We start from the raw sequence: 57,671 nt of genomic DNA, 5'->3' as shown, positions 1-57,671 counted from the left end.
GGAGCACCCTGCTTTATGGCTACCGTAACCACGTTGGCCCAGTTGGGGTTGTTGATAAACACCGTTGGCACCGGAGGGGCATAAGGTGATGTCATTACCATATCTTTTACCACCCCGATCACCTGGTATACGTTATCATTATGACGCAGTTCCCGGCCAACAATATCCTGCCCCGGGCTTATTTGCCGTACAGCCGCTTCATTCAGGATCACTCCGGATGTATCTGAAGGAAAATCACGCGAAAAATCGCGGCCCGCTTTTAGCTTCCAGCCAATGGTGTTTCCAAATTCGGTGGTTACGCCAATCATACCAAACGTGGGCAGCTGATCCGGGTTCTTCCCGCTCCACTCAAAGCGATTGCTGAAACTGAATACGTCCATTGTAGGACTGGAAGATTCTGCCATGTTGGCCACTACACCCGTGGCCAGCAACTCATTGCGCAATGCATCATAATGACCGTATAAGTCCGGAGTATTCATCTGCACCGTCAGCAACCCCTCCTTCCGGTAGTTGACCGGTCGGTTTTGTGCGTGCTGGATCTGTTTAAAAACGATCAGGCTGCCAATAATCAACGCTATTGAAAAAGCAAACTGAAGTACCACCAGTACCCTACGCGGGAATGAAGCCGTTCTCCCCACACGAAAAGTGCCTTTTAATACTTTTACCGGTCTGAACTTTGAAAGATAAAACGCCGGGTAGATGCCGGAAATCACCCCCGTGATGATCATAAAAGTTATTGCAGCACACCAGAAAGCACCGGACCTCCAGGGAAACGTCATCTGTTTACCGGATAACCCGTTAAACAACGGCATGGCAAAATGCACCAGCAAAACGGCCACCAGGAAGGACAGCAAGGTGGTAAGCAGCGACTCTGCCAAAAATTGCCAGACCAATTGCCCTCTCCGGGAGCCCATTGTTTTACGAACCCCTACTTCCCTGGCCCGTTGTTCGCTGCGCGCCGTTGAGAGATTCATAAAATTGATACTGGCCAGCAACAATACAAAAACACCGATCACCGAAAAAAGATACACATAACGGATAGCCCCTCCCACCGATCGCCCATTCTTAAACTCGCTGTATAAATGCCAGCGATCCATAGGAAATAACTGTGCCTGCTCCTGCTCCCGCTTTAGTGTTTTATGCTCCATCACCACATCTTTTATCTTCCGGGAGAGCGCCGCTGCATCTACACCCGCTGCCAGTTCAGCAAATACCTGGAAGGACTGCTCATCCCAGTCGGTAGCGGCTTTCCGGATCCACTCGGCCGTGGTGATGTATTTCTTCCAGGGTAATAATAGTTTGGTTTCATAAAAGCTGGAATTCTTCGGCAAGTCTTCATATACCCCGCTCACAGTGAAATGGTCTTTATTGTCAAAGCGGATTATTTTTCCGATAGGATTTTCATTACCAAACAGGTTTTGCGCCAGGGAAGCACTGAGCAAAACGGCAGAGGGCTCATCCAGGGCATGGATATCGCCACGCTGCATTTTAAATGAAAACATAACAGGGAAAGCCGCCTCCACCCAAAGCCCCGAAGCACCTATTTTTTTATCGCCTGTTGCAAGCACATGACCCAAATTCCAGGAGGCCGCCGCTACATTTTTAAAATCGCTTCCATATTTGTTCCGCAAAGCGGCGGCTACCGGTATACAGGAAGCCTGTTCGGTTGACAGGGTTCCGTCATTGCTGCGATAAGTACGCATCAACTGCGCCAGTCTTGTATGACGGGTATGATAGGTATCAAAATGCAATTCATCCCATACCCAGAAACTGATGAGCATGGCTACGGCCATTCCTGCCGCCAAACCGGCGATGTTCACCATTGCATACAATTTATTTCTTGCCAAATTTCTCCAGGCGGTTGTCATATAATTTTTAAACATCGCTTTCTGTTTATAGATGATCAGTTCAGGTTCCGGAAACAACGATCTTTTTTTACATCCCCGATTTTCATTTTTTATTCTGTTCGCAGTGCTTTTACAGGATTGGACACCGCCGATTTTAATGCATGATAACTGATGGTTGCCAGCGCCACCAGCGCCGCGGATATACCGGCATAAACAAAAACACCGGGCGGCATTACCGTTCTGTAGGCAAAACCGTTTAACCACTCATGCATCACATACCAGGCAACGGGTATTGCAATAATATTGGCGGCAATTACCAGGAGCACAAATTCTGTAGCCAGCAATCGTACAATTTCAACAGCGCCGGCACCCAATACCTTCCGGATACCGATTTCTTTGGTTTTTACCTGTGCCGTATAAGCCGCCAGGCCCAATAATCCAAGACAGGAAATAAACACCGCAACGGCGGCAAACAATGTAAAGATCATTTCCTGCTGTTCTTCTTTCAAATAAAGTTTATTATAACTTTCGTCTAAAAACGCATACCGGAAGGGTATGTCATTATTATACTGTTTCCAGACAGCCTGTGCCGCAGCAATTGCGTTTGCGGCATCGGCCCCGGTTGTTTTTATATACAGTTGCCAACAGTTTGCCGGCTTAAACTGAAAAACGGCGGGTTCTATCTTTTCATGCACCGACGAAAAATGAAAATCCTTTACCACGCCGATGATCGTTCCGTTAACCGTTTGAATGCGAAGCCGCTTTCCGATAACATCCTTCAATCCCATTTCCCGCATGGCCGTTTCGTTGATCAGGAAATGCGTGCTGTCTGCAACCGAACCGGTAAAATTCTTACCGGCAACAACTTTCATCTTAAAAAAATCAATGGTATGCGCATCGGCAAATATCTGGCTGAACCAGGTATTTGAATTGGCCGGCTTCCCATCCCAGTCATTATCGCCTGTAGCAGAACCCCCATCCACCATATCTCTGCCTACAGCCGCCACTGCCAGTATCGATTTTTGCTTTAGCAGTTCCTGCTTAACGGCCTCCACGTGCTGCTGCATATCTGGCCTCATACCAAACGAAAATATATGTGCTTTGTCGTAGCCCAGGTTTTTATTCCGGATATAGCTAAGCTGCTTTCCGATGATCAGAGTGCCGATAATGAGGACGATGGATACGGAAAACTGCACCACGACCAATACCCTTCTAAAGGTGGTTTTTCCAATAGTGGCAGTAATCGTTCCCCTAAGTACATGCAACGGTTTAAAGGAAGAGAGCAACAAGGCGGGGTATATACAGGCGGCAACAAGCGTACCGAGTAAAACCAGCAATATCCATTGCGCTATGCCGGGATCCGAAAGGCTGAATACCAGTTCCTTGCCCGCAAGCTGGTTAAAATACGGTAATAGCAGGTATATGAGGAAAATGGCCAGGGTACTGGCAATCAAAAACATCAAAATGGTTTCGATGATGAATTGTATGAATAATTGCCCTCTGCGGGCACCTACAATTTTACGCATGCCCACTTCCTTTGCCCGCAGCATGGAACGGGCCGTTGAGAGGTTCACATAATTGATACAGGCCACCGTCAGCATCATTATGGCCACGATCGCAAACATGCGTACGGTATCAATTCCGCCGTCGCCGCCGTCCATATGATACAGGTGCATATTGCCAAGTGACTGAGCAATATACGGAACCGGCTTGTCCTCCGGCTTATTGCGTTCATGAATGGCCTGCAGTTTTTTCTCAACCGCGGCGCTGCTGGCTCCGGGCCGCAGTAAGAGATAAGTAGCAAACCCAAAATAAGACCAGTCCGCGTTCATCGAAGCAACCACTGTTTTTCCATCATAAGTGGTTTGTTTCTTCACATACCCGAGTTCATTAAATCGTGCGATGGGCAACAGCACATGGTATCGAAAAGATGAGTTAGCCGGGTAATCCCGGATCACACCCGTCACCTTACATTGTTCGTCCAGCCCCATGGTCACCACCTTCCCGATGGGGTCCTCATTTCCAAAATAACGCCGGGCCGTCGATTCGGTAATCACCAGCGAATTGATATCGGGAAACGGATTTCGTTGATCGCCCCGGATCAGGTTGAAATCAAATATTGAAAAATAGGAAGGATCTGTAAATGCAAAATTATTTTCTATAAATACCTTGTCCTGATACTTAAACGGGGCATCACCGATATTCATAATGCGCACACCATCCAATACCTCGGGTATTTCCTTCTTTGCAAAAAAAGCCACCGGGGCTATAATGTTCGTAAAGATCTGTTTACTGATACCTGTGCCTCCTTCTATCCCGATCCGGTAAATGTTTTTTTCATTTTTATGAAACCGGTCGAAGCTTAATTCATCCCGCACCCACAACAATAAAAAAATACCTACCACGAGACCAATCGTCAGGCCCCCGATATTAATGGCGGCATAAAATTTATTACCGGATATATTCCGCCAGGCCGTTTTAAAGTAGTTTTTGAGCATCGTTTGTCTTTTACTGTTATCAATTAATGACCGCACCGGCAAAAGCGCCATGCAGGCGGGCTGCCGCGGGCGGCTTCATTCCGTTCGCAGCGCATCCATCGGGTTTCTCTTAATGGTCCGGAATGCCTGCAGCAGGATGGTCATCAGCGCAATCCCCAGCACCAACGCCCCCATCAACGGAAATAACCACCACTGTATACCGATCCGGTCGGAAAAGTTCTGCAGCCACGCATGCATGGCCAGTAATGTAACCGGCACGGCCAGCACCAGCGCCAATACCACCAGCTTTAAAAAATCTACAGCAAGCAGTGCCAGTATCGATCTAAAACCGGCTCCCATCACCTTCCGGATGCCGATTTCCTTTGTGCGCATAGAAGTGTTCAGGGCCGACAATCCCAACAAACTCAAACATGCAATAAACAGGGTAATAACCGAGAATACATTGACCAGTTTTCCGAAACGGATATCCTGCTGGTATTGCCGGTTGTACATTTCATCCATAAAAAAATAATCCATGGTATGCCCTGAAAAATGCTCCTTCCATTTATCAGCGATCGCCTGCAGCAATGGATGCACGTTACTGGTCGTTATTTTTACGGTAAAATACCCATAAATCCCCTGTTCATGCCAAAGGATAAGCGGTTGCTGCGCCTGCTTCAGCGATTGCTGCCGGTAATTTTGATTTACACCGATAACGGTAGCCACATCAATGGGGCCGGAATTGACTTTTATTTTTGCGCCGATAGCCGCCGCCGGATTTTCAAACCCCAGCAGGCGGCAGGCCTCTTCGTTGATCACCACTTCGTTCTGCTGCACCGGTGAAGCAAAGAAATTACGCCCGGCAAGCATACCAATATTCAATGCCGGCAAAAAATCTTCATCCACCCCGTAGAGATAATAGTTGTACCCGGTGGTTTGAGACGCCGCCAGGCGCCGCACATCGGTCTGTGTATTCATGGTATTATAATCTGCACCGGGAAGGGAAGAAGAAAATGCCACTGTTTTTATACCAGGGATCTGGTGTAAACTGCTCTTGAATCGAAGCCCGGAAATTTTTTGCAGGGAATCATTTGCCGGCATCAGCGGCCCTTTTATCACCAGTACCTGCTCCATATTCATACCCAGGTTACGGTTTCTTACAAAACGGATCTGCTGATAAATGATCGCAGCGCACATGATCACTGCCAGTGCAGCAGTAAACTGTCCCAATACCAGTGCCTTTCGCAACCGGTTACCCTTTGCCAGGCTGGTAAATGTGCGCCGGGTAACCGTAACCACTTTTACGGCGGATGCCAGCAATGCGGGATACAACCCGGCACACAGGCAAACCAACACAAACAATACACCTGAAAGTATCCAGAAATCAGCCGTACGAAACAACCATCCGCCGGCAACCGTTCCCGTAACGGCATTATATGCAGGCATCGATACCCGCACTAACAAGAGTGCTGCTACAAAGGCCGCAAAGCTAATGATCAGTGATTCCGTAAAAAACAGTTTTACAAGAGCCCACCGGGATGAACCCATTACCTTGCGCACACTTACTTCCTTTGAACGTTCTACCAAACGGGCGGTCGTTATATTTATATAATTCGCCAACCCTATAAATAAGATCAACCATGCAATCACCAACAGGAAATTCACTATGAGATAGCTCCCGTTTGCTTCCGGTTCGAAGGATTTATTGGAATAGAGATGAATGTCTTTTACCGGTTCTGCTTTTAACACTTCCCGTTTTAACCGGGACCGTGAAAACTGAAGCAGTTTTTCATTAAAACGGTGGAGATCCGCACCGGGCTTCATTAACAGGTAGGTAAAATTATTATTCCCGTTCCAGCCGCCGGGGTCAAATCCCAGGGTCCTGATATAATCAAAAGGCAGCAGCATTTCAAATTTCAGATGCGTGTTAGCCGGAACATCTGCCATTACACCGGCAATCGTAAACAGCCGGTCTTTTACACGCACCGGTTTGCCTACGACCTCAAGGGTACCAAAAAGTTTTTGCGCTACCGCAGCCGTTATCACCACCTGGTCAGGCGCAGAAAATAACCCGCCGCGTAAACATTCATAACTGAAAACAGAAAACAGCGAAGCATCGGCAGCATAGGTCTTGTTCACCAATACGGACCTGTCGCCGTTTTGCAATTCAAAAGTTCCCAGGTCCTGCAAACGCACATAGCCGGTCACTTCCGGCATGGTTTGCTGCAGCAGCGGCCCTATTGGCGGATAGGTTTCGCAATCGGTACCGATGTATTCGCTGCCTTTGTACATATCCAGCGTAACCCGGTATATATTGTCTGCATGCTTATGGAGGCTTTCATAACTCCGCTTAAAACGAACATAATTTATAATCAGCAAAAAAGTAGCGATGGCAACCGCCAGCCCCAGGAGGTTCAAACCCGTGTAAAATCGGTCGCGCCAGCTATTACGGAGTGCTATTTTTACATAACTTTTAAACATAGTCAATGGTACATTGTTAATGCAGCGGTTTCATTCATCCTGATATAAACATGATGCTGCCTAAGTCCTCTTTCAAAAATTGCCCCTGTTGCCGCCGTCATTCCGTTCTCAGGCTTTTCACTGGATCCGCCATTGCCGCGCGGAACGCCTTATACGCCACCGACACAAAGGCAATGATCAATGCGATGCCTACACCTGCAATAAAAAAGCCGGCATGCAGCGGAATGCGGTATACGAAGTCATCCAGCCAGTTCCGCATCATATACCAGGCCGCCGGTGCTGCCAGTAAAAAGGAAATACCGATCAATATAAAGAACTCTTTCGACAGCATCAACACCAGGCTGCCCGTAGAGGCGCCCAATACTTTGCGAACACCCACTTCTTTTGTTTTTTGCACCACCATAAACGATACCAATCCATAAAGGCCCAAACATGCGATCAGCATTGCAAGCCCTGCAAAGATCTTATACAGCAGCGACAGCTGTGTATCCTGCTGGTAGAACCGTTCAATGGCCTCATCCAGGAAAACGGCATTATAGGCGTACTCCGGATAGTACTGTTTCCAAACGGTTTCCACATTGTCCTTTGCGGCATTCAGATTGTTTGCATGCAGTTTAATACCGATCTGCCCGTAAAGTTTCTTCTGGGTGGAAATAAACATAGGCTTTACCTCCTGCTTCAATGAGTTGGCTTTAAAATCCTTTACCACACCGGTGATCTGTATCCAGCTGCTGTTACCTATTTTCAGGCTTTTACCCACGGCATCCTTCATATTTGTTACACCCAGCATCCGTGCCAGGGTTTCATTAATGACTCCCTCTTTTACCGTATCGCTGGCAGCATAATTGGTACCGGCCAATAACGACATCTGATAGGTTTTAAGATAGGCCGTGTCTGCAAATTTCAGGTATACCTGGAAGGATTCGTCGGGGCGGTGGTCAAACGCAAAATTGGTGGAAGAGTTATTATCGGAGGTGGGCGCATCCGACTGAAAGGACAACTGCTGTACCCCGGGTACATTCCGGAGCGCGCCGGCAAAAGCCTCCTGTCTTGCCAGGCTTACGCTATCCGTACTGCTGTTTAACAGCAGGATGGCATCCTTGTTAAAACCCAGGTCCATCTTCCGGACAAAACCCATCTGGGCAACGGCCACAATGGTTCCTACCATTAATACCTGTGTAACGGCAAACTGGAATACGACGAGCACTTTCCGCACCGAAACGCCGCCGGATTTCAGCGTGATCACTTTTTGATTGAAGACCGTAGCTGGTTTAAAGCCGGACAAAACTAGTGCGGGATAAAGCCCGGCCAGGAAGGCAACCAGCAGCCCGATGGCCAGCAACAATCCAATATTAGCGCCGTTCAGCAAGGTAAGCGTTTCCTGTATGGAAGCTATATGTTTTATATGCGGCAATGCGATCCAGGCCAACAAAAATGCTACCATTAAGGCGATCAATACCAATAGTGCCGTTTCGCCCATCATCTGCCAGAAGATCTGTTTCCGGCCACTACCCAGTACTTTCCGCACGCCCATTTCTTTTGCCCTTGTAATGCCCTGCACGGTAGCCAGGTTTACAAAGTTGATCCCGGCCATCAGTAAAATAAAAACCGCAATCAGCGACAGCGTAACCAGTGTGGTGCGGGAGGTACGATGATCGCCCAGCGTTTCGTACTGAAGATTAAAATGCAGATCTGAAAGTGGCTGAAGCGTATTGATCTTTTTGGAGCTGGCGCCCCGCTTATCCCTGCTGTATTGTTCTTTACTAAACTGTGCCAGCTGCCGGTTTATGGTTTCCTCCGAAACGCCGGGAGGCAGTTTGGCATATACCTGGAAGTTGCTGGATACACATCCCCAGCAGTCTTCATTATAATAATACTGGCCGGGGTGCTGTTTGATGGTCTTCATGGATATCAGCACCTGCAACGGAAAATCGGTATTTCCCGGCGGATCACTTATTATACCCGCCACCTTTAATGGAATGTGATGATCCAGCTTTAGTGTCTTCCCGAGGCTATTCGCTTCTGTTTTAAAATATTTCCGCGCCGTGGCACTGCTTAACACTACTGTATTGGGGGCATCCAGTACCGATGCATTTCCATGGATCCACCGGCTCCTGAACAGGTTAAAAAACTGCGGCTCACAAAAGAAAATACCTGTATTCTCAATAAAAGCAGTTTCATTCCCGTTTGCATCGGGTACGTTCACCGCACTTTGATAGGTGGCATTGATCGCGCCGAAGGAAAGGTTGGGGAACCGCGCGCGCAGATGCTCCAATGCGGGTACAGGCACCCCGGGATTATGCGTAGTACCATCCGAGAAACGGTCGTCTGTAACAATCCGGTAAATACGTTCATAATCCGGTTGCGTGCGGTCATAACTCAACTCATACCGCACAACGATAAAAAGCAGCAGCGCAGCTCCCATGCCAATGGCCAGCCCCGTGATATTGATAAAAGAAAATGTCTTTTTCTGAACGATATTCCGCCAGGCTGTTTTTATATAATTCCGGATCATTTTTTCGGGTTTGAGATGTCAGATTTGAGATTTGAGATTCGAGATACCAGATTTGAGATTTGAGATACCAGATTTGAGATTCGAGATTTCAGATTCGAGACGGTTGTCTTATTTCATCACACCTTATTCAACATGTACTATTGCCGCTTCACATTTCTTAATCCGACCGTAACGTGCGTACCGGGTTGGTAACCGCTGCCCGGAATGTATTTAAACCTACCACCACCAGGGCCAGCAATAATACCAGTCCTCCTACGGCTACAAATACCAGCATATTGATATGAATGTGGTACGTATATTTTTCAAGCCAGTGATCCATCAGCCACCAGGCCAGGGGCACGGCAATTACAAATGCGATCAGCACCAGCTTCAGGAACTCGCGCCCGATCAGCAATAATACCTGGCGGATGGTAGCACCCAGCACCTTGCGGATACTGATTTCCCGGAACCGCCTTTCCACGGTATAGGCTACCAGTCCTCCCAGCCCTATACAACAGATAAAGATCGCCAGACCCGCGAAGATATTGGTAACCCTGCTGATGAGCTCCTCTCCTATAAACTTCTGTCCGAACTCTTGATCCGCAAACTGGTATTCGAACGGGTAGGCCGGATTGTATTTCTTAAACACCCCCTCAATCGCCGACAGGGCCTTTTTTAACGGTACGGCATCTGCAATACGCAGGCTGATCACACCGGTAGCATTAGGGTTATAAAAGGTAAGCATGGGATCCACCGGTTGAAAAGGTGATTCCATCACCACGTTGCCGGTAATACCGGTTACCTGGTATTTTCTGTTCCCAAACCGCATCTCCATTCCGATGGGATCTTTGAGGCCCATGGCTTCCACCGCTGCCTTGTTGAGCAATACGGAGGATGAATCGGCAGGCGTACCCGAAAAATCATGCCCCTGCAGCAGCCGGATGCCCATTGTTTTTGCAAAGTCCACATCGGTGCGTATTCCGGAAACGACCACGTTCAGGCCGGCGGGCTTTCCGTTCCAGTCCGGCGCACCGGATTTCCACCATACCTGTGTAATGGGAGAACTGGAGCGGGTAACCGCGGTAACCACCCTGCTTTGCAGCAATTCCTGTTTGATCACATTAAAGTTTTTTTCCGTTTCCTCCGTTCCGGTAATCATCAGCAGGTTGCGGGCATCATAACCGGTTTTCCGGTCTTTTATATGCTGGATCTGCTGGTATACGATAATCGTTGCCGAAATCAGCAGGATGGAGATCATAAACTGGAATACCACAAGTATATGACGGGGTAACGCTGTTTTACCGCCAGACACAAAAACGCCCTTCAATACCTTTACCGGCCGGAACGAAGAAAGATACAAGGCCGGATAACTACCGGCAAGGATACCGGTTACCAGGATGATGGCCAGGCTTCCCAACCAGAACAACGGCTGGCCAAAATCCAGCGTCAGTTTTTTATTCACCAGCTGGTTAAAATAAGGCAACAGCAACAGTACAATACCCACCGAAACAAGAAAGGCGATCAATACCAGCATCATGGATTCCGAAAAGAACTGCAACACCAGTTTCAGTTTTCCGGCCCCAAGCGTTTTGCGGATCCCTACTTCCTTCGACCGTTTTTCGGAACGCGCCGTAGAAAGATTCATAAAGTTTACACAGGCGATCAGCAAAATTATTGCCGCAACGATCATAAACAGGCGCACATATTCAATCATGCCGCCCACATTTTTGCCGTCCTTAAAATCATTGTACAGATGCCAGCGCTTCATCGGGAAAGTGAAATAAGTACTGATCTTATCATTGGGGTCATGTTGTTTTTTCACCCGGTTAATCGTGGCATCCACCCGCTTCATATCTGCACCGGGCGCCGTTTGAACATATACCCGCCAGCTGGATCCCTCCCAGTTGCCCATCATTGCTTTGGTGTCCGGATCATTATAGTTGAACGGCCGCAGAAAATCGAACTGAAATTCGGAATTACCCGGGGGATCTGCCAGTATCGCCGTAACCTTCACATCCCGTTTTTCCTCGATGATCCGGATGGTTTTATTCACCGGATCTTCGTTGCCAAATAATGCTTTAGCTGCCGATACCGTTAGCACTATCGACGAAGGATCATTGAGCGCGCCTGTGGCATTGCCTGCCAGGAATTTCCAGGAAAAAATATCAAAAAAACGATCCCCCACCGTCATTCCTCCCTTCCGTATTTTGGTATCATTTACGTGCAACAACAGGTCATAATTCTGGGTGGTAACCGTAGCGTTCCTTATCTGCGGATCTGCATGCTGTAATTCACGGGCCAGGGGCAACACCATATTATAATCCGTAAACACACGGTTCTTAAAATCACGGTTTGCGATCACCGTGTGAATGTTATCGTAGTGCTTTTGAAAACGGTCGTAGGTTAGTTCATCGTTCACCCATAGCAGGATCATAAGGGTTGCAGAGATCCCAATAGAAAGCCCCATTAAATTAACGAACATAAACCCTTTGTTGCGGACTAAATTCCGCCAGGCGGTTTTGATGTAATTTTTGATCATTTCTTTTGAGTTGAGATTTCGATAAATTTCCGCTTTTCCTAAATCTTATCGTATTTATACTGTTGTTTACTGCTTTCCACACTTTACTCCGTTCGTAATGACTTCACCGGATTTGCCCGGGCTGCACGGATGGTAATTATACCAACAATTGCAAATGTTACCAGCAGTGCTCCTGCTCCGGTTATTACAAACAGCCACGAATTGATGGAAGTGCGATATGAAAAATTTCGCAGCCAATCATTCATTGCCCACCAGGCTAAAGGCACAGCTATTAGTAATGCCACGATTACCAGCAGCAAAAATTCTTTTCCAACAAGCGTGATAATATCCTGCAGTTTTGCCCCTAACACTTTGCGAATGCCTATTTCTTTTGTCCGTTGTAAAACGGTGAATAATGTTATCCCTAACAACCCCAGCGCAGCAATAAAAATGGTTAACAGGGCAAATAGCTTAACCACACTTGCTAAATTGGCTTCCGATTTGTATTGACGGTTCAGGTCATCATTAAGCGCAAACCAATCTAACGTATAACCGGGAAATTTTGCTTTCCAGAATTTTTCAACGTTGTGAACCGCCTCCTGTATATTTTTAGTTTGCAATTTTACTGCTAAAAAGTTGTAGGTGTATTTGTTCCCGTTAAAGATAACAATCGGGCTTATTTTCGTTTGTAGTCCATGCTGATGATAATCGGCCATTACGCCAATCACGCTGCCGGAATCCAGGCCTGAACCGGATGAACTTATCCGTTTTCCAATTGCTTCAGCCGGTGTCCATCCTATTGCACGACAGGCTTCCTCATTCAGTAATACTCCATTTGTGGCATCTGTAGAAAACGCTTTCGAGAAATCCCTGCCCGCCTTCAGGGTAATGCCCAGTGTTTTTGTATACTCCTGGTCAGAAGGGATCACTTCCATTGTAAGACTTTCCTCCTGTGTAAAGCCTTCCGGCATTACTGTTTGACCATCCCAGCCAAACCGCCCGGGCATACCCGCTGACCCTGAAATCGATTTTATACCCGGATATTCCTTCAACTGGTTTTTGATACTTTCATAATGGTCTACCAGATATTTTTTGGGCACTTTACTTATATCCAATACGATGATTCCCTCTTTATTAAATCCCAGATCTTTCTCCTGCATAAACCGCAACTGGCGCATAGCAACCAAAGTACCCATAACCAATATAAGTGATACCACAAACTGAAACACCACCAATATTCTCCTCAAACGAAAGTTTCCTTTACCCATTCTCTTCAGTCCTTTCATAGAATCCGTTGGTTGGAGCTTTGCCAAAACCGAGGAAGGATACATACCCGCCAGCAGCGTTGTAATCACAATGAGTAGAATGGTGCCTGCGATAATCACCGGTTGCCTGAACACCGATAAGGAAAGGTTCATTTCGGAAATATGTTCCACAAACGGCAGCAGCACTGCAACAATACCGGTAGCAAGCAATGCCGCAACGAGCACAATAACCAATGTTTCTACCATAAACTGGCCAACCAGGGAGCCGGTTGACGCCCCCATCGTTTTCCGCACGCCCACCTCCTTACCCCTGTCTGACTGGTATGCGGTAGTAAGGTTAATAAAATTGATACAAGCCAGCAGCAACAATGCGATCCCTATTCCCGAAAAAATATACAACTCTTTCAGGTTTCCCTTTGGCATATAAAGTCCGGGCAGCGGAGAGTACAGATAAATATCACGCACCGGTTCCAATTCCTGTTTTACCTGATGACCAAAACTCCTGTATTCTTCCCCATTTCTAGCCATGGGCAAGGCGGCAATTTTGTTTTCCGCGTCTTTTACAGTAACATTTTTTTTCAATGTCACATAGCAAGTCATATCCCATGTAAACCAGCGCGACATATCAAAAGTCGTGCCCTCAAATGTGCTGAACGAAAGCAATATATTCCAGTTAATATGCGAGGAAGAAAAATCTTTTGCAACACCGGTAACCGTAAATGCCAGGGTATCATTTATATACAATATTTTACCCACCGCGTCCGAAGTACCAAAATACTTTTTTGCAGTAGTTTCTGTAAGCACTGCTGCATTAGGTCCTTGTAAAACGGTTATTGGATTGCCTTTTAAAAGCGGGAAGTTAAATGCCTGAAAAAAATATTCCCCGGCTAAAATCGTCCGATCATAAAAATGTTCATTTTTTATTTTGATGGAAGCCGTTCGGAACGGTCTCACAGGCACTACATATTCCGCTTCGGGTATTTCCTGCCGGATGGCTGGAATTAGGGCACGGCCCACACCCGAGGTTTTGTTGCTTTCCGTTTTTGAATTATATGCAGTAATAACGCGGTACAAATTTGAAGGCTGTGTACGATCCACCTGAAGATTTTCATACACATAAATACCGATAATGCCGGCAAATGCAAGACCCAATGCCAGCCCTACGATATTGATAACCGAAAAAAGCTTTCTTTTTCCCAGGTTCCGCCAGGCGGTTTTGATATAGTCGTTCATCATTCTTTTCAGATTTGGGTCCCGATAACGATCGGGATACGTTTTCAGCTGTCAGATCATATCTCTACCTAATAATTTCTAATCTTTCGCATTTGCTATCATGCACCATTCCTACTCTGAACGCAGCGACCGTACGGGGTTGGCCAAGGCTGCTTTCAGCGCCTGAATACTGATTGTAAAAAACGCAACTAATACTGCTGTTAACCCAGCCACAGCAAACATCCACCAGGTTATATGAATATGATATGCGAAGCCATCCAGCCATTTATTCATACCCAGCCAAGCGACGGGTAATGCAATAAGAAAAGCAATCAATACCAGCTTTAAGAATCCCGAAGATAACAGCATCACAATATTGGTAGCCCGGGCGCCTAAAACTTTTCGAACGCCTACTTCTTTTGTACGCTGAAGGGTGCTGTATAGCGAAAGCCCCAACAAACCCAGGCATGAAATAAAAATGGCAAGTATTGCAAAATTGAAAAACAAATTACTGAACCGGTCTTCTGCATGATATTGTTCATCAAAAAACGTATCTAAAAAGGCATACTCAAATGGACGGTTGGGAACAATCTGCCTCCAGTGCTGTTCAATGTTATTTATCGTTTCGGGAAGATTTTTTGAAGAAAGTTTTATGGAGATCATCGTAAACGTACCGGGATCGTAGCGCATTGTTAACGGTTTTACGGGCTGTAGCAGCGATTGAAAGTGGAAATCTTTAACCACACCGATTATTTTTCCTTTGCTCCCCCATTGACTATATTTTTTGCCAACGGCATCTTTGGGAGTGGTATAACCCAGAGACCGGACGGCTGTTTCATTGATCACCATCGCCTGCATACTGTCGGTTTTGAAGGCCGGTGAAAATCCGCGCCCTGCCACCAGTTCCAGCTGATATTGATGAATATAATCAAAATCAACAAAGTAAAGATCCATATTGGTTTTCTGCATTTCGCCATTCTTATTTTCCAGTTCAGAATAGGCTGAGGTATTTCCTCCCCCCGGGATAAATGCAGAATAACAGGAGGACAACACCCCGGGGATACCCGAAAGAGATTGTTTAAACAGGTTTTTATTTTTATCAAAATTGGTATTTATAAACAGGGTATGTGCTTTGTTAAACCCCAGGTCCTGGCTACGCATATACTTCAGCTGCGCGGCTACCACGATGGTACCCACCATTAACACAATGGATATCGCAAACTGAAAAACCACCAATCCTTTTCTTAACAGGAGTCGTTGGGTACCGGTCACCAGGTATCCCCTCAGTACATTTACCGGTTTAAAGGACGACAAAACGAATGATGGATAGATACCGGCGATAACACCAACGACAAGAGACAACACAAACAATTCCAACACATGCAGCGGGTTATGGAAAATACCAGGAGCAATGATTTTGCCGGCAAGCTGATTGAACACGGGGATCAGCATGAACAACAAAAACACAGAAACCGCAAAGGCCATCAGGGCAATCATAACAGACTCACCAATAAACTGACCGGCCAGCTGAAAGCGCGCTGCTCCTATTACTTTACGCACGCCTACTTCCTTTGCACGTTCTGCACTACGTGCTGTAGTCAGATTTATAAAATTCACACAGGCGATCAGCAGGATAAAAACAGCGATAACTGAAAAAATATATACATTATTAATACTTCCCGATACAAAGCCATCTCGCTTTGACCTGAGGTAGACATCGCGCAGCGGTTCAAGACTTAAATAATCCTGCATTTGCAACTCCCTGGCCTGCCTTCCATGATGATACTCCATAAATGCCGGAAATTTTGAGGCAAGTTTTTTTGCATCTGCACCTGGTTTCAGCAGTATATATGTGTAAAATGCATGGTTGGTCCACTCGCTGTCGGCCGTTGGAATACCATAGATCTGGCGATAGGAAGACATTGACACAAACAAATCCGCCTGTATCTGGGAATTTTCGGGAATATCTTTCATTACTCCCGTGATCGTGGCATTAATGGCCGCGCCGGTCAACAACACCTGTTGCCCGAGAGGGTTTGTATTTCCAAAATATTTTTTTGCCGTTGTTTGTGAGAGAACAATGCTCATCGGCTCCTTCAACGCCGTCTTTTTATTGCCAGACACCAATGGAAAATCAAATACATCGAATAGCGTAGAGTCTGCAAGCACTGATTTTTTTTCCTGGAAAAACACATCCCCTTTGCGTAATAGAAAGCCGTCGCCGGCAAAACGTACGGCTTTTTCTACTTCCGGAAAGTCCTGTTTCAAGTTTATGGCAACGGGCGCCGATGTAACCCCCTGGGTGGTGATCGTTTCCGTGGGTGTTTTTACATCGGCAACAACCTTGTAAATACGGTCAGCCCCGGTATGGAAGGTATCATAACTGCGCTCAAAACCAATATACATATAGATAATAAAGCAAGCCGTCATTCCAACCGAAAGCCCAAGCACATTAATCAGTGAAAAGGCCTTGTTGCGCACAAGTCCCCTCCAGGCCGTCCTTATATAATTTTTGATCATTGTTTTTATGTTTAAGTATCGGGTGAGAAGTATTATCTATAACCTTCTATTCCCTACAGCTATTACCTGTTCACCCTTCACTATTACCTACTCCCTACTCCGAACGCAGCGACCGTACGGGGTTGGCCATTGCCGCTTTTATTGCCTGGAAGCTTACAGTGATCAAAGCGATCAAAATAGCACCGGATGCTGCCATTACAAAAACCGGCCAGGATATCGCAACCCGGTAACTATAGTGTTGCAGCCAGGTGTGCATGCAATACCAACCCGCCGGTATGGCAATCAGCAAAGCCAGCAAGATGAGACGCATAAAATCCTGCGATAATAATTTCCAAAGCCCCAATACCGAAGCGCCCAATACCTTTCGTACACCAATCTCCTTAACCCGCTGTTCTGCCATAAAAGAGGCCATCCCAAATAATCCCAAACAGCTGATGAAGATCGCCAGCAACGCAAATCCGCCTCCAAGGATGCCCAACCGCTCCTCATCGCCAAATTTCTTGTTAAAGGCGTCATCTACAAACTCATAATGAAAGGGCTGATCCGGGGCATAGGTTTTATACATTTCCTGCAACTGCTTAATGGCCGCCGCGGCACTTACGGCCGGGTTGACGCGGACCATCAGGAAACCGGAAACGTTTTTGTCAAAATAAAAAAGGGCGGGCCGTTCGGATGCATACGGCGATTCCATAACGATGTTCTTCACCACGCCCACAATCGTTATAGGTGTTTTATCGGCGTAAATAATGGTACCCACCGGCTGTTTAAGCCCCATGTATTTTACAGCAGCTTCGTTAAGGATCACTCCTGTTGAGTCGGAAGGAAAATCCCTCGAAAAGTCGCGCCCCGCTACCACCTGCCAGTTAATGGTTGCTCCAAAGTCATGACTTACGCCTACAAAGGGGAACTCGGCACTGGTGCCTTCTTCTTTCCCGGGCCAGTCAATACCCGTGGTGGTTGAAAAATCGCCGCTGACGGATCCATTCGTTTCCGCTATGGACAGGATACTTCCCTGCTCCTGCAGCTGTTTGCGGATCACGTTAAAGTGATCATGGACCCCGTTGGTGTTTACATCCATTACCACCAGCCCGTTCCGGTTGTACCCGATCGGGCGGTCTTTTGTAAACCGGATCTGGTTGAACACAACAATGGTTCCGATAATCAGTACGATGGATATGGCAAACTGTACCACCACCAGTACCTGGCGCTGCATTCCGGAAAACCGGCCGGCTTTAAATGTTCCCTTCAGCACCTTCACCGGGCGGAAGGAAGACAGGTACAAGGCCGGATAAATACCGGCCAGCAATCCTGTAAATAAACAGAAAAACACAGCACCGGTCCAAAACAGCGGCTCTTTCCAAACCGAAGGCATCTCCTTGCCGGCAACCGTATTAAACAGGGGCATGGCCAGGGACACTAATACCAGGCTTACTGCAAATGCCAGTACGGCATATAACAGTGACTCGCAAAAGAACTGCACGATCAGTTGCCCACGGCGTGATCCGATCGTTTTACGGATCCCTACTTCTCTTGCTCTTTTTATACTGCGTGCCGTACTGAGGTTCATAAAGTTGATACAGGCGAGCAATAATACAAAAACACCAATGATGCCAAACATCCACACATATTGAATGCGTCCACCCGTATTCACGCCATTTTTAAATGTATCATAGAGATACCATTGCTCCATGGGTTGTAAAAACAGCTCCGGCTTCTGGAGTGCCAGCCGCTCGTTCACATGCTTCAACCGTACATCCTTTATCACCCCGGATACCTGCCGGGCATCCTGGCCGCTGTTGAGTTGCACATATGTTATGAATGCGTTGGGGCGCCAGGGGTCTTCGGCCGTACGGATCCAATCTGTTTGGCGCAGGAAGAGTTTCCAGGGTGCCATAAACAGCAAGTCCCCGAAATCGGAATTCTTTGAAAGATCCTCATACACGCCCGTCACCTTTACCACCAGGTCATTATCCAGTGTTATTGTTTTACCAACTGCAGCAGTCGTACCAAAAAACGACCGGGCAGCAGATGCCGCCAGCATGATACTGTTGATATCATCAAGACCGTTTTGTACACCGTCGATCATTTTCAACCCCAGTAATCTTCCCAATCCGGGTTCAAAAAAACCACCATCCAGGTTGAGCTGCTTATCGCCGGTTTTAACCGAATGACCGAAGATGGCCGTGCCCACTGCCACCTCCTTAAAAAGGCTGCCATACTCCTGCCGGAGCGCTTCGCCTAAGGGATACGGCGTAGTCATTCCGGTTTGAATCATCCCTTTATTGGTTTTGTGCTGCATCACCCGGGCAATGCTTTTATAGTTCGATATCTGCTTATTATAAGACCATTCATTCCAGATCCATACGGCAATCAATATGGTAACGGCCATGCCCATCGAAAGCCCGATGATATTTGTAACCGCAAATACCTTGCTCTTTAACAGATTTCTCCAGGCGGCTCTGATGTAGTTTTTGATCATTGTTGTTTGTTCCTTGTTTTTAACGGCCTACGCAATTTTAATATCGTTTCTGACCATACGGCTGCCCCATGCAATTTTATAACCAGCTGCTATACACAACACACATTGTTACCCAACGATGATGCCGTAAATTTAAAAAATTAATAATCAACAGGTTAATAAAAGAACCAAGCCTCCAGCTGTACGTTTTCAAAACATAAAACTGTCCGGTTTTGGTACACCTTTGAACGACATCTCCTGCATTGGCGGACCAGCCCCTGCAGGTATCCTGTAAAAGGGCGCATTCCTTCCGGGCAGCACTCCGGGATGTTGCCCGATTTGTGTTATTTCAAAACACAAACGTCATTCCGGAAAAACAGAATGACGTTTGTACGCGACAACCATGCAGCCGGCGCTTTATAAGGATGCTAAGGTGTTACATATGCACATCAACATTACCGCTGGAAGCCGTTACCTCAACAAGCAATTTTCCCGATCCGATCTTTCCCTTTACACGGTTTTTTTCAATGGAACCGTTGAAATTGCCCAACTGGCTTACGTTTACTTTACTCCCGCTCAGATTAAACTGCGCATTGTCTGTACGTGGCATATCTACGTTTACACCGCCGGCAGACGTATGTAGTTTTACAAAATCCTTTGTGCCTACCAGTTCCGCCCGGATCCGGCCGCCGGAGGTACTGGCATCCAGGTTACCATCAATACCTTTCAGGGTAACGCTGCCGCCGGAGGTACTGGTAAACAGATCGCCTTTAATACCCGATGCCGTGATCGATCCCCCGCTGGTACGCGCCTCCACATTGCCGGAAAGATCCGATAAGGTCAGCGAGCCACCCGAAGTCTTCAGCCGGATCCGACCCGTCAGATGGTCGGCCTTAATAGAGCCGCCGCTGGTTGCAAGATCAATTTCCTCCCGTGCATCCGACACATCAATACTGCCGCCGGATGTTTTGCCGGTAATTTTGCCGGAAACATCCCGCACAAGCAGGCTGCCGCCGCTGGTTTTAAAAAACTGATCACCCTTCAGCCCCTGGAGGCGGATACTTCCCCCACTGGTTTTTAAATCCGTACGTACATCGGTTCCGGTATAGATCTTAAAAGAAATCGACAGGGCCGTTTTCTCACTCCAGTTACGATCTTTCCTGGAGGCCTTTGCCACCAGCACATTGCCGGAAGTGCTCACCTCCAGATCATAGTACTGCTCCAGTACCGATTTAATATCCTGGTCCGACATTTTCTTTCGCAGGCCGCCGTTAGACGGTTCTACATATACTTCCACCAGGCCGGAAGTTTTTCCGCCCTCAACGGATATAGACCCGCCCGCGGTTTCGGCCCTTACTTCTTTTATGGAGGTAGTACCAAAGGGCTTTGTAAGGTACGGTGCCGCACCGGAATTCCGTTGCGCGTTGGAACAGAAGGCTCCAAGCAGCAGCAGTAATACTAAAAAGTTCTTTTTCATGCTATCATTTTTGTTTCGTAAGAATGGTTGGTGTATAATAGTTAATCGCAGATATCGGGGAAATGTTACAGGGTTCAGATTCGAGACTTCAGATGTCAGATATCTGACATCTGATATCTGACATCTGAAACCGGCTATTCCGACCGTAGTGCCTTTACCGGGTTAGACAAGGCGGCCCTGGTGGCCTGAACACTTACCGTTACCAGTGCTATCAGCAGGGTTGCCAGCGCCGCAGCGGCAAACACCCAGCCGCTCATCGCAATGCGGTATTCATAGTGCTGCAGCCAGCTCCGCATAAACCACCACGCAAAAGGAAATGCGATCATAGATGCAATAAGCGCCAGTTTTATAAAATCCCTGGATAACAGGAATATGATACTACCCGTTGCAGCCCCCAGCACCTTGCGCACGCCGATTTCTTTGATCCGTTGTTGTGCCGTATAAACAGAGAGGCCGAATAACCCGGCACAGGCTAAAAAAATAGCGATCGCCGCAAACACGTTCATTAGTTTTCCAAACCGCAGCTCATTTTCATAAAGATCATTGTACTCATCATCCAGGAAGCGATATTCAAAAGGCCGGTCGGGCATCAGTTGTTTCCATTTCGACTGTAAAAAAGCAATGGTTTGAGGCATATGTGCCCCGCTTATCTTGATCAACAATGTTCCTCCGTAAGTACTGGAAAAAAGCACGATGGGCTTTATAGAATGCTGCAGGGACTGAAAATTAAAGTCTTTTACCACACCGCGTACATACCCGGGGCGGGACTCGTCCAGGAACATTTTCTTACCGATGGCTTCCTGCGGGGTCCATCCCAACTGCCTTGCAGCCGATTCGTTCAAAATAAAATGATACAGCCGTTCATTAGCTCCGCCATTCCCATTTGCATCGATAATATCCTGTTCTGTAAGATTGGCACCCGCCGCTAACTGCAACCCGATGGCCGGTAATACCTCATTATCGATCGGGTTGGCCGTTACTGCAATCTGGGCATTTTCCGGCATGTCCGGTGTGCGCATGTTGTAGCCGCTAACCATATTCACCGGTGTATTATTGGTACGTGCCACCTGCAATACGCCGGCGTCCTGTTTAAATTCCGACTTGATCAGATCGGTATTTTCAACCGTAAACGGAATCGGCAGCTTTACAATATGCTCCCGGTCGTATCCCAGTTTTTTGTGCCGGATATAATATAATTGCTGTTGTATGATACAGGTGGAAACAATCAGAAAAACCGAAATAATAAACTGAAAAATGATCAATGCCCTCCGAAGCCGCTGCCCCTGCCCGGCATGCTTAAACGCGCCTTTCAATACCTTCACCGGCTGAAAAGCCGATAGCACCAGGGCCGGATAACATCCTGCGGTAAAGCTTACCAATAAAATGATACCCGCAGCAACACCCAATATGGGTAATGAAAACAGGGAGGCTACAGCAACCGGCTGACCGATCAAACGGCTGAATGCCGGAAGCAGCAAGGCACCGGCCGCCATACCAACAAATACGGCAATAAAACACAAAAGCGCCGATTCCCCGATAAACTGCCAGAAGAGCTGACCTTTATTGGCACCGGCTACTTTTCGTATACCCACTTCCTTTGCCCGTTCGGCAGACCTTGCTGTACTTAAATTAATATAGGTAAAACAGGCAATCACCAAAATTAATGCAGCCACACCGGCCAGGATATAAATATAGCGGATGGGAACGTTGGGCAGGAACGCATCATACCCGGAATACAGATGCACCTTACGAAACGGCTCCAGATCAAAATTTACCGTTGCGTGCTTGCCTTCCATTTCTTCCTTCATAAATGCAGGAAGTTTGGCCTGCAGCGTTGTTAATGCTTCCCGGTTCCGCAACAGTACATAAGTAGTATAGTTTGCATCCCAATAGCTTTCCTCATGTTCCTTGCTGATTCCCAGCGAAGAAAACGAGGCCAAAAAATCAAACTGGATCTGCGAAGCGGCCGGGCAATCGGCCACCACACCCGTAACACGGTACAGATTACTGTCGCCGGTAAGCCGCAGCGTTTTCCCCACCGGATCGGTATGACCAAAATATTTTTTTGCCGTAGATGCCGTTAATAATACCTGGAACGGAGCCGCCAGCGCGGTGCCCGCATCACCTTTCAGCATTTTAAAACTAAACATCTTAAAGAAGGAAGTGCCGGCATACATAAACCGGTTCTCCGTAATCAGATTCGCGCCTGTTTGAACGATCCGTTTCGTTTGTGCCAGGATCACGGCATCTTCGACCTCCGGAAAATTATTTTTCAATACCAATGGCACCCGAACGCTTGTGTAATTGCCCTTGTTGGATACGGTGCTGCCCTCAAAGCTATATTCCATAAGCACGCGGGCGATGCGGTTACCCTTCTCCTGGAACGCATCAAAATCCAGCTGCTGCTTTATGTATACCGCAATGAGCAAACAACTGGTAAGGCCAACGGAAAGCCCCATAATATTAATGAAGGAGAACGTTTTGTTTTTCCAAAGGTTCCGGAACATCGTTTTTATATACATTCGGATCATGGTGTTGCAATTTGGGGTTCGGAATTTGAGATTTGAGAAACGAGATTCGAGAATTGAGATATGAGAATTGAGAATTGAGATATGAGATATGAGATTTGAGCGATCTGCGTGTAGTTCTGACAGATTTCAACGGTTAAACCTGTCCTGCCTATTCCGACCGCAATGCCTTTACCGGGTTGGCCAGGGCGGCACTTACCGACTGGAAACTGATCGTAGCCAATGCAATGATCATTACCAGCAGGCCCGTTCCGGCAAACACCGGCCACCCGATCGAAATACGGTATTCATAATTTTTAAGCCAGTTATTCATCACAAACCAGGCAATGGGCGATGCTACCACGCAGGAAATAATAACGAGTTTTAAAAAGGAGCCCGATAATAAAGAAGTAATATTAAAAACAGAAGCGCCCAATACTTTACGCACACCTACCTCCTTAATGCGTGTTTCCGCCATATAGGCCGACAGTGCAAATAAACCCAAACAGGAGATGAAGATCGTTAACCCTGCAAACAATGCCGCCATTGTGCCGGTTTTTTGCTCTTCCTTAAATTTCCGGGCATATTCCGCATCCACAAATTTGTAATCAAACGGATATTCCGGGTTAAACTGTTTAAAAATCGCGGCCATAATATCCAGGTTCTGCCGGGTAGTATTTACGGGGTTGAGTTTAATATGAAGGGTATTGAACCGGGACCGGGGGCCAAAAACGATCAGCTGCTGTACCTTTTCGTAGGGGGACTGGTATATAAAATCTTTTACAACACCTACCACCCGCCATTCGATACCATCCGCCTTCAACACCGCTGTCAGCGGATCCCTCAGGTGCATCATCCTGGCTGCAGTTTCATTCAGGAGAACGGCATTGGAATCACCGGGGTATTTATAAATATCAATATCACGGCCCATTGCCAGCTTTGTACCCAGGGTTTTTACAAAATCCGCATCAGAAGCCATTCGCACAAAGTTGACCTTTTTATCTTCTGCCGTTTTACCCGTCCACGAAATGTTCCAGCTATCACTGTAGCGCTCCGTAACAGGACTCATGGATTTGGTAACGGCGGCAGCAGCCCCCCGGCTGATCAATTCATTCCGGATCAGGCTGTAGTATTGTTCAATTGCGCCGTTCATATGCACAAAAACCAGGTTCCGTGCGTCGTATCCATTGTCGCGCGTCTGCGCATGTTTGATCTGCTGCATTACGATAAAAGTGGAAATGATCAGTAACACCGCAACGGTGAACTGGATCACCACAAGGATCTTCCGGGGATTTACCGAAACAGCAGACGATTTGAAAAAGCCCTTTAATACTTTTACAGGATTAAAGGCCGACAAATAAAAGGCAGGATAACTACCGGCCAGCACTCCGCTAAACAGGATAAAAACAAGCGCATATATCCAGAACAAAGGACTGCTAAACGGCAGGTGCAGTTGCTGATCGACCAATGTGCTAAACTCCGGGAGACTGATCATTACAATTATTAAGGCCAGCAGGAACGCAATCGCAGACAGCAATACACTCTCGCCGATAAACTGAACAATCAATCCTTTTTTCTGAGCGCCTACCACTTTACGAACGCCCACTTCCTTTGCACGCTTCCCACTCCGGGCGGTGCTCAGGTTCATAAAATTGATACAGGCGATGATGAGGATAAGCGTGGCGATTGCGGTAAACATCCGTACCATATCAATACGGCCACCCGTGTACCGGCCATTTTCCTGTTTGGAGTACAACCACTGATCCTTAAACGGCTGCGTAAAAACCTCCCGGCTCTTATACAGCGGATCGCCCGGCAAATGATTGGTGGTAATCTTGTTTACTTTTTGATCAAAAGCTGTTTTTGAAGCGCCTTCCTTCAACATTACATAGGTGTGCACCCCATTATTACCCCAGGCACTATCCGTCCACCCCAGCTTATCTTTATACGACCAGGGTAGCAGGTAAGAAAAATCAAAAGCCGTATTATCCGGCAGGTTTTTTAAAACACCGGTTACTTTAAAATGATCGATACTGTCAATCTTTACGATCTTCCCAATGGGATCATCCGATCCAAACAAGCTCCGGGCCAGTTGCTCCGTCAGCACGATATTATTTACCTCCTTTAGTGCATCCCTTGCATCGCCCTTTAATAAAGGAAATGTAAATACAGAAAGAAAAGCAGGATCGGCAAACGCCCCGGAAGGCACCAGTTTCTTTTCGTCCACCGTAAATAGAAAATGATTCCCTTCAGCATACCGTACTGCATCGGCAACTTCCGGATAATCTTTTTTTAAGGTAGGGCCCATAATATTGGGGGTCCAGGACCAGGCAAATTTCACCCCGTCATTTATATCGCGGTTATTCATCACCTGGATCCGGTCCAGGTTCTTATGAAACCGGTCATGGCTCAGCTGGTTCTGCACCCATAGCAGGATGAGGATGCAGGCTGCCATGCCGATACTTAAGCCCAGGATATTGATCAGCGAATACACCTTATTCCGGACCAGGTTACGCCATGCGGTTTTGAAATAATTTTTGATCATCTTTTTAAGCTTAAGATTTGAGATATGGGCTTTCAGATTTCAGACTTCAGCTATCAGATTTCAGACTTCAGATTTCAGACTTCAGATTTCAGGTTTGAGACTTCAGACTTCAGCTATTAGCTGTCAGCGGTTTCGTTTGCGTTCGGAGATCTGGCGCTGGTTCCATTTTCACATCATCCAATTTTCACCTATCCGCATGCTCAAATGTTCCAATCACTCACTGCGCAACGCCTTTACCGGGTTAGACAGGGCGGCTTTTACCGACTGGAAGCTGATCGTAACCAGTGCAATAACCATAACCAGCAAAGCGGTTCCCGCAAATACCGGCCATCCGATCGAAATACGGTATTGATAATTTTTAAGCCAGTTGTGCATCACAAACCAGGCAATGGGTGATGCCACCACACAGGAAATAATAACCAGTTTTAAAAAGGAGCCTGACAATAAAGAAGTAATATTAAAAATGGAAGCCCCCAGCACTTTACGCACACCAATTTCTTTGATCCTTGTTTCTGCCATATAAGTAGACAGCGCAAATAAACCCAAACAGGAAATAAAGATCGTCAACCCCGCAAACAATGCCGCCATTGTTCCGGTTTTCTGCTCTTCTTTAAATTTCCGGGCATATTCCGCATCTACAAATTTGTAATCAAACGGATACTCCGGGTTAAACTGTTTAAAAATCGCAGCCACAATATCCAGGTTCTGCCGGGTGGTATTTGCGGGGTTGAGTTTGAAGTGCATGGTATTGAACCAGGACTTAGGTCCAAAAACGATCAGCTGCTGTACTTTTTCATAGGGCGACTGGTAAATAAAATCTTTAACCACACCTACTACCCTCCATTCGATATCATCTGCCTTCAATATTGCGTTCAGCGGATCCTTCAGGTGCATCATTTTTGCTGCAGTTTCATTCAATAAAATAGCGTTGGAATCTGAGGGGTATTTAAAAATATCAATGTCGCGGCCCATGACCAGCTTTGTGCCCAGGGTTTTTACGAAATCCGCATCAGAGGCCATCCGCACAAAGTCGGTTTTCTTATCTTCCTCCGTACTGCCCGTCCAGGAAAAATTCCAGCTATCACTGTAGCGCTCTGTGATCGGGCTCATGGATTTAGTAACAGAAACAACGGCTCCGCGGTTGATCAATTCGTTCCGGATCAGGCTATAGTTATTTTCAATTGCGCCGTTCATCTTTACAAAAACCAGGTGCTGCGCATTGTACCCATTGTCGCGTGCCTGTGCATGTTTGATCTGCTGCATTACGATAAAAGTGGAAATGATCAGTAACACCGCAAAGGTGAACTGGATCACCACAAGGACCTTCCGGGGATTTACCGCTGCTGTAGATGATTTAAAAAATCCCTTCAATACTTTTACGGGATTGAATGCCGATAAATAAAAGGCAGGATAACTACCGGCCAGCAAGCCGCTAACCAGTATAAACGTTACAGCACTCATCCAAAACAGCGGATCTGTAAACGGCAGGTGCAATTGCTGATCGACCAGTGTACTGAATCCGGGGAGAAAAATGATGACGATCGCCAGAGCAAACAAAAACGCAATACCGGACAATAATACGCTTTCTCCGATAAACTGGAAGATGAGCCCTTTTTTCTGCGCTCCCACTACTTTACGGATGCCCACTTCCTTTGCACGCTTTTCGCTCCGTGCGGTGCTCAGGTTCATAAAATTGATACAGGCAATAATCAGGATAAGCGTGGCAATTGCGGTAAACATCCGTACCATATCGATACGGCCACCGATATACCGGCCATTTTCCTGTTTGGAGTACAGCCACTGATCCTTAAACGGCTGCGTAAAAACTTCCCTGTTTTTATACAGCGGATCGCCCGGCAAATGATTGGTAGTGATCTTATTTATTTTCTGATCAAATGTAGCCTGCGAGGTGCCTGGCTTCAGCATTACGTAAGTATTCAGTCCATTATTGCCCCAGGCACTATCCGTCCACCCCAGCTTATCTTTATACGACCAGGGAAGCAGGTAGGCAAAATCAAAAGCCGTATTATCCGGAAGGTTTTTTAAAACACCGGTTACTTTAAAATGAGCGTTACTGTCGATCTTAACGATCTTCCCAAGGGGATCATCCGCACCAAACAGGCTCCGGGCCAGCTTTTCGGTGAGCACGATATTCGATACTTCTGCCAGTGCATTCTTTGCATCCCCGCTGATTAATGGAAACGAAAATACCGACAGGAACCCGGGATCGGCAAATGCACCGGAGGGCACCATTTTCTTTTCGCCTACCGTAAACAGAAAATTATTACCCTCTACATACCGCACGGCATCGGCAACTTCCGGATAATCTTTTTTTAAGGTGGGCCCCATAATATTGGGGGTCCAGGACCAGGCAAACTTCCCCCCATCGCCTATATCACGGTTGTTGACAATATAGATCCGGTCCAGGTTCTTATGAAACCGGTCATGGCTCAACTGGTTCTGCACCCATAGCAGGATAAGGATGCAGGCAGCCATGCCGATACTTAAGCCCAGGATATTGATCAGCGAATACACTTTATTCCGGACCAGGTTACGCCATGCGGTTTTGAAATAATTTTTGATCATCTTTTAACACTTAAGATTCAAGATATGAACTTTCAGATTTCAGCTATCAGATTTCAGACTTCAGAATTCAGCTATCAGCGGTTTCGTTTCCGTTCGGAGATCTGGCACCGGTATGCCCGTCAAATTTTCGAATATCGCATTCCCTATTCCATATCCGCCCGGAAAGCGCATTGCCCGGAAAGGATTATTGTATCTTTTTCAACAGGTAGGCCAATGCCGCATCTTTTACCACATCCTTACCCAACAGGTAATCCTCCACGGAAGGGATCACGGTTATATGAGGTTGTATGCCATACCCTACAAACTCCCGGCCATCCGGATAGGTATCTTTTTTTGTACATACCCGCGCTGAGCCTCCGCCGGGCATATCAAAAACAAGGGGCTGACCGGTACTTCCGAAACTGGGCTCACCCATACGGATCATATGCTGCTGATTGTCTGCAGCAATCAGGAAATCCTCCGCAGCAGAAGCCGTATTGTTCCCCGTGAGGATTACGGTAGGTACCACTATACGCGGCTTACTCAGCACAAAGGAGTCCGGCTCATACGGAAAATGATAGGTGTACACCCCTTTAAATACCTCCAGGGATTTTTTATTCCATGCATTGCCGATGGTATCTTTTTCCGTAACATAACTTCCCCAGGCTTTAAACGCCGGCAGGTGCTCCCTGGTTGCATACCGGGCACCAGCCAAAACCGCACCGGGAACCAGGTACTTCAGGATATACGTGCCGATATTGGTGCTTCCCCCGCCATTGAAACGAAGATCTACGATCAACGCCTTTGCCTGGTAGAGTTGCGGCAGGATCACATCAAACAATGTATCGATCTTCCGGTTGGAGAATGCATTCAATCCCAGGTAAGCCACGCCGCTCTTCAGCATCTTAAATTCCAGTAATTCCCTTTTCTGTTCATCATAATAGGCGCCCAGTTGCGGATAATAAATACTGTCGCTTACCGTTGCATGTACCAGGTTTACGACCGCCTGCCTGCCATCCGGCCTTTTTATTTTTATGTTGAAAGCAGTGCCGGGCGCTCCTGCCAGCATCCAGTGCGTAGCTCCTTTCCATTTTACATATTCGGTAGAGCTGGAAATATAGGGCAGTAAATGCTCCCTTATATGTTGCTCAGCGGAGCTGCCGTTTACTTCCAGGATCTCGCTTCCCACCGGCAACACCGCCTGATCCTTCTTCCAGGAACGCACGATGATCGGTTTGCCCTCAACCCGTTTCACCACCACCAGGTGATCACCGAACGCGTTCTGCATGATCGACAACCCCTTTATTTGCGGCCGGAAAATATTGGTATGCCCGTCATTAAGCATAGCGCAGAACTTTTCCAGCAACCGGTAATACTCATAATCATTTTTTGTTTCCTGAACCTGGGAAATAAGCGCCCGATAGGTGCTATCCCATGCTTTACGGTCGACTTTATCGAGGTAAACAAAATTATAATTAACCTCCTGCCAGAACTTCGATAAGCCATACACTTTATCGGCGGCAGAAATGGTATTGGCAATCTGTGCATTCCCCTGAAAATAAAATACCAGATTCAAACAGGCGCACAGGCAACTCAGAAGGAAAGTACGAGAACATTTTATCATTATATCATTTTAAAAAGGTGGACTACTACCTATTAATAGTACCATAAAATTGAAAAATGTTACAACTTTGTCCTGTTTCTGTTATATTTTGTTATGTCTTTTGAGCAGGGACCGGAGATCAGCTATGGGCAATCCACCATAGACGTTCTTTTTTCCGGCTCAGATTCCTACACCAGAATATTCTCCGTAACCGTATGACCGTCCAGCATACGGATGATGCGGTGACTGTAGCGCGCATCATGTTCACTGTGGGTAACCATTACAATAGTGGTTCCAGCCTCGTTCAGGTCGGTCAGCATCTGCATTACCTCGTTCCCGTTGCTGCTGTCCAGGTTTCCGGTTGGCTCATCCGCGAGGATCAATTTGGGTTTATTCACTACGGCTCTTGCAACGGCCACACGCTGCTGCTGCCCGCCCGAAAGTTGTTGGGGAAAGTGATTGCGGCGGTGCATGATCTGTACCTTTTCCAGTACTTCATCTACCCGGGCTTTACGCTCCGATTTTTTTACGCCGGCATACATCAGCGGCAGCTCCACATTTTCAAAAACGGTCAGTTCATCAATCAGGTTGAAGCTTTGAAAGACAAACCCGATATTCTTTTTCCGCATATCGGCACGCTTACGCTCATTGAATTTGGCGACCTCTACGCCATTAAACAAAAAGCTTCCGGCATCGGGGTCATCCAGCAACCCGAGTATATTCAGCAATGTAGACTTACCACAGCCGGAAGGGCCCATCACTGCTACAAACTCGCCGTCCCTTACTTCAAATGACAGGTCATTCAGTGCAACGGTTTCCACTTCTTCCGTGCGGTAGATTTTTTCGAGATTGGTTATTTTAATCATTGATAGAATTGAGTTTTGAGATTCGAGATTCCAGATTTGAGATGTCAGACTCGAGATTCGAGACTTCAGATGTCAGACGCGATTTAAGATTCGGGGTTAAAACCGGGGCAATCACCTGAATGGTTGTTGAACGAATATTTACTGTATATTTATATTTCACCTATAAAAACAATTACTATGTTAAACTACCAACATCTGATTTTGTGGCAAAAAGCGCATATGCTCACATTGGACGTTTATAAACTAACTTCGTCCTTCCCTAAAGCCGAATTGTTTGGCCTTATTTCACAAATGCGCCGCGCGGCCGCTTCCGTCCCCTCTAATATCGCAGAAGGTTCCGGGCGCTCAACAAAACCAGATTTTAAACGGTTTCTAACTATCGCCACCGGGTCCGTTTGCGAATTGGAATATCAGCTTTTGTTATCAAAAAACATCGGATTTATTTCCGTCGACGACTTTGCCTCCTTTTCCTTAAGAGTTATTGAAGTCAGAAAGATGATCCATGCCTATTCAAAGAAATTATGAGGGGCGAGCATCCGGATATCAGAATCCAGATTTGAGATTTGAGATTTCAGAATCGAGATTTCAGATATGAGAACTGCGAACGTTCTGCATTTGCTATCTCGATTCTGGATTCTGGCCCCTGACATCTGGATTCTGATATCTGGCTTCTCACTTCTTCAACACCAGCTCCTGCATCTCCCCATAATTCTCATAACTGCTGGTTACTACCTTATCGCCGGGTTTCAATCCTTTCAGTACTTCATAATAGTCCGGGTTCTGACGGCCCAGTTGTACCTCCGCTTTATAGGCGGTTTTACCATCATCACTCAGCTTGAACACCCAGTTGCCACCGGTTTGCTGATAAAACCCGCCCTTGGCCAGCAATACGGCGGTGGTTTCATCGCTCAATGCCAGGCTGATCTGCAGGGTTTGTCCGCGACGGATATCCTTCGGCACATCGCCTACAAACTCCATATCTACCTGGAAGCGACCGTTGGTTACCTGCGTATATACTTTCTTAACCCGCAGCTGATAGCTTTTTCCGGCCACGGTTACATCGCCGGTAAGGCCGTTAAAAACCCGCGAAATATAATGTTCATCAATATCTACCCGCACTTTATAACCGGTTAACACATCAATCTGTCCTAGCCGTTCGCCCTTATTTTTCGACTGACCGATCTCCGCATCCAGCGAGGTTAATTGTCCATCTACAGGCGCCCGCAATATCAGGTCGCCCACTTTCCGGCTGTACAGGCTTAATGCTTTTTGAGAATTACTAAAGGACTGACCGGCCTGCCGGGTTTGCAGCTGGTTGGATTCAGCATCCTGCTTGGTGATGCGTTCTGCAAGGTCTCTTTTTTTGAGTTTGTAATTATAATCAATCTCCGATTTCCGGAATTCCTGTTCGCCGATCGCTTTGTTTTCATACAGATATTTATTCAGGTTATACAGGCGCTCTGCCTCCTTTAACTGGCTTTCAGCATCGGTCATCTGGTTCAGGTTGTTTACCGTGTTCTGCTGTGCTGTTGATTTTGCGAGCTGCACCTGCGCCAGCGTGGTATATACGGAAGACTGCTGGCCAATCAGGTTCAGTTCCAGGTCGGTATTGCTAAGCCGCAATATCGGTTCTCCCTTTTTCATCATAGCGCCGTCTTCCACAAATTTTTCTTCAACTCTTCCGCCCTCCATGGCATCGAGGTAAATCGTGCTGATGGGCAATACCACTCCGTTTACAGGTATATACTCCTTAAACGCAGCCTTCTTTACTTCGCTTACGGTAATGCGCTCCGCGTCTACATTCAGTTTGCTTTTGCCGCCGGCCATTACAATACTGAACACAATGAGCAATGCCAGGGCCGTAATACCGGCAATTGTCCATATCCGCTTCCTGTTCCAAAATTTTTTTTCTATAACTCTATCCACTGCTGCTTTTTTTGTTGTGAAAATCGTTCAGCTGTTTCCTTTTTATTCATTCCTTATTTCGCTTCAATGGAAGCATCCATGCAGTATCTGTCCTTTAACAATATGCCAATTTAACAAACTATTGATAGTAAACCAATTACCCATTGAAACTTTATTTTTCTGTCCGCTATCGCACAAGCACTGTCCGCTTTTGATACAGTCGGCAACCCGTATTTGAAAACCGGGAGGCCGGAGGAACCCGGGCTATCCGTTGCTGTCATTCAATGAACACCTGCTTCATGGCTCCAATCCGAATTCCAGGTTTGAAAAAAAGGAGCAGATAAGACTATCCACTCCGTATTATACATGAGAAATGTGAAGTAGTTACCGGTCTGCCCGGGTATATCTTTTTGACTGGATCACCTGGCCGGCGCTGTTTACCACCGCGTTTACCAGGTGCTTTTCGTCCATTAAGGTTACATAGTAGGTCACCTCGTCATTGCTGCTCAGTTCAGAAACATTGCGGATCTCTTTTTTTTCAAATTTCTTTTTCAGACTGTAGCGGATATTGGCGGGCAGATGTTCTTCCCCGTAATAACGGATGGTGCGGATCAGCTGACCATTGTTATCGATAACGGCCCGTACTTTAATATCTTTCAGATTAAAGCAGGCTTCGTTATTGATATCCGTTGTTCTCCAGGTTACATTTTCTGCTTTTTCAAAAAGCATATCAAATGTCTTTAATACTTTTTCATTTACAACCGGTGTTGTGTTAACAGCGCCTGCGCTCAACACGATGAAGGCGGCTACGATACATGCGATCTTTTTCATTTTTTTATGTTTTAATTTTTTTAAGGACGTTGTCTTGTCTGTACAGTCTATTGAAACAACGTGCCACAAAAACAACTATTTAATTATCAACAACTTGCGATTATATTCTTTTTCAAATGACCGCAAAACCGGACAACTACCGTCTGTTTTTGATACAGTGGTTAAAATTTCAGCACAGAATATTTGTTATCCGGTTTACTATGCTGATTTTTGTGATCCATATGCTATTAAAAGATGCGTCCATATTAATTGTTGATGATGATCCGGATGTGCTTACAGCCGCTCGTCTCCTGCTAAAATCGCAGGTTAAAGAAGTAACCACCGAAAAGAACCCGGAGCAGCTGCGATCGGTTTTTTCGAAGAAAGACTTCGACCTGGTGCTGATGGATATGAACTTCAACAGCAGTATCAACACCGGCAATGAAGGCTTATACTGGCTGCGAAAGATCCGTGAGCTGGGATCCAAGGCCTCCATCATTATGATTACAGCTTATGGCGATATTGACCTGGCCGTGCGATCGCTGAAAGAAGGGGCATCCGATTTTATGCTGAAGCCCTGGCAGAACGACCAGTTGATCCAGAACATAAAAGAGCTCCTTAAAAAAAGAACCGGCAAACCGGCGGGGGCTATGGCCGATATCACCCGGTCCGGCAGCGGATTGCTGGGGCACTCGGAAGCCATGCAGGATGTGCTGAAAAAAATTGAAAAGATCGCTCCTACCGATGCTAATATCCTGGTGCTGGGTGAAAACGGTACGGGTAAAGACCTCGTAGCACATGCCATCCATCAGCAATCTTTGCGGGCACAACGTCCGTTTATAAAAACCGATGTAGGCTCCCTCACCGAAAGTCTTTTTGAAAGTGAACTTTTCGGTCATACAAAAGGAGCGTTTACCGATGCGCGGGAAGAGCGCGCCGGGCGTTTTGAAGCCGCCAATAGCGGAACCCTGTTCCTGGATGAGATCGGCAACATTACCCTGCACCAGCAAGCCCGCCTGTTAACCGTGCTGCAAAACCGGCAGGTAACCAAATTAGGATCGCATCAGCCCATCCCCATCGATATCCGGCTGGTTTGTGCCACCAACGTACCGCTGGAAGAACTGGCCAATGAAAAGCGCTTCCGTAAAGATCTTATTTACCGGATCAACACCGTGGAGATCATATTGCCACCGCTGCGGAAAAGAACCGGCGATATTGAACTGCTGGCCCGGCATTTTGTAAAACAATACAAGGAAAAATATTTTAAGCCCAACCTGGAGCTGGATAAAAAAACGATCGATAAGCTCAATCACTATCATTTTCCCGGCAATGTGCGGGAGCTTCAATATGCCATTGAGCGCGCTGTGATCATGAGCGACGGCGAAGAGCTGTTACCGGGTGATATTGTGTTTTCACCCATCGAAAGCCGCGACGTGGAATTAACCAAAGCACCGGAATCGATTAACCTGAATGTGCTGGAGCGGAACGCCATCCTGCTTGCCATTGAAAAAAACAACGGCAACATTACAAAAGCTGCGAAAGAACTGGGATTGACACGAACCGCGCTTTACCGCAGGCTGAATAAATATGACATTGAATAAAAAAAGAATTGGACTGGTTACACAGATCCTGCTGTTGCTGCTGCTAACGGCGGGCATCGCCTGGTGCGGCCTGCGGCGGGAATGGTGGTGGGCCATCGCCTGTTTCCCGTTCTGGATCTACATGCTCGTACGGATCGTTCAAACGGCCGAGAAAACAGACAAGATCATCCTGGAATTTGTTGAAGCCGTTAAATATAACGACTTTGGGAAAAACTATAACTCGGCTGCTGCAAGCGGCGACATGAAAAAACTGCTTACGGGGCTTAATTCCATCAACGACCGCTTTAAAACTGTCAATAAAGAACGGAAAGCGGAGAATATTTATCTGCAAACCATCCTGGAGCTCACGGGGATCGGTATTCTTTCCTTCAACCATACAACCGGCGTTATCAACTGGCTGAATGAAGCCTTTAAGAAAATGACGGATATTCCCTATTTCAAAAACATTCATGCGCTTGAAAAGCGGAACCCGGAATTCCTGAAGCTCTTACTCGAAATTGAAACCGGTCAAACTACCATCTTCACGTTTAAAAAGGGAATGCTGGATGAAAAACTGCTCGTAGGTGCCACGCTTTTTACTACCGATGGCCAAACCGATAAACTCATCTCCCTGCAAAGCATCAAGGGTACGCTGGATGAAACGGAATCGGTGGCCTGGCAAAAACTGCTCAACGTGATGACCCACGAGATCATGAATTCGGTAGCCCCTATTTCTTCCCTGGCCGATACCCTGAAGAGCCAGCTGGAGCCCCGGGAAACGGATACCGGCGCAGCAGTGATCGATCCCGAAGACCTGAGGCTGGGTTTGGAGACCATAAAAAAAAGAAGCGAGGGGCTTCAGCGCTTTGCCATTACCTACCGCAACCTTAACAAAATCACCAAACCGGTATTTAAAAAAGTACTGGTCAGCGATGTGTTTGAAAACCTGCAAAACCTGATGCAGCCTACACTGGATCAAAAAAACATCCAGCTGGATGTGATCCTGAAAGATCCCTTTTTGAGCATACAGGCCGATGTAAACCTGATTGAGCAGGTATTGATTAACCTCATGACCAATGCCATCGAGGCGGTGAAAATGATCGCGGCGCCGCAAATCGTTCTTTCGGCGTTCAGCAATGAAGAACGGCCCTATATCAAAATTGCAGATAACGGCGTGGGTATTTCCAATGAAATTGCCGAACAGATCTTTATCCCGTTCTTCAGCACCCGTAAAAACGGGAACGGTATCGGTCTCAGTCTTTGCAAACAGATCATGCTTCTGCATAAAGGCAGCATCCAGATGAAAAGTAAAGAAGGTGAGGGAACAGCATTCCTGCTTTATTTTTGATTTAGCTTTGAGATACCAGAGTTGAGATTTGAGAATCGAAACCTCGGCAGGGCACAGCGTTTTTGATCTGAAGGCAGAACGCTAAATGCTGAGAGCTGAAGGCTGAAGGCTCAAATCCCGATTCTCAAATCTGGATTCTGTAATCTGCCTTACAACATTCCCAATACCTTCTTCGGATGGCTTTTAAACCGGTATCCAACCGTCAGCGATACCTCATCATCGCGGGTGTTAAGTTTTCTTACGATCAGGTGCGTTTGGGTGGCTTGCAGGTTTCCGTTTATATATGCATAAAATACCGGACCGTTGAAACCCGCATTCACCCAGGCCTGCAGCTGCAATACGGGTTGTACGGAGCGCGTGTTGTTAAGTTCTTTTACGGCACCGATCCCCCCGATCAACGCAGGAGATAGGATCCACTTGCCTTTTTGAAAAACCCAGTTGTAATTATAGCCCGCCCCTGCTACCATACTCAGCCATTGCGGATCGGAAGCCAGCAACTGGTAGGTAACAGAATCCCGGATCAGTGCCCGTGTGGGCGTTTTCCAGTTGATTTTTTGCCATTGCGGCGTTACATTAAAAATGATGCCGCCTGCAGACCGGAGTTGCCGTTCGGAGAACGAAAGCCCGGCCCTGTATTCATAACGTTGCGGATTGGTAAAATAATATAGCTGGGTACCGGCGCGAAATAATTGCATGCCCCGGAATGAATCGAAGCGCGGATGTGGCTTTGCGGTTTGCAGCAGCAGCCCGTCGTACCCGTCAAAAAAAGGATAAATGCTTAACCGCGGCCGGTTATAGCGGAACGAGAATGAAATATGTTTTAGCTTGATTCCTTTTGCCAGTTCTGTGCCCGGTATGCCCCAGGCATATTGAAATGACACCCATTTATAGTTAACATAAAAGCCGGCATACGCATTGGTATTGGCGGTAAGCTGAAAATGCGAAGGCTTTTTTCCGAAACCTGAAAAATTGAACCGGGTTGTGTAATAACCGGGGTATACTTCAACGGTATTCTCCCGGTCGAACCCGCCAATATAAGTCGTGTCCCGTTTTACTTGTGCCTGCGCCAGGTGCCCTATTGCCAGCAGACCGCATACGACCAGATACCTGTAACCTGTTTTCATCAGAAATGCCCCACAACTATCTTTACAAGACCGGCGGTATCCCCGTCAAAATGATGGCCGCCTTTTAAAACCAATGTCTTAAAACCGGGAAGTTTCACCGCCTGCACGGGAAAATCGTTATCATCACCCGGCAAAATAGCCACGATGCGCTGACCGGCCGCCCGGTTCACTTCGGCCACCACATCCATACTTCTTTTTTTGGCCGTTCCCCACATATCGGCCACGCGGATCACGAAGTCGGTAGTAGCCGATGGTGCCATCAGTATGGTACGCAGTACATGACCTTTAACGCCGGCGCCCAGACGGTTCAGGATAAAAGGCATTACGTCTGCTCCAAAGGAATACCCGATGATCAGCAACTGCTGGTTGGCCCGCCCCTTAAACACCCCATCCAGGTAGGTGCTTAATTCTGCCGCCACCTGTTCCGGTGTTTTTTTGTTCCAGAAATACGATTTGGAATTAATGGCCGTAACGGTATAGCCCGATTGATTGACTCCTTTACAAAAATCATTGGTAAAGCTGTTCAATCCGCCATCCCCGCTTATATAAAGCACCAGGGGCATTTTATCGTTGCCCTGCCAGCTCTTTAACGGCAACGCGGCCCCAACGGAAGCAGTTGCATGCAAAGACCATAACATTCCGAAGAAAAAACAGATCACTTTCATATCTTAATTTGTATCTGATAAAGGTTTCATTACTTTTCTGAGTGCCCCCGGGATCTGCAGCAGATCAAAATCATTTCCAAAGATCATATACTTATTTTCCCATATGGTGGCGTACTTCTCTTTAAAATCACGCAGCGTTTTATAATGCCGCAAACTGCCCATCCGTTGTGATGCATATTTAATGATACGTTCGGCGGGGTTATCCGGCGTATTGAGGCCATTCAGCGGAATCATGCCCAGGTTGAGGTATTTATATTGTTTTTCCCTGGCATACTCCGTTAACTTAACAATCAGGGCATCCATACACCCTCCGGGGGCTTCCAGCCGTTTGCGGATCAGGTCATAGGTACATTCCTCCGGCGTGTAATCCCTGATAATGTTCAGGAAGGCCTGCACCCTTCCTTCCGCATCCTTTACAAGGATCACATCCGAATGCCGTATCTCTTCCCGGCTGAACATTCCCTGCGAGAACACCATTTCCTTTTTTTCAAATTTATCCAGCCATTCGTCCGACACTGATTCCAGTTCCTGCAACAATGCATCGCTGTGCGGGGAGGCTATAAACACCGTTTCATATCCTTTTTTCTGCAAACTGTTCAGGCCGTTACGCAACGACTTACGGTCTTTTCCTTCCAATGTAAATTGTGCCACCTCCATTATGGCCTCCTGCCCTATAAAGATCTTCATCTTCTTCAGGTCTTCAAAATGCAGCAAGCTGCTTTCATCTACCCGGTAATACACGGTTTTTAAACCCTCCTGTTTACAAAAGGCCTCAAATTCCGTCAATACATCAATCTTATCTTCTGCGGCACAAACCGGTTCTTCCAATACAACGGCAAAATCATTCGCCACCCGGTATGCCGTAAACCCGCTGGTAATGCCGGAAAAAAATAACTGTTTATCGGGCATCGTTTTAAAATAATCCACTGCAGACCGGCCATGTTCTTCCAGTATTTCCCGCGCCAGTTCGGAGGCTGTTTTGGCATCGGGAACCGTATCATCAAAGATCCGCGGACGCAGCAGGGAATAGATCAGCAGCAACCAGGCACAGGAACCCAGGAACCGCGTAATGTTTACAAAGTCGCGTCCGAAATGCGTTTTGGGTGTAAGCTCATCATCCGAAAACAACAGAAAACTTCTAAGAGTATAGTACAGGGACTGGCGCCAGTTAAAATCAATACCAAAGTGCCGTTTATCAATAAAATAAAAGCTCAGGAAATCAAAGAGACAAACCGAAAAAAGAGTAATAAAAAAAGTAGCAAAGCCAATGCGGATCCACCGGGGATTTTCTTTAATGCGGTATTGTTTGCTGTTGGTGATCAGCAGCACCAGGATAAAACCGGCCAGCAGGCTCTCTTCGTAATCCAGCGCCTTTGCAATATTACCTAAAATGGAGAGTGCTGTAAATACAAGCGCCGCGATCCAGGCGGCCCGAAGCCCCTTAATGAGATAGGCCGAGGTTACCAGTAAGGAGACTCCCATTACCAGCACCATGAGTTTGGAGGCATGGATGGCTTCCACAGGAAGATAATACCGGTCCAGCCGCATCCGTTCAGCCAGCGGCGGTGTGGCCACCGAAATAATATTAACAATACCGAGGAAGAATATACCAATTGCCGGCATGATGCGCGCCACCAGTTGCCGCCCTCTCCACACAAATGCAAACAGCCCCAGCATTAAAGGGATCCAAAATTCAAATACCCGGTACAACAGGGTAATGCCCAGTCCTTCATCATGGCGATAGCCATACCCCATAAAAATATACAACATGGTAAACTCTACAGCGCCCAGGCCGCGTAAAAACGGCGACAGGATCATCAATACCACGGAGAGTGTATACCCTACCGCCGCCACCTGGAAGGAAGGTGCCGCACCCAGCGCATAAATACTGATGTACACGTGCGCAATGCCACAACATTCAATAGCCAGCGATGCGGCGATGGTTAGCCACAGTTGCCGCTTATTGATGGTTCCGGAAAAGACCGCATCGATGTTATTGATCACCGAGGGAAATTTCCGGCTGATCCACTGGTATAAGGTTCCTTTTTTTCTAAAAGTGTATACGACCAGGAACACCGCACCCAACAGCAGGCCCAGTAACAGCAACGAAAGCCCCGCAGCCCCCGCATGCCGTTGTTTGCCGATGGTATACAGGATCACCGGCACCCCGATCAGGAACACCGTTAATAAGCCCACATATCCATAAATAGCGCTTGCCTGATGGATCTGTGTGGCATTCAGGTTCCGCTTACGTAATTGCGATGTGGTATAGGCCAGTGAACTGATGCCGCCGGCCGGAAGAAATACGCTTAAAAAATTCCGTTTCAGAAACAGTTCCACGGCATCCGATAACCGCAGCCGCATGCCCATTGCCCGGAAACTGTAAATATACATCAGCGCCTGCAGCAACACATAAAGTGCAGTTACGGCCAACCCGGCAAAGATCCAGCGGCCGTCAGCAGCCCGCAGCTGCGGCAAAATGGATTGCAGCTCTTTTCGTTCGCTCCGGAAAAACACAAACGCCAGCAGGATTACGAGCACCGCAAGGATTTCCTTCCAATAGGTCTTGGGCGAAAACTTCCGGAACTGTTTTAATATCCGCTCTTTCATATAGATTTGGTTCAGTTATTTGAGCCGGTAAACATAGCCCAATTTCAATGCAAAACCATGGGGATTTACATCTAAATTGTTAAAAGAAAGATGAAAGGCTTTCATGCCGGCCTCAGCGAATAAACCGGATTTGCGCGACAAGGCATAACGGGTTCCAACGCCTCCGTAACCATAGAAGCCGCTTTCTTTAACGGGATAACGGGTGCCGGGATCATCTTCAAACTCTTTATCATACCGTGCAAAACTGATACCTTCCTGCAGATGTGCATAGGGCGCCCAACGATCAAAATTACCCATATAAAAATATTCACTCAGGTAAACCGGCAAAAACCGGAGATGGTAAAGGTTCCAGCCATTATCATCATGAAACGAAGTACCGGAATATTCGATACCGGCGCCCAGTTCCCATTTTTTTCCAAAGAGCCGGTTATAGGAAACGCTTACGCCGGGAAAATGTGTGCCATGTGTGCTATACAGATCCGCCACATCCAGCCGGATATTTGAACCGGATTGTGCGGCGGTTTTTGTAACCAGGAACAAACAGATCACTACAGAGCAGATGGTACTTTTCAAAAAAGCGGATTGGTTTAAAAAATGCATACGCAAAAATAGAAATAAGCCATAAAAAAACAACCTCACAAGGTGAGGTTGTCTCAAATATTCAGGCACCTGCCTGTATCCACATTTATGAAACGGAACCCAATCACTTCGCTTTGTCATCTTTTTTTGCAGCCTCTTTCTTTGCGGCTCCATGATGCTTCTTACCTGCTTTTCCTTTTTTATGTGGCTTGCTCATTTCTGTTTTAGCAGGTTTATCCTGCATGTGCATACCTGTTGCATTTACGGCTACCCCGGTGGTTAATAAAATCATTGCGGCTACTAAGATCTTTTTCATTTTTTAAATTTTTAAGATGATTATTTTGTTTTCCTATCTAAAGCTACGGCACGCACTATGCCTTTCAAGCGTACAATAGGCGGATGGGCAAAACGGATCGTTGAAAGCGGCAAAAGCGTTCTTCATTACCGGATCCTTTACAACCCTGCTGTCCTTTGCAACGGCAGATAGCAAAAAACCCCCTGCTTTAAGCGGGGGGTACCTTAACAATCAAGAACTCAAAACGTATTACTTCTTATTTTCTTTATAGCGTTTATCCGGCGTACCGTCTTTTTTTACATGTTGATTTTCTTTATAGCGTTTATCCGGTGTACCATCTTTTTTTACATGGGCCGTAGCAGCCGGTGCCGCCTTTGTTTCAGTAACCGCCTTTTTTTCAGCGGCCTTGGGTGCCGGTTTGGCTGCCTGTGTTTTTGCCGCCTGCGGCTTGGCCGGCTTCGCCTGGGCAGGGGTAGTTTGTGCCTGCGACAGGTTGAAAGTGATCAGCGCAAGCAGGGCGATAAAAAGTTTTTTCATTTTTTTCTGTTTTTATATTTACTCCTTAAAGATACTCCTGATTCCGGCACCGTTTCATCCTCAATAGACGAAAAGGCAAAATCAATCGTTGAAACTAGAAAAGCACAAGACCGGAAGTCCGGCAACAGGAATGATTTATCGGATATATGCAGCATCCAAAGGAGAAAGTGTATCCCATTAATGTAAGGATGACACAAAACAGGCAATCTGAGCACTATTTCCACGATTTATAACTCAGCGGGGCAGCCTGTAAAAAGCTGCCTGCCCCCAAGGTAAACCACGAATTACAAACACCGGGAATAACCCGAATGAGATAACCATCAACACCACTACATTCATAAAAAATATGAGGCCTTTAGTTTCTACCTTTTTGAACGGGACTTTATCAAACCGGCCCATTCATCCAAAGCGTTGCCGGCACTCTTAAAGTACGTAAAGTAAATCCACAGGTAGTTTGCATTAAGCAGTTTTTTTTCCCCGATGCGCCAGAAGCAGTCTCGAAGGATCCCTGCTTCTGGCCTGGGTATAAAAATTAAATAGCAACCGGCATTTCGAACGATGAACTTCACAATCGTTAACAATTGGAGCCAATTATAACGATGATCATGTTTAATTAAGACCGGATAAACTCCAAAATGTCTTTATTAATAGTCTGATGCTCTACAGTAGGCATTCCGTGCGAGAAACCCGGGTAAGTGATCAGCTTCCCGTTTTTCAGCAGCTTTGCAGATTTTATAGCTGAATTCTCTATTGGTACGATTTGGTCATCTTCTCCGTGCAATACCAAGACCGGAATATCAACTGCCTTTAAATCTTCCGTAAAATCCGTTTCTGAAAAAGCCTTAATCCCATCATAGTGGGCAACGATCCCCCCCATCATTCCCTGCCTCCACCAGTTTCTCTGTACACCTTCCTTTATATTTGCACCTGCCCTGTTATAGCCATAGAAAGGGAAAGTTAAGTCAATATAAAACTGGCTTCTATTATTTAACGTCTGCTCCCTGATATTATCAAATACCTCCATGGGAACACCATCAGGATTCGATTCACTTTTTACCATCACAGGCGGCACGGCACTGATTAAAATGGCTTTCTTCGCTCTGCCGTTGGCATACTTGTTCACATAACGGATTACTTCACCTCCTCCGGTGGAGTGACCGATGTGTACCACATCTTTTAAATCTAAAAACGCCACCAGTTCAGCCGCATCAGCGGCGTATTGCTCAATCGTGTGATTATAGATATTCTGGCTGGAACGGCCGTGACCTCTTCTGTCGTGCGCAATTACGCGATAGCCCTTTTGTAAAAAGAAAATCACCTGTGCATCCCAGTCGTCTGAAGATAATGGCCATCCATGATGAAACATCAATACCGGGCCTTCTCCCTGGTCCTTGAAAAAAATCTCTGTTCCGTCTTTTAATTTTAGCGTGCTCATTTTTCTTAAATTTTTAAAGTTTGTGATTGTTAGTATTAAGTAGTCCTTGTCGTTATTCCTGAGCTAAAGTACTGCGGCCAAACTACTTCAATCTTAACCTAGGTTAAGATCACAAATGAATTGTAGTTAAACTTAATCAGCTCACTAATTGGTATTACATCGTCAAAACGCGTACCAGTGCATCTGTCTTCCAAACTTTTTTTTGCTGATGACCGGCAGCAGGAGAGCGTTTGTAAAAAGGGCGCCTATACCGGGTTATCGCCGGGCACAGGATCAGTATTACCCCCATAGTGGGCCGCTTTGTAGGCCGTTGCTTCATCCAGCGCGTGCCGGCAAACCTCCTGTAACCGTTGAAACACTTGCGGGAACGCGGGATCTGCGGGCATTATATGTTCCAATACGGAGAGGTACGGTTCTGTATGACCGGTAAGTCCTAATGCCGCTACGGTTGTTTTCATACTGTGGGCCGTTCGTTGAACGCGATCGGTATTGCCCTGGTCCCAGGCCGTTTGGATCCTTGCCAGTTCTTCGGGTACCATTTCGCAAAACTGCTCCATGATTTCCTTTTCATATTCCCGGTTGCCCCTGCTTACCATAAACAGGTAATTGAGCTGTAAGTAACGCAGGTTGTTATTTTCCGGAGCGGCTACCGGTTCTTCCGTTCCGTCGGTCCGCTCAACGGGTTCATTCAGCCATTGCGCCAGCAGCCGGTGCAGCATAGCTTCCTCCAGCGGTTTTGAAATAAAATCATCCATCCCCGCCTGTAAACATTTTTCTTTCTGACTGGTCAGGGCATCCGCCGTCATGGCAATAACCGGCATGGTGTGGTGCATTTCATTCCGGATCACCGCCGTGGTTGTATAACCGTCCATCTCCGGCATCTGGATATCCATCAGCACCAGGTCGTACCGTTGTTCCTTCAGCAGCCGTACCGCTTCATTTCCGTTGGTTGCCATCTCAAATTCCAGCTGCCAGCCTTTCAGCAGTTGCGCCAGCAATAACCGGTTCATTTCATTATCCTCAACAACCAGTATTTTTTTATGCAACCAGTTAGCCTGCTCCATTTTTAAAGGTGTACCGTGCCGCTCATCTTTCGGTACTACATGCGCCTGCCGGAAAGGCAACTCCACGGTAAATACCGTACCGGATCCTTTTTCGCTGCGCACTGCGATAGTGCCGTTCAGCAACTGAGCGAGGTCCTTTACAATGGTTAATCCCAAACCGGTTCCCCCGTATTTACGTGTAATGCTCTCATCCCCCTGGCGAAACCGGGTAAATACTGCGGCCCGTTCTGCGGCATCCATACCGATTCCGGTATCCGACACTACAAAGGTTATGATCATTTTATTACCGGCGACCTGTTTGCGGTTAACAGCCAGGGTAACCTGCCCTTTATCCGTAAACTTGATGGCATTGCTGACCAGGTTTACAATAATCTGTGTTAGCTTTACTTCATCGCCTTCCATCATCTCCGGAACGTCATCTGCCACCACAACCGCAAACGCCAGTCCTTTTTCCATACTCCGCTGCCGGTAAAGATGTTCAATGGTTGCCACCGTTTCCCGGAGATCAAACGCCGCTGTTTCAACCGGCATCATTCCCGCTTCAATTTTTGAAATATCGAGGATATTGTTTACAATCTGCAGCAGGTTTTCACCCGCCTTATGAATCAGCCCGGTGTAGTGGCCGGTTTCGGGATCCGTTTGTTTTTTTTGCAATAGCCCTGTAAATCCCAATATGGCATTTAAAGGTGTGCGGATCTCATGGCTCATATTTGCCAGGAAGTTTTCCTTAGCTTCCGCCGATCGCCTTGCCCGCTGTTCTGAAACATTCAGCTGGTGGATCAACCGTTGCTGCTCCCCCATTTTATAAGAGATATATCCAAAGGCCAGCAGCGAAGCTATAGCTGCAATTACGGCCAGGATGGTTCCAAATGTTTTTGCATTCCTTCCGTTGCGGTCCGCGTTCCGGATCAATTGTGTAACACTCACCTGGTATTGCCGGTCGATTTGGTGTGCCAAGCTGTTGATGGAATCAGAAAGCAGGGTTTCTTCCTGGTCATTGATCAAGGCTTCAGCGGCGTCCTTTCCATCACCCGCAAATGTGCGCAGTACTTCTTTATTGAGCTCGATCTTTTTATTTACCTGGCGTTTCAGCCGTAAAATACCCGCACCCACCACGGGGTTAATTTCAAAAGAATCCAGCGTTTGAAAGGATTGGCTTACTTTTTTGGCCTGTTGTTCAAACCGGCCATCCCGCAGGTCGTGCCCGCGGATCACAATACTTTTGGTTTCGGTTTCCAGCTGTGTTACATTTTCCTGCACCTGCTGCAGCTCCATTTTCAGCTTCAGTACGTTCATCAGGTCCTCGTTGCCGTTGATGAGCTGGTTGATGCTTTGACTGGAATTAAATTGCAGGAAAACGATGACGATAACGGCCACTATAAACGTAACAACAAGTATGTACCGAAAGGAAGATTTCATAACCGGCAATTCCCGTCAAATATAGTTTAATTATCAGGCATCGTCGCGCCGGCTAGCCGTGATGTTCCAGAATAGTTTTATAAAAACAATGAGATCGGCCACAATAAGACCCAGGAACAGGAAAATCACCAGCCGGTTCCGGAGCACGTATAACTCGTAAAGCAGGCCATATACAAACCCGATCAGCAATAATGCCGAAAGCGTCATGTATATGATTTTCCAGGTATTCACGATGCCGGTTTTTATCAAAGCTACAGCTTCCCCGGGGGGGATGAAAGAAGCAATCGCCGAATCGGCAAAAAGGGTCGTTGGAGGTTCAGCTGTCAGGCTTCGGCGATCAGCCGTCAGCTATCAGTTGATCATCAAATAGGATGAGCGTTACACCAGGAAGCGTTCATACAGCATAAAGAATGAGTGTTCCCCATTTCCAGGTTTAAAGTTTCGGGTCGGTGCACGCCCGGGGTTTGGAGCGTTGGATATTCGTTATATGTTTTCAGTCTGAAATCTGCAACTCAATTTCCAGTATTTAAAATCATCCCTTTTACTTAAGCAATTTTTTATAACTGCCGCAGATACGCTGATTGCGCCTGCGGCGCTTTGGCTGCGCGTGCTATTTTGAGTTCTACTAATGCCGGTACCAGATCTGCGCATCTGCCGTCTTAACAAACGACGTCGTGCCGAACATCGAAAACCACCAGACATCAAACGAATCCAACCTTAAACTTTAAACCTGAGACCTGGAACAACCTTAAAGCACATTCATCCGTTTATTGAGGGCACTTCTATAAGCATCTGCAACGGGTACCGGCTTGCCGCCGATGATAAGTGCGCCCTGCTCCACACTGTCTATTTTATCCACCGCAACTATATACGAACGGTGTACCCGGATGAATTGCTGTACCGGCAGCCGCTCTTCTACTGTTTTTAACGGACTGTGTACGGCATAAAATTTTTTGGCGGTATGCAGTTTCACATAGTCGCCCATGGCCTCTGCATACAGGATCTCTTCGAAGCCCAGCCGTTTTACCACATTCGAATCCCTTATAAAAAGGAAGGCATCGGTATGCACATTTAATTGCTGCTGGTTGCTGGCGATAATTTCCCGTGCCCGGTCGATGGCTTGCAGAAAGCGTGCCGGCTGTACCGGTTTGGTTATATAGTCGGCTACATTCAGCTCAAATGCTTCAATGGCATATTCTTTCTTTGCGGATATAAAAATGATCACCGGCCGGTTTTCGCCCAGCAGCCGTGTCAGTTCCAGCCCGGTCATTTCCTCCATTTCAATATCCAGCAGCAACAGGTCAACCGGCTGCTGCCGCAACAAATTGCTGGCCTCCAGCGCACCGGACGCCTCTCCTGCCACTTCCAGATCACGCACCTGGGCGACCAGTTGTTTTAAGGTAGTGCGCGCAATCTTATTATCATCAACGATCAAACAGTTCATACATTCAGTTCTTTGAAGCCACTCAAAAGTAGGGCTTATTTTTGGTTTGCAGCCCGTTGCTCCCTAAGGTTACCGTTGTTGTACTGGCCGTTTTTTCACAGTCGTATCTTAAAAAAATACAAAAAGCTAACGTCCGGGTGTTCATAATTTTCATTTTTCCCAGATAACTTTGCATAAGTTTTTAAAGCCTATACGGATGTTTTACTGCCAGGCTCTTTAACGGGATTTTTAAAAAGGATTTCTGCACCGGATGTTCTATTTTTAGCCCTCCATCTTTATTATCATTCAATATATGAAGCCAACCATTACCCTTCGAAAAGGAATGTTCATTCTTTTGCTGTTTGTATACCAGACTGCTTTTACACAGCCCGGCTTTCCCAAACCGTTAAGACTTGGGTTTAATATTGGTATGGATAAAGTAACGGCAGAAGGTATGAAGGCAGCGAAAGCAGCAGGTATCGACTGCATTGAAGTGGGTATGGGTGGCATTGTAGATACAGCCCGTAACTTTTTAAAACAGGATGATGCGTTTCTGGAAATTGCAGGGCGGGCCCGGAAGGCTGCGGATGAAGCGGGGATACAAATCTGGTCGGTTCATATGCCGTATGGAAAAAATATCGACCTGTCGTTAGGTGATGAAGCAGAGCGGAAAGCGGTGGTGGCTATGCATACACGTGTATTAAAATATGTAGCCGTTTTAAACCCCCATATCATTCTTTTTCATCCCAGCTGGTTTTTAAACCGGGATGAACGGCCCCTGCGCAAAAAGCAGCTGGTACAATCCGTACAGGAGTTAAATCCCCTGGTAAAGCAACAGGGTGCGCTTATGGTCATCGAAAACATGCTGGGACCGGAATTGCAGCATGGCCCCGTACGGGAGCGGCCACTGCTGCGCACGGTAGAAGAAGCCGTGGAGGTGATGAACCTGCTGCCCCCCGACGTGTATTCGGCCATTGACCTGAACCATATCAAATACCCCGAAAAGCTGATCCTGGCCATGGGCAGCCGTTTAAAAACCCTGCATGTGGCAGATGGCACCGGCCGGGAGGAGAACCATTATTTTCCCTGTAATGGTAAAGGCGAAAACAATTGGGTGGCCATCCTGCAGGCGCTGGACCAGGTGCATTACGACGGTCCTTTTTTGTATGAGAGCCATGCATCCGATGTAGCCGCTTATAAATCCTGCTATCAGTCGCTTTATGCGGCGGCATTCAGTACCGGCACCGGGTTTGCGGCCACATTACAACAGAAGAATTTTCCGCTGACGGGGCAGCTGGAAACCCTGAAAACAACCCCGGCTTTTCAAACCGGTATGAAGACCATTACCCAAAATTATGCGGCCCAGTTGCAACAGGCTATTCAAAACTGCACAGACCGAACCTGCCTGGCGGCCGCATTCAGCCTGACGCCCGAACAAATCCGGCTAACGGGTGATTCCTGGGTAAAAGAGTATCCCCGCAACGCAGGTTTGAAAGCCCTTGTTGCCACGCTGAAGAAAAAAGAGACCTATTACCGGCTGCATCCATTAAAGGATACCGCCTACCTCCGCCAGGTTTGGGAAAACGAAGCCGGTAACATTAACCGGATTTTTAGTATTTATATAAAAGGCGACACACCCCGGTATCCCAAGATCGATTCCATCCGCTTTGGCATAAAGGACAAGGCATACCCCAAAACCCTGAAAGATTACCTGGCACAGGTAGCCAATGATGTGGCATTACCCGCAACGCCGCTCCGGGCAGCTATCCGCGTACTGGAGCTCAACGGACGTTATGAAGCGGCCCGATTTGAACCGTTGCAGGCAGGCTTGAACCAGGCCCCCATCCGGCAGCTGAAGAAAACCAATTGGAGCCGTTATGCGTACAGCCTGATCCTGGTACCGGGACTTGGTCCGGAAGACCCGGCGGTAACACTCGACTCGGGCGGGGCACGCCGCTGCCGCGATGCAGCCGAATTATATAAGAAAGGAATGGCGCCGTTTATAGTTGTTTCCGGCGGTAATGTACATCCTTTTTTAACACCCTATAATGAGGCGGTAGAAATGAAGCGGTATCTGACTCAGGTAATGGGGATACCGGAAACCGCTGTATTTATTGAGCCTCACGCCCGGCATACCACTACTAATATCCGTAATACCAACCGGATGATTTACCGGTTTCAGATACCGGCCGGCAAACCGGTGCTGATTGCCACGGATGCCAGTCAAACCAACTATATCCGTGGCAATATGACCCGGACCGCCCAGCGCGATCTAGGGTATTTGCCCTACAGCAATATGCAATCGATCGGGCCTGAGCAAACAGCTTATTATCCTAATAAAGAAAGCCTGCAAACGGATGCCGCAGACCCGCTGGATCCTTAGCCGGGAGTGTCTATGCGATTTATTTATACAGCCGGCAGCATAGATTGCCGGGCTTTTACCCATCGCTTTCCCACCCGCTTTTGAAAAGGCCCAGCAACTGGTTTAGATTTTGTCACTGGTTTAAGACCGGCGGCCGGCTGTTGAACCGCAATTAACGGGAACATTACTGCCGGTTCCGGATCAACGGAGGCGCCTGGCCGAGGGAAAGCATATACAACTATCAGGCACCGGAAGCAAATAAAAATTGTTAAAAACAGCGGAATGCCCGGCTTCGTTTGTAGTAACAAAACCCATGTTCCTGGTACTCCCTGTACCGGCTGGCCTCACAGACCGGAAATCACCGGTCAGCAGGTTGAACAGCGGCCTATAGCCGACCTTCCGGATAATTGTTCTTTGTCTTATTCGTGGATATATTCCGGCTTTGCCATTACCTTTCCCATGAGCGACCCGGCACAGACGATGCAGGGTATTAAATGCTTTATAATACAGAATCCGGATTTGAGATACCAGACTCAAACAGGACCGCCTTGTATATTCAAAACGATGCATACCGTCCGCTGCTCCAGCTAATCAATAACACGCTTCCCAATGGCTTCATGTATTTTTTCCGTCAGCATTGCGGATCCGCTTTTTTTACTACAGCAGCATCGCGCATCACAGATCAGGCCTCCAGTGCGGCTTTCAGAAAAACACCGGTATGCGATCCGGGAAAAGTAATGAGCGCATCCGGCCTGCCTTCAAAGATCACCTGCCCGCCCTTATGGCCGCCTTCCGGCCCCATATCGATAATCCAGTCTGCGTTTTTAATTACCTCCAGGTTATGTTCAATCACAATAACCGTATTGCCTTTGTTGACCAATCCTTCCATCAGTTCAATCAACCGCCCTACATCCGACAGATGCAGTCCGGTAGTAGGTTCGTCCATCACATAAATGCTGCCCTTCTTGTGCAGTTCGCTGGCCAGCTTAATGCGCTGACACTCGCCACCGGATAAAGTACTCAACGGCTGGCCCAATGTCAGGTATTCCAGTCCCACCTCGATCATGGTATCCAGCTTTTTACGGATGTCCTTTGCAGTGAAAAAGCTACCGGCTTCACGCACGGTCATTTCCAGCACATCGGAAATCGATTTTCCGTTCAGCCGGTAAGCCAGTACTTCTTCTTTATAACGCCGACCCTCGCATACCTCGCAACGTGTTTTTACGCCTTCCAGAAAGGCCAGGTCTGTATAGATGACACCTGTTCCCTGGCAGTTTTCACAGGCTCCCTTTGAATTAAAGGAAAACAGGGAGGCATCTACCTGATTGGCGCCCGCAAACGCTTTCCGTATCAGGTCCATGGTCCCCGTATAGGTTGCCGGGTTGGAGCGGGTGGAAGTACCCACGGCCGACTGATCAATCACAACAGCGTTTGGATAAGCATTCAGAAATGCATGATGGATCAATGAGCTCTTGCCGGATCCGGCCACACCGGTTACAACGGTTAACACGCCCTCGGGAATGTTCACATCCACACCCTGCAGGTTATTGACGCGGGCACCTGTTAGCGGTAATTGTCCGCTTGGTGTTCGGCTGTTTGTCTTCAACGGAAGGCTATGCTTCAGGTATTTCCCGGTAAGTGTATCCGTGTGCAGCAGGCCGTCCAGCGTTCCCTCGTACATGATCTGTCCGCCTTTTGTTCCGGCATTTGGTCCCACATCCACAATATGATCGGCAATGCGGATCACATCCGGATCGTGCTCCACCACGATCACCGTATTACCCTTATCACGGAGCTTTTGCAACAAGCCGTTCAGCCGGTATACATCCCTCGGGTGCAGTCCAACACTGGGCTCATCAAAAATATAGAGCACATCGATCAAACTGCTGCCCAGGTGTTTTACCATTTTTACCCGTTGCGATTCCCCGCCGGAGAGGGTGTCCGTTTCCCGGTTTAAACTCAGGTAGCCGAGCCCCATATCCACCAGGTGCTGCAGCCGCTCCGTTAATGTACGGATGAGTGGCGCAGCCACAGGATCATCAATCATTTTAAAAAAAGGAATCAGCTCTTCCACCTCCATCGCAGAGAGTGCCGCAATGTTCCTGCCGTTGATCTCCGCCGAAAGCGCCGCCTGATTCAGCCGTGTGCCCCCACAGGCCGGACAGGGCTGTTCCTGCAGATAAGGCATGATCGTTTTCTGTTTACGTTCGGAAAGCGTTTTTATGTCGCGCCGTATATAGGCCCGCTCAAACTTCTCAACCAGGCCCAGATAGGTTACATTCATATCACTGTTTCCAAACTTCATCTTAAACTTCCGGGGACCGCTGTACAGCAGCAGGTCCATCTCCTCCCTGGTATAATCGGCCAGTTTTTTATCTATATCAAAAAAACCGCTGTGCGCATACATGTCCTTCTCCCAGGAAACCAGCCCGGGCGCCTGTATGGCACCTTCTTTCAGCGATTTTGAAGGATCTATAAACTTTGATGCATCGAAGCCCAGTTTACGGCCCCGGCCATTACACTCCGGGCACATCCCCTGCGGGTCATTGAAGGAAAAGACATTGGCATAACCCACCCAGGGCTTTCCCACCCGGGAAAATAAGACCCGCAATACCGGCGAAATATCGGTGATGGTTCCCATGGTGGAATGCGATCCTCCACCAAGGCGCTTCTGGTCTACCACTACGGCCATTCCCAATTTTTCAATAGCATCCGCATCCGGTTGCGGAAATTTGGGGAGCAGGCTCCGGATGAACATACTGAAATTTTCATACAACTGGCGCTGGGCCTCTGTGGCAATGGTATCAAAAACGATCGACGACTTGCCGGATCCGGACACGCCCGTAAAAATATTGATCTTCCGCTTGGGCAACCGGAGGTCAACGTTTTTCAGATTATTTTCCCGCGCACCGCGGATTTCGATGTATTCCTGTGTCATAGATGGGATGCTGCTTTTGGGGGAAACGCAAATTATAGAAAATAATTAGTTTCTGCTGCCTAAAAGCGCATAAACATTTTTAGTTTTTTGGGACCCCATCTCCCACTGTTACTTTTAAATGGAGATGTAGAATCCCTGTTCGATTGTTTTATGAAACAGATAAGCTGTCTGTATAAGACTTAACTGTTGCACGGATACCTGTATGCCACCCGTGTCTTCAACCCACTGCTTTAGAATCTCTACAAAATGTATGAGGAAATACGGCTGCATAAAAGAATAGGACACCCCTCCCCGGCAACGTTGATCCAGAACCTGAGCCAGGAGATGGATATTGATGAAAAGGCGGGATAATTAACAAACACAATTCGCTAGGATAATATACAATAGTCTGTACATAACTTATTGTGCAGGCTATTGACTTTTAAAATAACACACACTTTAATCTTTTATTTAATTTATTAATTATATTGCCATAAATATGCATGCGCTATTCCCGGCGCTACTATATTTCATGAAATGATACATGTGTGGATTAACTACAAATATCCAACTTCATTGCACAAGACCATTGCCTGGCAACGCCTTTATACCCTCACAAAACCCGGACCGATCAAACTAGCATTGACTATAAAAAAGCCAATCGCGGTACACCTTGTAATCAAACACAACAATGAAAAAGAATATCATACTCCTACTAAGTAGTCTCGTCCCATTCTGCTTGTCTGCACAAAATGCAGTAGCAGAAATTAGAAAGCAAATCGAAAAGGATATTGCAAGATCGCTACAGCCATCGGATGATTCAATGAAAGAGGATTCAATATTCTGCTATAATGAACTATTAAAAATAAACGTAGACAGTAAATCAAAGATTCAGTCAATTGAAGTCTCAGATGGTAGTTCTGATTGGTTTTCTGCTGAAATATCACGATTAAAAAAGAAGGGGCACATCAAAATTTCTGAAATTGAACAAATCTGTAAAAAACGGAAATTCAAAAACGGCAGTATTTTATTCCCGATAATTATTGCTTCTTTTGGTTACGATGAGGGATGTTATAGGGATAAAGCCATTTCGCCAACTTACTATAAATTCCGTGGATTAAACCTTTCAGGCAGTGTTTTCTTTGCTGATCGGATTGATCATATTCAGTCAATACGGTGGAGGGCCAAAAGTTCCAACTGAACTACCTGGGTCACGGTTAAAAAAAACCAACTCCCAAAATCCCTCAAACTTTCTTCATGATCCCAACTTTTTCACTTGGTCCGTACGGGGTACCACTTGGCAGAAAAGGACATAAAAAAAGGCTCTACAATGAATTGTAAAGCCTTATCCTGGTGGAGAATACCGGATTCGAACCGGTGACCTCTTGCATGCCATGCAAGCGCTCTAGCCAGCTGAGCTAATCCCCCTATTTCAAACCAGTCGGGCTGGTCATCTTCCCGGTATTGGTGATTGCCCCAAAGTGCATTTCCCAAACGGAGCGCAAACATAATGGATTGTTTGTTATTGTCCAAGATTTTTTTTGCAACCTAAGATACAGGCTTCATTCCCTTGCCGCCTTTAAAATTTACCTGCTGTGGTTTTTCTTCACGGAGCTTAAAGGCCGTCCGGTGTAACAGCCTTGCGATCTGATCCCCGGCCTTTTCACTGATCAGGTAAGTAGCAACTTTCTGCACCAGTACGGGCGCAATCAATCGCGATAGCCAGCCGGCCTTACGCAGGATCCCCTTGCGGATCACCAGGTCGGTAAGCTTGGTAACGCCCATTGCGATCAGCGGGTTGGACGCATCGGCATTCCAGATATCCTTGGTGGTTTTAGCGATCTGGCCGATGGGGTTTAGCTCCTGTTTGATCTCATTTATAGACTGCCGCATTGCGGTTTTACGTTGCCGCAGCCGGGCCTTTAGACGGGCCTTTTCCTGCATGAGCTCTTCACGGGTGGTTATAAGGGGCTTAGTCATATAAATTCTTAATGATAATGTTACGGATGATGGGTTGAATCACTTTTTTGTTCAATGCAAGGATGAGGATCAGCACCAGCAACAAGAATCCCGCTACTATAAAAAAGCCCAGCATCGGGTTTCCGAGCGCCTGCCCGATCCAGTAACTGGCTCCAAAACCGATAAAGAGAAAAATAAAAAATGCAAGCCCGGTAACCAACGCCAGGATCAGGAACGAAGACCCCAGTTTACTCCCTTTGTCCACAATATTCACCACCGATAACCGGTAATAGGTTTTTGCAATTTCTTCCACATCTTCTGCAACATTCTCCAGCTTTTCTTTCAGTTCGAACATAGTTTGCGTTTTATAGTTACAATAAAAAAAGGTTGCCTTAAAAGTATATTGTTTTAATGCGCCAACATGCTGGCTTAAACAACAAACCTTGCAGACAACCCGTTTATAGGGGTGTTAGTTTATCTTACTTTCCCGGCGCTGTACTCATCCGCTACATCATTGTATGCGCTTTTGAGATCGTCATAGCCCTCTTCGGCCTGGCCTTTTACCCGCTGATAACCTTTTTTTGCTTTCTTCATGGCCTTGTGGGACAAGTCAGAAAGGCTTTCTTTACCCGAGGCGATCAGGCTGCCAAGTGAATCAGCCCAGTCGTTGGCCGTATTTTTCATTTTTTTACGGGTCTTCTTTCCTTCATCTGTATAAAACAACAACCCGATTGCGATACCCGCCAGTGCTGCACCGGCGATGCCAAGAATGTATTTGTCTCTATTTTTCATAAACTTCTTATTTATTTTAGTTTATTAATAAGATACTATCTATTTCCCCTAAAAAACCGTACCAAAAAAGTCCGACATGAACGATTCCTGTTGTTCTAATATACTAAAAAAAATCCAGACTCCGGACGATTTAATCACCCAGGTTTTCTACTTCCTTATTCAGCCAACGTTTTACAGCGGCTGTAGTAACCGACTTGGGACGCTCCAACGGCATTCCCAGGGCACGATCCCAGCACAAACTGGAAAGCACACCCAATGAACGACTAACGGCAAAAAGAACCGTGTAATATTCGTATTCCTTCATACCATAATGTACCAGTAATGCCCCGCTATGCGCATCTACATTTGGCCATGGGTTTTTTACTTTTCCCAATGCCTGCAAAATACCCGGAACCGTTTCATAAATCCGCCATACTGTATTTACCAGCGGATCATCGGACATATGTTTTTTACCAAATTCCATTTGAGCGGTAAAACGCGGGTCGGTCTGGCGTAACACGGCGTGTCCGTAACCAGGCACCACTTTGCCCTCGCTCAGGGTCTTTTTTACATAGTCGCCTATTTGTTCGGCAGTAGGTGCTTCCGTATTCAGCTCTTTCTGCATTTCAAAGATCCATTTGATCACTTCCTGGTTGGCCAACCCGTGCAGGGGACCCGCCAAACCGTTCATACCTGCGGCATAACTTAAATAAGGATCGCTCAACGCCGAGCCCACCAGATGGGTAGCATGAGCCGATACATTTCCGCCTTCGTGATCCGCATGGATCACCATATACAACCGCATCAGCTCCTTAAATTCTTCGTTATCGTACCCCAGCATGTGCGCAAAATTAGCCGCCCAGTCCAGCATACCATCCGGCTGCACTGCCTTGCCGCCCTTGTATTTCCGGCGGTAAACAAATGCCGCTATATGCGGCAGCCGCGCAATCAGGTTCAGCGTATCTTCGAGGGTAGCTTCCCAGTAATCCTTTTTGGAAAAACCCTCGGCATACCGTTTTGCAAAAACACTTTCGGCCTGCAAAGCCATCACTCCTACCACAAACTGCGTCATGGGATGGGTGTCCTTGGGCAGGGCTTTCATGGTATCGAATACATAGGTAGGTACATGGCTGCGACGTTGCAGGATGGCGCTCAGGTTTTCCACGTCTTCCTCTGTAGGAATTTCGCCGATCATCATCAGGTAAAATAATGCTTCCGGCAGCGGCTCCGAACCACCTTTGGCTTTGGGAAGCTGTTCCCGCAGTTCAGGAATGGAACGTCTTTTAAAACGGATACCGTCCTGTGCGTCCAGAAGGGAAGTTTCGGTAACCAGGGCTGTCATTCCCCTCATTCCCTGGTAAATCTGCGCCAGGGTGGTTTCTCCAATAACCGTGTTCCCGTGTTCCTGGAGCATCGTTTTAATTTCAGCGCCCAGCTTATCCGCCTGCTCTTTAAACTTCACTTTAAATTCTTCCATATATGCTTCTTCGTCTTAACTATTAAAAAAATGGTTTGCGCTAAAGATAGTTAAAGCCAATTGCCACAACAAATTATATTTTAGTATTTTTTCAAGGACAATAATTCCTTAACAAAATAGCAGCAAAAGGGTTTAAAATGAGGCAGTTTTAATCAGATTTGAGACTGCAGATTTGAGATTTGAGACCTGATACTCGTAAACCAGGGAGAAACTTCCGATTCTGAAGGCCGAATGCTGAAGGCTAAGAGCTGGATGTTCAATGCTGAGTGCTGAAGGCTGAATGCCCGACGCTCAAATCTGGATGCTGGATTCTCAATTCTGGATTTAAGGCAGAACGCAAACACCGTGTTCATCAGGCGCTGATTGTATAGTTGATGACGATGGCTGATGCTGTATGCTCAATACTGGAGGCCCGATGCTGAAGGCTGAAGGCTCAATGCCCGACGCTCAAATCTGGATGCTGGATTCTCAATTCTGGATTTAAGGCAGAACGCAAACACCGTGTTCATCAGGCGCTGATTGTATAGTTGATGACGATGGCTGATGCTGTATGCTC

General features: G+C 46.9%; 36 protein-coding genes and 1 tRNA gene (1 of these 37 running past the window's edge). 5 read left to right on the top strand and 32 right to left on the bottom strand.

Annotated elements, in window-relative coordinates:
* The 14 genes from LQ567_RS01110 to LQ567_RS01045 form a co-directional block, all read right to left on the bottom strand.
* Window positions 1-1,925 carry the 5' portion of an ABC transporter permease gene (locus LQ567_RS01110; protein ID WP_231002248.1) on the bottom strand. Its footprint begins 502 nt before the window's first position, so the window shows 1,925 of its 2,427 coding nt (coding positions 1-1,925); its start codon is at window positions 1,923-1,925; its stop codon lies beyond the left edge, outside the window.
* A gap of 32 nt (window positions 1,926-1,957) precedes the next feature.
* A complete protein-coding gene (locus LQ567_RS01105) occupies window positions 1,958-4,345 on the bottom strand; it encodes an ABC transporter permease (protein ID WP_231002247.1) in 2,388 nt (795 codons plus the stop codon).
* Window positions 4,346-4,420: 75 nt separating this feature from the next.
* Window positions 4,421-6,805, bottom strand: a complete 2,385-nt coding sequence (locus tag LQ567_RS01100) for an ABC transporter permease (RefSeq protein ID WP_231002246.1) — start codon at window positions 6,803-6,805, stop codon at window positions 4,421-4,423.
* Between the two features lie 97 nt (window positions 6,806-6,902).
* Window positions 6,903-9,320: an ABC transporter permease gene (locus tag LQ567_RS01095; RefSeq protein WP_231002245.1), complete on the bottom strand. Its 2,418-nt coding sequence runs from the start codon at window positions 9,318-9,320 to the stop codon at window positions 6,903-6,905.
* A 157-nt stretch (window positions 9,321-9,477) separates the two neighbouring features.
* The gene (locus LQ567_RS01090; protein ID WP_231002244.1) at window positions 9,478-11,781 is read right to left on the bottom strand and encodes an ABC transporter permease; all 2,304 of its coding nucleotides are present in this window, start codon (window positions 11,779-11,781) and stop codon (window positions 9,478-9,480) included.
* A 140-nt stretch (window positions 11,782-11,921) separates the two neighbouring features.
* Window positions 11,922-14,318 carry an ABC transporter permease gene (locus LQ567_RS01085; protein ID WP_231002243.1) on the bottom strand — a complete coding sequence of 799 codons (2,397 nt, stop codon included), beginning with the start codon at window positions 14,316-14,318 and terminating at the stop codon, window positions 11,922-11,924.
* A 108-nt stretch (window positions 14,319-14,426) separates the two neighbouring features.
* Window positions 14,427-16,814, bottom strand: a complete 2,388-nt coding sequence (locus tag LQ567_RS01080) for an ABC transporter permease (RefSeq protein ID WP_231002242.1) — start codon at window positions 16,812-16,814, stop codon at window positions 14,427-14,429.
* Window positions 16,815-16,908: 94 nt separating this feature from the next.
* Window positions 16,909-19,293 (bottom strand): ABC transporter permease, encoded by a 2,385-nt coding sequence (locus LQ567_RS01075; RefSeq protein WP_231002241.1) that lies wholly within the window; start codon window positions 19,291-19,293, stop codon window positions 16,909-16,911.
* A 415-nt stretch (window positions 19,294-19,708) separates the two neighbouring features.
* Window positions 19,709-20,749 (bottom strand): DUF4097 family beta strand repeat-containing protein, encoded by a 1,041-nt coding sequence (locus tag LQ567_RS01070; RefSeq protein ID WP_231002240.1) that lies wholly within the window; start codon window positions 20,747-20,749, stop codon window positions 19,709-19,711.
* Between the two features lie 134 nt (window positions 20,750-20,883).
* On the bottom strand, window positions 20,884-23,280 hold the full coding sequence (locus tag LQ567_RS01065) for an ABC transporter permease (RefSeq protein WP_231002239.1): 2,397 nt from the start codon (window positions 23,278-23,280) through the stop codon (window positions 20,884-20,886).
* A 148-nt stretch (window positions 23,281-23,428) separates the two neighbouring features.
* Window positions 23,429-25,801: an ABC transporter permease gene (locus LQ567_RS01060; protein WP_231002238.1), complete on the bottom strand. Its 2,373-nt coding sequence runs from the start codon at window positions 25,799-25,801 to the stop codon at window positions 23,429-23,431.
* A 213-nt stretch (window positions 25,802-26,014) separates the two neighbouring features.
* Window positions 26,015-28,387 carry an ABC transporter permease gene (locus LQ567_RS01055; RefSeq protein WP_231002237.1) on the bottom strand — a complete coding sequence of 791 codons (2,373 nt, stop codon included), beginning with the start codon at window positions 28,385-28,387 and terminating at the stop codon, window positions 26,015-26,017.
* Window positions 28,388-28,571: 184 nt separating this feature from the next.
* On the bottom strand, window positions 28,572-29,990 hold the full coding sequence (locus tag LQ567_RS01050; RefSeq protein WP_231002236.1) for a S41 family peptidase: 1,419 nt from the start codon (window positions 29,988-29,990) through the stop codon (window positions 28,572-28,574).
* A 167-nt stretch (window positions 29,991-30,157) separates the two neighbouring features.
* Window positions 30,158-30,835 (bottom strand): ABC transporter ATP-binding protein, encoded by a 678-nt coding sequence (locus tag LQ567_RS01045; RefSeq protein ID WP_231002235.1) that lies wholly within the window; start codon window positions 30,833-30,835, stop codon window positions 30,158-30,160.
* Between the two features lie 177 nt (window positions 30,836-31,012).
* Between LQ567_RS01045 and LQ567_RS01040 the strand changes: the two genes are divergently transcribed.
* Window positions 31,013-31,360 (top strand): four helix bundle protein, encoded by a 348-nt coding sequence (locus LQ567_RS01040; RefSeq protein ID WP_231002234.1) that lies wholly within the window; start codon window positions 31,013-31,015, stop codon window positions 31,358-31,360.
* A gap of 147 nt (window positions 31,361-31,507) precedes the next feature.
* Here LQ567_RS01040 and LQ567_RS01035 read toward each other — a convergent pair whose 3' ends face one another.
* Together LQ567_RS01035 and LQ567_RS01030 are read right to left on the bottom strand one after the other, a co-directional pair.
* Complete coding sequence (locus tag LQ567_RS01035) at window positions 31,508-32,761, bottom strand: efflux RND transporter periplasmic adaptor subunit (protein ID WP_231002233.1); 1,254 nt, start codon at window positions 32,759-32,761, stop codon at window positions 31,508-31,510.
* A 363-nt stretch (window positions 32,762-33,124) separates the two neighbouring features.
* The gene (locus LQ567_RS01030) at window positions 33,125-33,571 is read right to left on the bottom strand and encodes a hypothetical protein (RefSeq protein WP_231002232.1); all 447 of its coding nucleotides are present in this window, start codon (window positions 33,569-33,571) and stop codon (window positions 33,125-33,127) included.
* A gap of 200 nt (window positions 33,572-33,771) precedes the next feature.
* Here LQ567_RS01030 and LQ567_RS01025 point away from each other — a divergent pair, with 200 nt between their 5' ends.
* Together LQ567_RS01025 and LQ567_RS01020 are read left to right on the top strand one after the other, a co-directional pair.
* Entirely contained in the window at window positions 33,772-35,151 is a 1,380-nt protein-coding gene (locus tag LQ567_RS01025) for a sigma-54-dependent transcriptional regulator (protein WP_231002231.1), read from the top strand.
* Window positions 35,138-36,478: a sensor histidine kinase gene (locus LQ567_RS01020; RefSeq protein WP_231002230.1), complete on the top strand. Its 1,341-nt coding sequence runs from the start codon at window positions 35,138-35,140 to the stop codon at window positions 36,476-36,478. Before LQ567_RS01025 ends, LQ567_RS01020 begins: the two co-directional genes overlap by 14 nt.
* Before the next feature lie 149 nt (window positions 36,479-36,627).
* Here LQ567_RS01020 and LQ567_RS01015 read toward each other — a convergent pair whose 3' ends face one another.
* The 10 genes from LQ567_RS01015 to LQ567_RS00970 form a co-directional block, all read right to left on the bottom strand.
* Window positions 36,628-37,602, bottom strand: a complete 975-nt coding sequence (locus LQ567_RS01015) for a DUF4421 family protein (RefSeq protein ID WP_231002229.1) — start codon at window positions 37,600-37,602, stop codon at window positions 36,628-36,630.
* Complete coding sequence (locus LQ567_RS01010; protein ID WP_231002228.1) at window positions 37,602-38,267, bottom strand: virulence factor; 666 nt, start codon at window positions 38,265-38,267, stop codon at window positions 37,602-37,604. The genes LQ567_RS01015 and LQ567_RS01010 overlap by 1 nt, the downstream gene beginning before the upstream one ends.
* Window positions 38,268-38,270: 3 nt before the next feature.
* On the bottom strand, window positions 38,271-40,877 hold the full coding sequence (locus LQ567_RS01005) for a phosphatidylglycerol lysyltransferase domain-containing protein (RefSeq protein WP_231002227.1): 2,607 nt from the start codon (window positions 40,875-40,877) through the stop codon (window positions 38,271-38,273).
* 15 nt (window positions 40,878-40,892) lie between these two features.
* Window positions 40,893-41,450, bottom strand: coding sequence for a porin family protein (locus LQ567_RS01000; protein WP_231002226.1), 558 nt, complete (start codon window positions 41,448-41,450; stop codon window positions 40,893-40,895).
* A 130-nt stretch (window positions 41,451-41,580) separates the two neighbouring features.
* Window positions 41,581-41,772 (bottom strand): hypothetical protein, encoded by a 192-nt coding sequence (locus tag LQ567_RS00995; RefSeq protein ID WP_231002225.1) that lies wholly within the window; start codon window positions 41,770-41,772, stop codon window positions 41,581-41,583.
* 228 nt (window positions 41,773-42,000) lie between these two features.
* Window positions 42,001-42,288 carry a hypothetical protein gene (locus LQ567_RS00990; protein WP_231002224.1) on the bottom strand — a complete coding sequence of 96 codons (288 nt, stop codon included), beginning with the start codon at window positions 42,286-42,288 and terminating at the stop codon, window positions 42,001-42,003.
* 613 nt (window positions 42,289-42,901) lie between these two features.
* Window positions 42,902-43,723: an alpha/beta fold hydrolase gene (locus LQ567_RS00985; protein WP_231002223.1), complete on the bottom strand. Its 822-nt coding sequence runs from the start codon at window positions 43,721-43,723 to the stop codon at window positions 42,902-42,904.
* Between the two features lie 245 nt (window positions 43,724-43,968).
* Window positions 43,969-46,206, bottom strand: coding sequence for a response regulator (locus LQ567_RS00980; protein ID WP_231002222.1), 2,238 nt, complete (start codon window positions 46,204-46,206; stop codon window positions 43,969-43,971).
* Between the two features lie 33 nt (window positions 46,207-46,239).
* Window positions 46,240-46,437 (bottom strand): hypothetical protein, encoded by a 198-nt coding sequence (locus tag LQ567_RS00975; protein WP_231002221.1) that lies wholly within the window; start codon window positions 46,435-46,437, stop codon window positions 46,240-46,242.
* Window positions 46,438-46,954: 517 nt separating this feature from the next.
* Window positions 46,955-47,650 (bottom strand): LytR/AlgR family response regulator transcription factor, encoded by a 696-nt coding sequence (locus LQ567_RS00970; protein ID WP_231002220.1) that lies wholly within the window; start codon window positions 47,648-47,650, stop codon window positions 46,955-46,957.
* Window positions 47,651-47,942: 292 nt separating this feature from the next.
* On the opposite strand from LQ567_RS00970, the gene LQ567_RS00965 reads away from it, so the two are divergent.
* Window positions 47,943-50,012 carry a TIM barrel protein gene (locus LQ567_RS00965; RefSeq protein WP_231002219.1) on the top strand — a complete coding sequence of 690 codons (2,070 nt, stop codon included), beginning with the start codon at window positions 47,943-47,945 and terminating at the stop codon, window positions 50,010-50,012.
* 661 nt (window positions 50,013-50,673) lie between these two features.
* Here the strand turns inward: LQ567_RS00965 and LQ567_RS00960 are convergent.
* Window positions 50,674-52,929 carry an ATP-binding cassette domain-containing protein gene (locus LQ567_RS00960; RefSeq protein WP_231002218.1) on the bottom strand — a complete coding sequence of 752 codons (2,256 nt, stop codon included), beginning with the start codon at window positions 52,927-52,929 and terminating at the stop codon, window positions 50,674-50,676.
* A 670-nt stretch (window positions 52,930-53,599) separates the two neighbouring features.
* On the opposite strand from LQ567_RS00960, the gene LQ567_RS00955 reads away from it, so the two are divergent.
* Window positions 53,600-54,109, top strand: coding sequence for a hypothetical protein (locus LQ567_RS00955; protein WP_231002216.1), 510 nt, complete (start codon window positions 53,600-53,602; stop codon window positions 54,107-54,109).
* Window positions 54,110-54,259: 150 nt separating this feature from the next.
* On the opposite strand, the gene LQ567_RS00950 is transcribed toward LQ567_RS00955, so the two are convergent.
* The 5 genes from LQ567_RS00950 to LQ567_RS00930 all read right to left on the bottom strand — a co-directional run bounded on the left by LQ567_RS00950 (window position 54,260) and on the right by LQ567_RS00930 (window position 57,115).
* Window positions 54,260-54,336 (bottom strand) — tRNA-Ala (locus LQ567_RS00950).
* A 120-nt stretch (window positions 54,337-54,456) separates the two neighbouring features.
* Entirely contained in the window at window positions 54,457-54,888 is a 432-nt protein-coding gene (locus tag LQ567_RS00945; protein ID WP_231002214.1) for a hypothetical protein, read from the bottom strand.
* Entirely contained in the window at window positions 54,881-55,222 is a 342-nt protein-coding gene (locus LQ567_RS00940) for a phage holin family protein (RefSeq protein WP_231002212.1), read from the bottom strand. The genes LQ567_RS00945 and LQ567_RS00940 overlap by 8 nt, the downstream gene beginning before the upstream one ends.
* A gap of 119 nt (window positions 55,223-55,341) precedes the next feature.
* Window positions 55,342-55,659: a YtxH domain-containing protein gene (locus tag LQ567_RS00935; protein ID WP_231002211.1), complete on the bottom strand. Its 318-nt coding sequence runs from the start codon at window positions 55,657-55,659 to the stop codon at window positions 55,342-55,344.
* 130 nt (window positions 55,660-55,789) lie between these two features.
* Window positions 55,790-57,115, bottom strand: a complete 1,326-nt coding sequence (locus tag LQ567_RS00930; protein WP_231002209.1) for a citrate (Si)-synthase, eukaryotic — start codon at window positions 57,113-57,115, stop codon at window positions 55,790-55,792.
* Window positions 57,116-57,671: the final 556 nt, after the last annotated feature.

The organism is Niabella pedocola (assembly GCF_021044425.1).
Classification (GTDB): domain Bacteria; phylum Bacteroidota; class Bacteroidia; order Chitinophagales; family Chitinophagaceae; genus Niabella; species Niabella pedocola.
This window is presented reverse-complemented; position numbering and strand designations above follow the sequence as displayed.

Bases quoted from the DNA above. Each gene is read 5' to 3' on its own strand.
- LQ567_RS01105 (WP_231002247.1), bottom strand. From the start codon at position 4,345: ATGCTCAAAAACTACTTTAAAACGGCCTGGCGGAATATATCCGGTAAT.
- LQ567_RS01100 (WP_231002246.1), bottom strand. From the start codon at position 6,805: ATGTTTAAAAGTTATGTAAAAATAGCACTCCGTAATAGCTGGCGCGAC.
- LQ567_RS01095 (WP_231002245.1), bottom strand. From the start codon at position 9,320: ATGATCCGGAATTATATAAAAACAGCCTGGCGGAATATCGTTCAGAAA.
- LQ567_RS01090 (WP_231002244.1), bottom strand. From the start codon at position 11,781: ATGTTCGTTAATTTAATGGGGCTTTCTATTGGGATCTCTGCAACCCTT.
- LQ567_RS01085 (WP_231002243.1), bottom strand. From the start codon at position 14,318: ATGATGAACGACTATATCAAAACCGCCTGGCGGAACCTGGGAAAAAGA.
- LQ567_RS01080 (WP_231002242.1), bottom strand. From the start codon at position 16,814: ATGATCAAAAATTATATAAGGACGGCCTGGAGGGGACTTGTGCGCAAC.
- LQ567_RS01075 (WP_231002241.1), bottom strand. From the start codon at position 19,293: ATGATCAAAAACTACATCAGAGCCGCCTGGAGAAATCTGTTAAAGAGC.
- LQ567_RS01070 (WP_231002240.1), bottom strand. From the start codon at position 20,749: ATGAAAAAGAACTTTTTAGTATTACTGCTGCTGCTTGGAGCCTTCTGT.
- LQ567_RS01065 (WP_231002239.1), bottom strand. From the start codon at position 23,280: ATGATCCGAATGTATATAAAAACGATGTTCCGGAACCTTTGGAAAAAC.
- LQ567_RS01060 (WP_231002238.1), bottom strand. From the start codon at position 25,801: ATGATCAAAAATTATTTCAAAACCGCATGGCGTAACCTGGTCCGGAAT.
- LQ567_RS01055 (WP_231002237.1), bottom strand. From the start codon at position 28,387: ATGATCAAAAATTATTTCAAAACCGCATGGCGTAACCTGGTCCGGAAT.
- LQ567_RS01050 (WP_231002236.1), bottom strand. From the start codon at position 29,990: ATGATAAAATGTTCTCGTACTTTCCTTCTGAGTTGCCTGTGCGCCTGT.
- LQ567_RS01045 (WP_231002235.1), bottom strand. From the start codon at position 30,835: ATGATTAAAATAACCAATCTCGAAAAAATCTACCGCACGGAAGAAGTG.
- LQ567_RS01040 (WP_231002234.1), top strand. From the start codon at position 31,013: ATGTTAAACTACCAACATCTGATTTTGTGGCAAAAAGCGCATATGCTC.
- LQ567_RS01030 (WP_231002232.1), bottom strand. From the start codon at position 33,571: ATGAAAAAGATCGCATGTATCGTAGCCGCCTTCATCGTGTTGAGCGCA.
- LQ567_RS01025 (WP_231002231.1), top strand. From the start codon at position 33,772: ATGCTGATTTTTGTGATCCATATGCTATTAAAAGATGCGTCCATATTA.
- LQ567_RS01020 (WP_231002230.1), top strand. From the start codon at position 35,138: ATGACATTGAATAAAAAAAGAATTGGACTGGTTACACAGATCCTGCTG.
- LQ567_RS01015 (WP_231002229.1), bottom strand. From the start codon at position 37,602: ATGAAAACAGGTTACAGGTATCTGGTCGTATGCGGTCTGCTGGCAATA.
- LQ567_RS01010 (WP_231002228.1), bottom strand. From the start codon at position 38,267: ATGAAAGTGATCTGTTTTTTCTTCGGAATGTTATGGTCTTTGCATGCA.
- LQ567_RS01005 (WP_231002227.1), bottom strand. From the start codon at position 40,877: ATGAAAGAGCGGATATTAAAACAGTTCCGGAAGTTTTCGCCCAAGACC.
- LQ567_RS00995 (WP_231002225.1), bottom strand. From the start codon at position 41,772: ATGAAAAAGATCTTAGTAGCCGCAATGATTTTATTAACCACCGGGGTA.
- LQ567_RS00990 (WP_231002224.1), bottom strand. From the start codon at position 42,288: ATGAAAAAACTTTTTATCGCCCTGCTTGCGCTGATCACTTTCAACCTG.
- LQ567_RS00985 (WP_231002223.1), bottom strand. From the start codon at position 43,723: ATGAGCACGCTAAAATTAAAAGACGGAACAGAGATTTTTTTCAAGGAC.
- LQ567_RS00980 (WP_231002222.1), bottom strand. From the start codon at position 46,206: ATGAAATCTTCCTTTCGGTACATACTTGTTGTTACGTTTATAGTGGCC.
- LQ567_RS00970 (WP_231002220.1), bottom strand. From the start codon at position 47,650: ATGAACTGTTTGATCGTTGATGATAATAAGATTGCGCGCACTACCTTA.
- LQ567_RS00965 (WP_231002219.1), top strand. From the start codon at position 47,943: ATGAAGCCAACCATTACCCTTCGAAAAGGAATGTTCATTCTTTTGCTG.
- LQ567_RS00960 (WP_231002218.1), bottom strand. From the start codon at position 52,929: ATGACACAGGAATACATCGAAATCCGCGGTGCGCGGGAAAATAATCTG.
- LQ567_RS00955 (WP_231002216.1), top strand. From the start codon at position 53,600: ATGAAAAAGAATATCATACTCCTACTAAGTAGTCTCGTCCCATTCTGC.
- LQ567_RS00945 (WP_231002214.1), bottom strand. From the start codon at position 54,888: ATGACTAAGCCCCTTATAACCACCCGTGAAGAGCTCATGCAGGAAAAG.
- LQ567_RS00940 (WP_231002212.1), bottom strand. From the start codon at position 55,222: ATGTTCGAACTGAAAGAAAAGCTGGAGAATGTTGCAGAAGATGTGGAA.
- LQ567_RS00935 (WP_231002211.1), bottom strand. From the start codon at position 55,659: ATGAAAAATAGAGACAAATACATTCTTGGCATCGCCGGTGCAGCACTG.
- LQ567_RS00930 (WP_231002209.1), bottom strand. From the start codon at position 57,115: ATGGAAGAATTTAAAGTGAAGTTTAAAGAGCAGGCGGATAAGCTGGGC.